Below are 57,671 nucleotides of genomic sequence, written 5' to 3' on the forward strand. Positions count from 1 at the left end.
CAATACTCATATCTCAATACTCATATCTCAATACTCATATCTCAATACTCATATCTCAATACTCATATCTCAATACCCATATCTCAATACCCATATCTCTTCTATTACCTTATTTCTTTTCCTTTGTTTTTTGTAGCAGATGTTCTCGTAGCTTATAAAGCATCTTTTGGATTTCATCCAGCTTATGTAGCAGCTGCTCATTCTCTTCTTCCGATAGGTATGCCAAGTCTTTACAAAGTAGCAGTAAAGTTTCAACCTCAAAAGAGGAACCGTTCGACATATCTATGAATCGCATAAAGTCATTAGGAGTACTTCTTCCTGCACCTTCGGCAATGTTAGCTTCAATCGAAACTGACGCTCTTCTCAGCTGATTTGTAATGCCAAAAACTTCCTCCTTAGGGAACTTTCTTGTGGTTGTGTAAATCTCCAAAACAAATGCATGGGATTTTTGCCAAACAACCAGCTCTTTAAAATTATGCATGAGATTATATTTTGGGTGTCACATAATGCGATATAGTTGTTGAGCAGAGTACAGAGTACAAGGTACAGAGTATTGAGTATAGAGTCTTGTGATGTGAGGTATGAGTACAAAGTACAGAGTGTAAGGTATTACGATGTGATATATGAATGCAAGGTACAAAGTATTGCGATTTACTCACTACCCACCACTCATTACTTTGTACTTATTTCTTTGTTCTCACTTCTCATTACCCACTTCTCTGTACTCATATCTCACTACTCTGTACTCATATCTCAAATCTCTACTTAAATCCAATTCTAAACTCGGTTATGCCATTTGCTTTTGTTTCTAGCGACATCTGATACTGATGGTTTAGCAAAATCTCTCGGATAAACATCAAACCAATACCCTGTCCGTTGGGCTTGGTGGAGAAGAAGGGCGTAAATAGCAAGCTCTGCTCCTCGGGGGCAATTCCCTTTCCATTATCCTCTACCGTTAGGGCTAACGGGTTGCTGGTAATCTTTACGACTATTTGTCCATCCCTTCCTATCGATTCCATGCTGTTTTTTACAATATTGATAAGCACCTGCTCCATTTGAATGATATCAGCATTGATGGTGGGAGCGGGAGTGGGTAGGTCTATTGTAAACTTGATGTTTCGCTTATGGCATTCGGCCTCTAGCGGCAGCCGTACCGCATCGATAAGCATCTGAAGCGACACCTCCTTACGCGCAGGGTCTGGAATCTTCACCACCTCCGAAAAGTTGGACATCAGGCGGCTTAGGTTGCTTCCCCGCTCGGTGGCTATGTCTATAACGTTGCAAAAATCTTCGCTGTAGGCTAGGTCAGACTGCCGGAGGTTATCGGCAAGCAGGTTAAGCATCGAGTTGGTTGCCCCAATAGCGTTGTTAACCTCGTGAGACATCACCCGTATCACCTTTTCGTAAGCCTTCTTTTCGGTACGTATTAGCTCGTGGGTTAGCTCCTCTACCAGAATAAACGGATGCTGAAATCCCCTGTCGATAAAGTAGGAGCGGGTGCACTTGTACACATGCAGCCCGCTTAGGCGGACAATCTTATGCTCGTTGGGCTTAAGCGTGGCCATTTCGGCCGCCAGCGGATGGTCTATTTCGGCCAGCAGCCTGCCAGTGGTCTCAGACCCCACAAAAAGGCGCTGGGCCGAGGGGTTTAGGCTGCTAATGCGCTGGTCGAAGTCGAGGGTAATAACCCCAAGCGGCGAGGCGTTGATAAGCAGATCTAAAAAGTAGTGCTGCTCGCGTACGCGTAGCCGCTCCTCCTTAAGCTGTCCCATCATCTTGTTGAATACCCCAATGAGCTTGTCGATGTCGGGCTGGCCGATGGCGGTAAGGCGCGAGCTGAAGTCCTGCTCCTTGATAAGGTCGCTACCGCTGGCTATGATGTTAATGGGCCGTATAATAAGGCGGTAGAAGTAGATTAGCCCCACAAAGAGCAGTATAAGTAGTAGCTGGGAGAGCAGCAGCATGCGCGGATTTTTCAAAAAACCGTATATCAGAACAACCGCAAGGGCAAGGTAGAAGGTGCCGGCAATTAGCCAAAAGCTATACTTTATTTTCATCGTATGCGCATAGTTTTTTACCCGGCTAATGTACAGATTTTAGCACGATAAGCTTATGCTGCTGCTCCCCAAAAGAAAGGTGTTGCTTGTAGTACCTGTTGGATATTTTTTGAGCAGCTGTTGGCAGCGTTTAGGGTGGAGGAATTGCTATTTAGCCGAAAATATGGAGCATTTAGCTTCTTAAATGGAACAAGTGACTTGTCATTTGTAGTAAATGACTATTTAAATGGAACAAGTGACTTGTCATTTGAAGTAAGTGACTATTCATCTGTAACAAGTGACTTGTCATCTGTAGCAAGTGACTATTCATTTGTAACAAGTGACATGTCATTTATAGTAAATGACTATTTAAATGAAACAAGTGACTATTCACTTATAGTAAATGACTATTCATTTATAACGAGTGACTATTCATTTACTCCATATTTAGGTTTAAGTGTTAACTGTGATGTGTTGTTAATGTGTTGATATATAGTGTTTGTGGTTTAAATAGAGTGTGGTATTTGATTTTTATTTTGAAATTGGGAAAAAAAGTAGCTAAAAAATAAACATTTATCCCTACCTCCATTGTTTACTATGTGTTGCTATTTCAATAACAGTAAATGCTGTTGTAGTAAATAGTTGGAATCTAGCATTTATTATTCATGTACGATAGTTCCAGCTGGTTTCTATTACAGCTAGTATTAATGCTCAAATATTTTTAACTATGAGCACTATTCAAATTGTTACTAACTATAAACAAGTACCAGATAGTAGCATGATACTACTGGTAGAGGGTATAGTACAACGTTTGACAGGTAACCCGTATTTTAATATTCCTCCCGAGAGGTTGGTAGTATTTAATACCTTAAAAGATGACTTTCAGGTAAACCTAGGTAAAAGTCAGGGTGGTTCTAAAGTTGATACCTTAAATAAAAACAGGTCTAAGCTTAATCTTGCCCTCTTTATGGAGGATTTAGCGTTAGATTTGAACATACAGGTAAAAGGCGATAGAGAAAAGTTGGCTACCACTGGTTTTACGTTGGTAAAGGAACCAGAGCGTCATAAGCAACCAGGAAAACCTACCGGTTTTGCTATTAGCTACGGCGTTAGCTCTGGAGAGGTGGTTCTTTCTGTTGATTCTTGTAGCGATTCTAAATTTTACCTTTTTTGTTATACGATAGATCCACCAGCAGAAGCTCACCCTTCTAACTGGAAATCTGTTGCATCAACTAGCCGTAAGGTGTTGGTAGAAGGGTTAACTAGAGGTGCTGAGTACCAGTTTTGTTGTGCGTACCAAGGTACCGATGGTAAACCTATTTATTGCGACCCGGTAAAGGTTCTAATGCTGTAAGCAAATAATTAAGTAAAATAGCAACACAACGTAAAAACCCCAACCGAAAGGTTGGGGTTTTTGGTTTTGATGATATATTAACACATTTGTATTTATTTATATATTTGGGTTGTTGTTGTATTGCACTTAAATATAGTTCCTATGCACGTACTAATTCTTACTCTAATTATTCTTTCCGTAATTCTATGGGGTTGGGCCCTTTACGATATCAATATATCAAGATTAAGAGGGGATAGGCTACAACCCTTATGGCTTATGCTTATTGTGGTATTCCCATCTATTGGTCCTTTAATTTACTTTAGGGTAAAGAGGAGCAGGAGATTCATAAGAGGCGATATACGTTGAAGTTAAGAATGGTTGCTTCTAGGCTCTAATGACATTCTATTCTTTGCATTAAAAAACCTAACAAATACTACGGATAAATGAAAAAACAAATTGCATTACTTGGGATTATTGCCACCCTGTTTGGGTGTGAGAAGGATGATACATCAGACTCCACACCTATCTTACAGAATTGTGCGGTAGAGTACTTAGATTTTAAGGATGAGATGCGCTACGGTGCGGTAAATGGCATTCTTATTCCTGCTGATTCGCGTACGCTAAACTTTGTAGTGGAGAAGGGGCGTTACGTGAAGGTACAGGGAGGTGTTGTTGCTATGGCTGCAGGCACTAGTTTTAGCTGGGCTTTCAATACAGGATGTTATGAAACGCTTACCTACGAAGGTAGTAGCGTTAAGGTGTTTTCCTCTTCGGAGCTAACCTTTTATGCAAAGGATAACCCTAAGAATCCTACCATATATAGCTTTGATTCTAAAGGTAGGCTTGATAAGGTAACGCAAAGAAATGGCAATACGGTAAGCTACCAGTATCAAGCAGACGTAGCGTTAGAAAAAGATGCCAGCGGAAATACCTTGCGTACGTTTTCCTTTAGCAATGGTAACCTTGTAAAGGTAGAAAAGCTGTGGAAGAATACAGAAGGGGTGGTAATCCAAAAAGAAGAGATGCTTTTTGAGGGATTTGACAGCCATCCTAATCCATTTAAGGGGAAGCATTATGTGCTAGGTGCTTTCTATAGGGCATTCTCGAATAGTAACTTTACAAAAAGAACGGTTAACACCTACATTTTACAAGATGGGGCATTGATAAAGAAAAGTACAGCAACAGAAACCGTTGAGATACGCTACGATGCCAAGGCAAATCCTTTACTTGGGGAATATAGGTAGTAATTATAGTCGCATATATTGTTTCTATTTCGATTATTGGCATATAAAAAGAGAGCCCACCAAGGTGAGCTCTCTTTTTTATTGCTAGTGATATTAAATGCTTAGGATGTTGAAGTTTCCATTATCCATAAAGTAAAGTAGCCCATTGCTAGAGTCTACCTCATAAATAACTTCTCTATTAGAGCTGAAATCTATTGTTTTAACCTCTTTCCCAGTTTGCTTGTCTACAACTACAAGGCTAATTGCAGTTTTGTTGTTGCTGTTGTCGCCTTTTAGGAAGTAGGCGTAGTTTTCGTTAGTACGAACTGCACGGCGCATTTTGTCGTTCGCTTTAAGTTTAGCGCGAAGGGCATCTTGCGCTAATGATGCTTCCTCAAAATTCTTAGCAGTTTGAGGGTCTACGAATAGACCTGATTCAGATTTTCTTCCATCAGCATAGGTTGTGGTTACTTGAGTACCAAGTATGCCAGAGGCAATGCTTGCAGTAAGCAACCCTGCTCTTTTTAGTCTACTGCCTTGAAGCTGCTCGTAAGTTTTGTGCTCAACAACAGTTCCATCTTTTTTGATGAAAATATATTCCTTTTGTCCGTAAATGAAATAGCCATCTGCTTTAATATCGCATCCTACAATTTCTTTAGGCTCTTTAATCTTTATATCAGCTGCTTTAGGTTTTTTGTTTTGGTTGTCAGGATCAAGTAGGTAGATATGTTTTTTTCCAATAACTACAATTTTCCCATTGGCATCATCAAAAGTTAGCCTATCGTTTTCGTTGAATAGGAAACCCCATTTGCGATCACCAGATGCTTTATCGTAAACGTTCAAGTTTTTGGGAGTAATGGCCACGTTGGTGTTTTTATACTCTTTTCTAAGGATATCAAACTCCTCTTTGTCATCTACGTCTTCCATTTCAACAGGCTTCTTCCATGCCTTCTTACCGCTCTTAAGATCAACGGCCATTATCTTATTTCCAAATTGAACTTCTAGACCATCACCGATAAGGGAGATTGTTCTAATATTATCTGCTTCGTAATCTCTTTTCCAAACCTTCTTCCCTGTTTGGATATCGTAAAGGTTTACGCTGTTTTTATTGGCAAAGGCAATTTGGTTGTCATCTAGGAATTTGTGCAGCTTGTAGTCTCCTTCTAGCTCAATTGGTTCTGCCCATATGTTTTTCCCAGTTTCTGCGTTAATAGCAATAATCTTCTTGCTGAATGGCTTTGGACCGCTAAGCGACATTAGGTTAGATGCTGCAGAACGCTTTTCAACTACAAGAATGGTTGATTGATTAGGCGTGGTGAAAAAAGTGCCAGGGTTACAATCATTTTCCCATATAATGCTGCCATTCGTGGCATTTAAAAGCGCTAGCTTACCATTGTTGTTGTAAATAACGTTTCCTGAAGCGGTAGCTGCTGGTTTGAATAGGTTAACAGAAAGGACGTCCCATCCATTAGCTTTGCTAACAAATTTCAGCGCATCTTTTGTTAGGTTGGCATCAGCAAGCTTTGTGCTCCATAGAAGGTTGTCAGTTGATAGATCTACTGCATGTAAAACCTCAGATCCATCCTCTGCTTTTACCTTAATTAGCACGATGTTTAATTCAGGGATAATGTCGTTTGACAGTACAGACTTATAAGGCTGGTTGCTTTCTCCAAGAATTACTTTACCAGTGCTGATGTCGATTAAGTTCCCGCAGATAGATGCAAACTGCGAGTAAGGTATTTCAGAATACTCAGCAAGATCTAACCCTTTGGTCATATCGTCAGAAGCAGTAAGAGAGCTGGCTGTTCTAGCAGCCTGTAATGCAGCTACCTTTTCTGATTTTTTGATAGACCAAGCAACAGAGTTGTCGCTACTGTTAATTCCATAGTAGTATGCCGACGTTTCTACCACTGGAGTTTGTGTAAAGTTGTGAAAGTAGATCGATTTTGGATTTCCTTCAATCGGAGTTTTCCATCTAACATCAACTTGTGCATAGGCTTCTCCAAGAAAAAGCATTGCAACGATTACGAGTGATTTTTTCATATAATAATTAGGTAAAAATAAGTCGGATACTATAATGTTGCTGCAAAGGTAGCAAATTGGGAGATTCCTGAAAATTTCAATATTTAATGTATGTTTAAGTCTTTTCGTGCAGCGTTAGCGTCATTATCTCGAATGCTTAATAAAAATATGGAAGAATCTTACGGCCGTAATAGATTGAAGAAACTTGAGCAGGTAATTGTTGAATTTCAGGACCAGCTTTTTAGGTTTGCCTTCTTTAGAACAGGAAACTTACCCGATGCTCAGGATATTGTTCAGGATGTATTTATTAAACTGTATAACGACACTGCTTATCTGGATAAGGTGGACAACCTGAAAGGATATCTTTATCGGAGTATCTCTAATGCTTGTATCGATTACAGCAGAAGGAAAAGTCGTAGAAGGTTTGATACGCTTGAATCAATTCCGAAAAGGCAAGAGGTGGGAGAGAATACTACTTCTGATAATCTGATGCTAATGGAGGAGTACAGCCGAATAGAAATGCTTCTAGATGGCTTACCTGAGGAGCAGTCTGAAATTGTAAGGTTGCGAGTTTTTGACGGGCTAAGCTTTGTGGAAATCGCGCAGCTGCAGGAGATTCCAGTTACCACGGTAAAGTCGAGGTTTAAGTATGGTATTGATAAGCTAAAGTCTAAAATTGAAAAAGTAAAGGAGGTAAATCATGGACTGTAGTATGTTTAAGCAAGAAATGGCTGTCCTTTTTGACGGAATCTGTAAAGAACCTTTAGCCTCAGAGCTAAGGGCTCACATGCACGCTTGTCCTGATTGTAAAGCCGACTTTTTAGAGATGCGAGAGGTTATTGATCACCTGCAAATTCGACATATGCCAAGCACTCCAGTTTCACTTAAGCAAAATGTAATTAATAACTTAAGTAAGGAGGATGAAATGATGAGACGTAAGCTGAAGCAAATGGCTTTGTTAAACTCAAAGATTAAAAAGGGAGTAGCCGTTGCTGCTATCTTGGTTGCCATAATGCTGGTATTTCCACTTTTTAGAATAGGTGCGGGTTCTGCAAAGGCCGATTCGCTACTTGAAAGTTCTATAAAGGCTACGGAATCGGTTAAGAGTATGGTTATAAGGCTAAAGGTGCGCACTATAGCTCACGACAACTTTGCGCTGGTTGATACGAAGTACGATATGGTGGATCATACCATTTCCAAATCTTTTGAGGCTCCCGAAAAATGGAGGGTAGATAAGGGTGACCGTGTGGCCTTTTGCGATGGAATGAATGATTACCTATGGATTAAGACTGTTAATGCAGGATATAAGGCAGGGTTAAACGCTGGTTTTGTAGAGTGGTTTCGCTTGCTGTTAAATCCGGAGTCTATTCTTATGAAGGAGCAGCAGGGTATAAACGATAAGGGTGCAAAGGTAACCGTTAAGGAAAAAGCAGGGATGATTTATCTAACTATTAGATCAAAGGCTCAGGGTAATTTTATTAACGATTACTGCAAGAATCGTTCTATTCAGGAGTCGGATAATAGGCGGGAGTATGTATTCGATGCAAAGACTAAGCTGCTTAAGGGGCTTAAAATTTATATCCTAGAGGGAACGCGGGAAACGCTGATTCTTGAAACCGAAAGCATTGCATATAATGTTCCTATTATTCCATCTCTTTACGATGCTAGTACCTTCGAAGGGGTAACCTTTGAGGATGTCAATAAGCTGAAAGATGTTAAGAGTGAAACGTTTAGTAGCATCTCCAGCAAACGTGCAGCCGAGATTGTCTTCGAAGGCATGGCTCGCAACGACTGGGCTTCAATTCAGGTGCCGATGTCGCAGTATGCTTCAGCGTTGGATGCTATAAAGAAGTATTTTGCAGGTCTTAAGGTTATTAAAGTAGGGGAACCATTTAAGTCGGGACTATATCCTGGTGAGTTTGTGCCCTACCATATAATTCTTAAAGATGGTAGTGTACGAAAGCATAACTTGGCATTACGAAATGATAATAAGAATAAGGTGTGGCTTGTTGATGGCGGTCTATAAAAAAGTAAAGGCGAAGCTAAAAGCTTCGCCCTTATATTTTACCCATTATCGATGGGATGGAATAGGCTAATAATATCCCAGATAAGCATGCTTGCTAAGTTAGCCGTACTATACACAAGGTTAGCGATGATTGCGTTTCGCATTGGTGGTGTAGAGTTTGGGTTAAAGCTGGATTCTAGAACTCCAGCCTTAATGTTGTGCTACATTGGTTTTACCGGAACGCAGATGTCTACAATAAACTTTCCATTCTGAGGTTCCTCTGGGTAGATCTCGAAGCAAGGCTTATCGTCGGGTTGATAGCCGCTTGTTGGAAACCAAACACCATAAACCCAATTCCATGCTTCAGTAAACTCATCCTTGCCAAGTTCAAAGCGGGCAACTGCATAGGTTCCATTTTCTATTTCCATTTTTCCAACTTCTCCTTCAACCTTGGTGTCGGTAGGTACGGTAATGCAAACGCTCATGCGCAGCTTATCCTCGATGGTAACGTTAGGATCGTCGTGGTAAACGGCGATTAGCTTAAAGTTGGGTGTACCTATTAAGCCTCTAGGACCTCCCCATGCAAAAAGCTTATTCCATAAGCGTTCGAATAGCTGTGCTTCGCCCTTGTAGGGACCAATATGCCTAATATAGGCAACCGTCATTGTTGGAAGTTCTTTTACTTCTACTCCTTTGTTTTGTACCATGTTACTTTTCCATTTTAGTGATTTGGAACTGGGACAAAAGTAGGGTGTTGGGCGCTCGAAGGCTTGTTGTTTAGTGCGCTCCTCTTGACGATTATTGCTTTTATGAGCGAGCTGCTCTCGATATTGCGATGCGGAAACCTTAAAGTAGCTTTTAAAGTTTCGGGCAAATACGGAGGCGTCTGTGAAGCCACATTTTAGGGCTATTTCCGATATGTTCTCGTTAGGACGTTGGGTTATGATGATGGCAGCCTTTTCGAGGCGTAGCCTTAGTATTAGCTGGTAGGCGGTTTCGCCGGTAATGGCTTGGAATATGCGGTTGAAATGAAACTTTGAGAAGTTGGCAACTGCAGCAACCTCTTCGAGGGTTAGCTGCTGGCTTATATTTTTCTCTATGTAATCTAACGACTTATTTATTCTAAAGATGTACTCTTTCTCTAAATGCTCGTTAACTTTTTTCATTGGGTAATGGTGATAGGATGTTGCCCCAAAATTAGCGAAAGTTTACGAGGTGTTAAGCTATGGATGTAGGATGAGAAGTTGTATGTGTTGTTTTAGGGTAAAGGAGCCGGTTGAAAGATGTAGGATGTTGATGTTTCTATTTTGATTATAGCGCATTTACGCGCTTGTTTAAATCGTACACATCTATTCGTTTGGGGCTAATGGTTATAGACTCCATGATATTAAACAAGAACTGCTTTAGCTCCTCAAGGTTGCTTTCTCCCTTAAAGAATGCGGTAGATGCGCCAACGATGGTTGAACCTACTTCTGTTGCCACATATAGCTGCTTGTCTATAGGAATGGTTCGAGTTGAGTCTGTGGCGATGGTATCTTGGGGTAACAACGAATGGTATGTCCAGAAGATGTAATCTCTACCTTTGCTAGTTTTTCGCATCTCTACCGTAAAGGTTATCTGTTTTTGAAATATGGTATCTAGGTATTCCTTTTCGAAGCGGTAGTACTGCATAAGTATGTCATCTCGCTTTTGTATGGTTGACTTGGTGGTCATGAAATCGCTCTTTTTGACGGTTAGCAGCTGCACTATTTTATTGTCAACTTGATACATGTTTTCTATCTCGGTGCTGCTTTTTTCTTTGCCATCAATTTTTAGATAGAAGTAGCTGTTTGGGTTATTGTACACCAAGTACATGCTATTGGGTGTTCCTACTATCGACTGAGAATTTGCCGCAAGGGCTGTAAGTGTGATTATAGTAAGTGTAAGAAGCTTTTTCATTGGCGGATTGGCTTTTGTTGGTTGTGGTTTTTTATAAAGATCGGGTATTTTTCAATATTTAAACAGATTACCAGCTGATATGGGCATTTTTATATTAAAAAAATAGGCAAGACACGCGCATAACCCTGCGTTGTGTCTTGCCTTAGACTATGTAAGTAAAACTAGGTATGAAAAAACTACTATCTTTTGTATTCCCAATAAAGCATTAGCAGGTGCGCTGCCGACCAGCTAAAGTGTGGAGTTTTTAAACGCTCGCCGGTATGAGTTCCGTAGTTTTCGTGTATTGGAGCATCGGTCTTTAATCCATTTAAACGGTCAAATACCTGCATGGTAAAGCTATCTGCCTCCTCTTTGTAGCCATACTTTCTTATTCCCGAAATTCCAAAGTATACCTGATCGAGCCAAATGGGGCCTCTCCAGTATCCTTTTGGATCGAACTTAGGATTGTCTGCGCTAAGGGTAGGGAAGGGGATGTAGGTGGCAAACTTGGTGCTATCCATTATCACTTTCATCACGCTTTTAGCATTTGTTGCCGATGCAATGCCTGCCCACAAAGGAATCCATCCTTCAGGTCCTTCAATTTGGATGAACTTACCGTTTAGATCGCGATCGTAGTAGTAGTCCTTTGAACTATCGAAAAATGCGGAGTTAATTTTGTCGCTCTCAACAGGTGATTTATAGCTTGTACCAATGAGTTTTGCCATCTCGGAAAGAAGCTTTGCTTCGAGGCATAGGTAGGCGTTAAGGTCTACCGATTCTTGGTTAAAGCTCCATGCATCTTTCGCGTTTTTTACCATGGTTGCATCGTCGTAACGTACGGCATTATCCATTCCGCTTTCCCATTTTGCAGCTTCAGTGGTGCCATCTATTGCACCAAACTCGCAAATTCCATTGCGGTTATGATCACGGAATTTGTACCACCACTGGTTGTACTTAACGAGCTTCGGGAACATCTCCTTTACAAAAGCAAGATCTTTTGTTTGCTTGTATACCTCCATTACGCACCATGCTGCCAAAGGTGGTTTGCTATCTCGGGCATTATTTTCCTTTTTATCGCTATAGATGCAGTCTATCACCATACCGTCTTCGAGCTGGTAATCGAACATGGCACGAATTTGGTTTTTTGCCAGCTCAGGCTCGAAGTGCGATAGTGCTACGGCATGCTTCCAAGAATCCCACGCCCATAGTCCAACAAAATAGCCTACAGCATGAGAGGGTACAACACCATCGTGAAGTAGGTCTCCCTTTGCGCTGCGCCAGTTGCTAATTAGCGTAACGATACTTTTGGCAGCAATGCGGTTTGCATCGGCGCTCATATCTTCTCGTAGGCATTTATTCAGATAACCGTTCCATCGTTGCGCAGATAGCTGGCTATATTTTGCTGCATTTTTTAGGATTGTATTGGCAAACGCTCCATTTTTTGTTAGCTGCGCTTGATTTGTAAAGAACCCAACCACAACATGCTGGGTAGGCAATGCATTTTGGCACGTTGCGGTATAGGTTCTTTTATTTAGCACAACAGTAAAACTATTAGGGAAGGTAACCGTCATTATCTCGCCATTTTTTAGGCGGGCAACAATGGTATTCCCTTGATTAGAAGCGTCAGCATTGAGCCAGAGTTCAGAGTTTATAGTCCATCCTACCCCTTTATTTGCATTTAATGTGAGCAGCGCAAAATTTTTATCAACAAACTGAAGCGTTTGTTGAACGGTGATGTCATTATATTGGCCTGTAAGGCTTATTTGTCCGGGAATATAGTTGGATGATACGGTAGAGAAGCGGTTTGCTGGTATTTTTCCTTGGTCGGTAACTACTCCTACTTGAGCAAAACTTTTGCTAAGCCATGCTCTACCATCAATATCAAATGGGCCACAAAACCCGTTGATGGAATCGTTTGCCGGAATTGTAAATCCCATCCACGAGCCAGCATCTGTGAACAAACCCTTAGTTCCGCTTTTTTGCTTAGGCGTATAGCGGATGTCTAAGATGTTCTCGAAGCTACTTCTCACATCTTTAGGCTGGTTGGCTGATAGAGGCAAACCAGCTATGGTTCCGAACAAACAAAGAAGCGCAATTCGCGCTCTTTGTGTTATATCCTGCTTCCTCATTATCCTGATATCTAAAAGTTAATCTTGCTAATTTTTGTTATGTCAGACTCCTTCGTAATAGGAATGATGTCGAAGCTGTAGGACTTTGCGGTTGGTGTTATGGTGTACTCTGGGTGGATTTTTGCACCCCAAGTAGTGTCGCCTCCAATACCCATTTGGGCAAGATCGATGTTGAACCAAACCATATCCTGCTTTACGATGCTTCCTCCATGCTTGCGTTTTACAAGGAACGGAACGTAGTCTAGCTCTTCTTGAGGGAAATTCCAGCAGCTAACGCTAAGTGGTTGTGCTCCTTTAACAAGAATCCCGTTTCCGTCGTTGTTGCGAAGCGCTACCCAGCGAACATCTGTTTTGTTTCCGGTTTCTTGTGCGCGATTGTAGGCAAAGAATTGTTCCCATACAGTTCCGTTGTACCTATCAATGGCAGCACCGCTATTTCTGTCTTGGTAGTTTTCGTGCGGACCTCGTCCAAGCCATTCCATATTATCGTATTCTCCTTTCAGTACCATGTATAGGCCAACCTTTGGCATTTCAGGAAGCGCCTTTTCTCCTGGGGTGAATTGGTAGTTAACCTTTACTACTCCGTTAGGTAGAATTTTGTAGCTAATGGCCAGCTTTGCGTCTTGCTCTATCATATCGTAGAGGGCCACTACATTTATAGCCTGCTTCTCTTCTGTTGCAGCAATCGATGTTAGCTTTGCATTCTTTCCTGCATTTTGCCATGTTGCGCAGCGCTGCACATGTCCGTTGGGGATGTCATTATCTACAAGCGGGCGCCAGAAGTTGGGCTTTAATCCGTTCTTAATTATCTCTTTCCCGTTGTAGGTTAGGCTTACTATTTGTCCATTCTCCTTAGAGAATTCAATGCTGTAGCCATTTCCTTCAATTTTGATTGACTTGTAGTTCTCGGTTTTGCTGCTCTTTCCTGTTAGATCTTCCTTTCTATCACTTTTCTTTTCTATTGGAAGAAGAAACTGCTCCCATGCTACAATGTGGCCAGCGGGAATAAGTTCTGTACTCTGCTTGGTTGTTGCCTCTATGGTTATGAAGTATTCCGTATTTTCTTGCACATCAAAAGCAGGAATATTAAGGGTAACAACCTTGCTTTGATGGGGAAGAATCTCAGGCATATCCACATTGCCTTTGGCCACTACTTGCCCGTCGGCCTTAATGGTGTAGGTAAAGTTAAAATTATTGAGTGCAATAAAATCGTAGCGGTTGGTTATGCGAATTTTGTTGCCTGCAAATGGGATTGGCTCGAAATTTATGTATTGGTAAACCTTTTTTACCTCCCAAATATGAGGATGCAGCTCGCGGTTGGCTGCTACCAGCCCATTTGCGCAGAAGTTGGAGTCGTTGGGTACTCCAACATATCCCATATCTCCTCCGTATGCCCAAATCTTTCGGCCATTCTCATCCTTTTTATCAAAGGTTTGATCTACCCAGTCCCATATAAATCCGCCTTGTAGCTGATCGTACTTATAGATTAAATCCCAGTAATCTTTTAGGTTGCCAGTGCTATTTCCCATCGAGTGGGCATATTCGCACATGATTAGAGGCCTAGCTTGTCTTTCATTGACGTGAGCTCTTAGGGCAAATACTCTGGCGTACATGGGGCAGTAGATATCGCTAACTCCTGTTTTTCCGCTTCCTTCATATTGGACAGGACGGCTTTTATCGCGCTTTTTTGTCCAGTGGTATATGGTCTCAAAATTTTTGCCATAGCCAGATTCGTTGCCCAACGACCAGGTTATGATGGAGCTGAAGTTTTTATCTCGTTCAACCATGCGGCTCATACGCTCTTGGAAGGGAACGATCCAGTCTGGATGGCGAGTTAAGGAATCCATGTCTAAAGATTCCATTCCATGAGATTCAATATTTGCCTCATCAACCAGGTAAAGCCCGTACTTATTGCATAGGTCGTACCATTCTGGATTGTTGGGGTAGTGGCTATTACGTACGGCATTAATATTAAAGCGTTTCATTAGCCTAATGTCGTCAACCATGCTTTCGATGGTGATGGTTCTCCCTTTTTCGGGATTGTGCTCGTGCCTGTTGACACCCTTTATTTTTATAGGAACGCCGTTTACAAGCAGCATTCCGTTTTTCATTTCCACCTCTCTAAAGCCGAAGCGCTGTATAAAGGCTTCGGAAACCTTTCCGTTAGGTGCAATAGTCGAAATTGCAAGGGTGTAGAGGTTTGGCGTCTCAGCAGTCCAAGGTTTTACATCTTCAACGGTTCTTGTGATTTTCAATGTGTCAGCTACGTTTTTAAATGTGGTTTTGGATTTGAAGATTGTCTTGTTTGCTGGGTCGCTAACCTCTACTGCTACAGCAGTTCCCTTTGCAAAACCTCGCTTGCTTAGCATTAAAGCGAGTGAGAAGTTTCCATCCTTGTAGCTGTTTTTTAATCCAGCATGGATCTCAAAGTCTTTGATACGAGATTTTGGGCGAGCTATGAGCCACACATTGCGCTCAATGCCGCTATATCGCCAGTAATCTTGATTTTCGAGGTATGAGCCGTCGGAGTAGCGGTATACTTCTACGGCAATTTTGTTGTTTCCTTTTCGGAGGTATTTTGTAATGTCGAATTCTGCAGGTAGGCGGCTATCTTCGCTATATCCTACAAATTCGCCGTTAATCCAGCAGTAGAAGGCTGATTCTACGCCTCCAAAGTGAAGAATAATATCATCGTTTTTCCAGTCGGCAGGAACTGTAAACTCCCTGATGTAGGAACCTACCGGGTTATAGTCGGTTGGTAGGTAAGGTGGATTGGCGGGAAAGGGGTATCTTACATCGGTGTAAATGGGGCAATCAAAGCCCTGCAGCTCCCAGCTCCCTGGAACTTCAATCTTTTTCCATCCTTTTATGTTGTAGTTGAGCTTGTAGAAGTCGGAAGGACGGCTTGAAGGGTTTTTGGAGTAGTTAAAATCCCAAGAACCATTAAGTGAAATGCGCCTAGCATCTTTTCCGATAAGCGCCGACGCTACGTTGGCGTAGGGCACTAGGTGCGCATGCATCTCCTCTCTGTTGATTTGGTTGATTTTGGGGTTTTGCCATTCGGGTAGCGATGATTGCGCAAGGCCTATCATTGGTATCCAAATAGCAAGTAGCACGAGGATTGACTTAACTTTCATACTTCAATTTTAAATCGTTGCAAAAAATGTAACAAGAAAAGGAACTGTAAAGTCTAGTACAATTCCATGAAATATAGCAATGGGGACATACTCTTTCCCAGAGTATTTGGTGATTACTCCTAATGTGGTATCCATGGAGGTGGCTCCACCTGCGCTTACGGTTGATAGTTTTCCAAAGTATGCAACCAGCAAGGGTGCTAGCACTAGGGTTATCATTTCGCGCATGATGTTGGATGTTAGCGCTATTGTGCCAAGCTCTACGCCTCGATACTGCGAGATGAATATGCTTGATAGCGAGTAGTAGCCAAAGCCAGACCCAATGGCGAGGCAGTCGGTTAGCTTGATGTTGGTCAGCAAAGGAACAATGAGCATGCAGCCCAAGTATGTTCCAACGATGGTTGCTACAGGAACCAGAAGCACCTTCCATTTTTGAGAGAAGATGGTGCGAATGGCGTTTTTGTCGCTACCGATACTTACCCCCACTAAAAACATCAGCACGTAAAGAACGTAAACCGATAGGTCGTTCTCCAGTATGGTATCTGGTAAGATCTTGTACATCCCAGTAAAAATACCGAGAGCAAAGAATGCGACAATGATAAGGCTACCTTTCATTTATTCTTTTGGTTTAGCGAAGGTGTTGATTTGCTGAAAAAGTAACGGTAAACAAGCCATGATAGGGCAATGCTACCAGTTAGTGCTCCAACCGTAATAATTAAAGCCTGCACGCCAAGCGTGTGGAGGTTTTTAATGATCATGTCGTTTACTCCGACCGATATTCCTAAAAAGAATAGCAGTAGGTAGATAACCAGGTTGAGCAGCTTGGGAAGATGCTTTGGCGGCTTATTCCTAAGCATCAAGCCAAGGGTTATCCCAAAAAACATTATGCCGATTACGATGAGCATGGTGAACTTGAATATTGATACTTTATATTATACCTGCTTTGGTTTGATAACCCTGTCAGAGTTTTAAACTCTGACAGGGGACTTAAATCATGAATTAAAAACCAAATGTGATTTACTGTTATTTAGTCAATTTTGCTATTGGCGTTAACCTCTATCAAAGGAACTGGATAAAAATTATGCTTTGAAGGATCAAAATTTGTTCTACCTACGGCATGTAATGCTTCTTTAGTTTTGCCCCATCTGCGAAGATCGTAGAATCGCCAATTCTCTTGAGGAAATTCAATCATCCTTTCATGCTCAATTTGACTTCTTACTTGTGGTTGGCTAGTTCCTGTCATAGGAGGCATGTCCGCTCTTGCTCTTACTTTGTTTATCAAAGGTATCGCTAATTCTGGATGATTTTGTTCGTTGTATGCTTCCGCTAATAGTAAGAGAACGTTAGAGTAACGCATAAGAGGTACATTATAGCCAACCCCTCCTTTATCCATGTCTTCTAAACTGTTTTCTGGTAAGAATTTTCGGAATACAGGCTTGTCTTCAGAAAACCAATTGTTATAGGTTTTACCATAAACTCTTGGATTTGAAGGATCGTTAAAGTATGGGTCGTTTAGAAAAACATTCCAATAAAGACGGGAATCATATCTGCCGGTTGTTGCTATTTGGCCTTCTTTCTTAAACTCGTCAATTAGCCTTGTGGTTGGTAGCATTTCATCCCAGCCATATAACTCTTTTGCAGCCATAAAGGAATGAATCGTTGTCTTATAGTATGCTCCATTTGATTCGTTTTCGGTCATTTGAAGTTCGAATACCGATTCTTTTGAATTCTTTTTTTTGCCATTAAACATACTTAAGTAGTCTGAACCATCAACCAAATCGTAACCTTTTACGTTGGTTAATGCGCTTTCCGCATCTTTAAGGAATTGTTCTTTTTGAGCAGGTTCTTCCCAAGCTCTTGTAAGGTATGCAAACCCTAAATAGGCATTTGCAGCACCACTCGTTGCACGTCCTAAGGTATTTGCATCTCTTGTATTAGGTAACTCCGTAGCGGCTTTAAAATCTTGAATAATGAAATCCCATGTTGTATTTCTTTCTGATAAAGGTCTTTCAAGATCAGCCTGAGCTGTTACGTATTTGTCGAATACAATAATTTTCTCCCAGTTAAGGATAAGCTTTAGATGAAAGTATGCCCTTAAAAAGCGTGCTTCTGCTATTAATAATTTCCTGTCGTTTTCGGATATACCACTTGCCGGTATTTTAGCAATTTTGTCTATTGCTTGGTTTGCTCTACTTATACCCGTATAGTTAAGTTTCCAATAGTTGTAAAAATCAGGATTCCCATTAGTATAGGTAAAATCGTATAACTCAAGCCATGTTGGATAGTTTCCAATATCAGCGCCATATTTTATGATATCCTCACGATATGCTTCGACGGGATACTTAACCTCACAATACTGCCAATCGACAGCTGCGCATTCTAGCATTGCGTAAGTTGCAGCAATGCCTGCTTCAGCATCTGTTTTATTTCTCCAAAATGTTTCGGATGTTAGTTTATCTGGTGATTTCTGATCTAGAATATCCTCGCATGAAGACATCATGATTAATGCCAGAATGGGGATGAGGTATAATGCTTTTCTCATTTTACTTTCGTTTAAATGTTAAAAAGTTAGTTGAATGCCAAATACGTACGATTTTGTGAATGGAGTAGTGAGGTTGTCGATACCTCCATTAAAAGCACTGCTTCGTGCAAACTCTGGATCAATACCTGTATAGTTTGTCCATGTCCAAATGTTTTCGCCGCTAGCATAAATTCTTAAGTTGTCAATATTTACTTTCTTAAGAATGGATGGTTGGAATGAATATCCTAGTTGGATATTTCGTAGTCTTATAAAATCACCATTTTCTAGGAATCTATCAGATTCTTTAGTGTTACCATTAGGGTCGTTTAATACCGCTCTTGGAATGTCTGTGTTCTTATTTTGAGGAGTCCAAGAGTTAAGAGTGCTGCTTAAAAAGTTTGATCCTGAACTCATCGACTCATAAAGATACCTGTTGGCATTGTACAGTTTATGCCCCCAGCCACTTCCCAAAAGGAAGCTAAAATCTAATCCATGGTAAGAGCAGTTTAGGTTTAGGCTAGCTTCTACTTTGGGCATACCTGATCCTTGGAACGTTTTATCTTTATCAGTTATTACTCCATCTCCATTGGTGTCCCTGAATCTTAGGTCTCCAGGTTGTGCTAGTGGCTGAAGTTTTTTTCCTTTAGAGTTTACATAGGCATTTACCTCCTCAATAGATTGGAAAATACCGTCTGTTTCGTATAAGAAAAATGCTCCAACAGGGTAGCCAACTTTTGTAGAGGTTGGGAAGTGTGATGTTCCGAACTTGAGACCTTCGCCAGGAATTGCTTGGTCATTTGAGGAAAGTTTGGTTACCTCGTTTTTGATATAAGAGATGTTAAATCCTATGTTGTAATTAAATTCTTTGTAAGAATTTCGGTAACTTAATTCAAACTCAACACCTTTATTCTCAAAACTTCCAACGTTCATAATAGGGTTGACTAAACCTGCCGATGCTGGCAGTACTTTTGTTATTAACAAATCGTTGGTGCCATTTATAAAGAAATTAAGCGTACCTGTAAGTTTTGAGTCAAATAAAGAATAGTCTATTCCTATATTTTTAGACTCGGCAGATTCCCATTGTAGTTTTTGATCTTCAAAAGATGTTGCAATACTTCCAGGCCAAGGATTTCCTGCGCTTCCTTGCACATACCCATATTTTAGATAATTACCAGAAACAATTAGAGGCTGTGATCCGTAATAGCCAAGAATTGATTCGTTCCCTAAAAGTCCCCAACTAGCCCTTAATTTAAGATTGTTAATAACCGTGTTTCTGGGGAAGAATTCTTCTTCTGTTATTTTCCATCCTAAAGCAACTGACGGGAATGTTCCCCATCTGCTGTCTTTCCCGAATTTTGATGAACCATCTTTACGAATTGTAGCTTGGAGTAAGTACCTATTCAAGAAAGAATAATTCATACGTCCAAAATAGGATAGGCGGTTGTACTCATATTTCGAGCCAGATGCATTGTATGTTCCTCCCTGTCCTCCATCGATGGTTTTAAAGTATTCGTCTAGGAAACCACTAGGAATGGTAGATGGTTCACCCTTGTCGTTATAAACCGTAGTTTTTCCTTCAATTGAAACGGAGTTCCAATTAGATTTTTGACTTGTTACGGAAGTTCCTGCAATTAAGTTTATAGAGTGATCTGCTATTTTTTTATTAAATGTCAGAACATTGTCAAATGTCTGAGTTTCATAGAACGTTCTATCTTCCGAATAGTAGGGGTAAAGAACTATATCCTTAATGCTTGATTTGTATTTTGGGCTATGATAGTAGCCTTGGCTATTTATGCTATTGTATGAGTAGCCACTTTTATACTGTAACCAATCTGTAAACTTAAGTGTTGCAGCTATTGTCCCATTAAAGTTTTGACTTTTGCTCCAACTTGTTTTAAAATGATCTTCAGCAAGAGGGTTTCTGTTGGTTGGTATTTCATATTTACTTCCAGTTAATCCAAATCCAGCTTCCTGACTTGGATCGTAAATCGGAGCAAGGGGAGAAATCATGTATGTTTCCTTAAAGCTGAATTTTGGTTGTTCATTGTCGGTTGCGCGGTACGACACTACTGATTCAACTTCCAAAATGGACTTCTTAAAGTTTAATTTCATTCTACCTCCTTTTTCTTTGAACTGATTGCCAATGAAAATTCCTTTGTCATTGGTCATGTTGGTTGAAAGGGCAAAGAGAAGATTGTCTTGGCCACCTGTTATGCCAAGGTTGTAGTTTTGAGCTAGTCCATTTCTTAGAACCGCATCTTGCCAATTGGAGTTAACATCAATTTTTGCATTAATATATTCAGGTAATGCCATAGGATTGTTTGGGAATTGCCTGTTATATTCTTCGTACATGCGTTTGTGTACAAGTTTATATCCCTCAGCGTCTAATAGGTCAAGTTTGTTGTCTACTTTGTTAAAACTTAAGTAAGAGTTAAAGTTGATTTTAACTTTCCCTTGGTTACCTTTTCTTGTCGTAACTATAACAACCCCATTACCTGCAAGCGACCCATAAATTGCAGAAGCTGCACCGTCTTTTAGGATCTCAAGATTTTCGATATCTGCAGGGGCTACTGTCGTAATATCACCAGGGAAACCATCTATGATGTAAAGAGGGGAGGCATCACCAAAGGTGCTGAGCCCGTGTATTGTCATTTTAGCATTTGAGCCTGCATTACCTCCAAATTTTTTTATAGAGATTCCAGCAACTTTTCCTTGCAGCGCTTCAACAGGATTAGTTGTTGCCCTTTTGAGTAAATCCTCTTTTTTTACTGATGCTACCGATCCGGTAAGGTCGCTCTTCTTTATGGTTCCATAACCAATAACTACCACCTCGTCAATTTTGGTGTTGTCCAATTCAAGGACAAACTCGATAGGAGAGGACGAACTGATTTTTTGTTCCGTTGGCTTATAGCCAATGTAGCTTACTACGAGAACATCTCCTTTAGCGACTTTAATGGAAAATGCTCCGTTGACATCAGTTGCTGCTCCTGTTGTCTTTCCTTTTACGATGACAGAAGCACCTGGGATTGTTTGTCCTTTTTCGTCCAGTACTTTTCCTGTGATTTTTAAGTCCTGGGCTAGTGCAGGACCCGCGAAAAGAATTAGAACCGCCATTGTTAACTTTAACAACAGCGATTTAAAACTAAGATTAGGTTTAAATGCGTTACTCATAACTTGGTTTTGTGAGTTAGTTAAAAACTAATTGCTCGACAAAGTTGTGTAACGTTAATACGGTTAACTAAAATTTGCGATCTACAATGGCTCTACATTGTGATATTTTACATACTAAAATAATCTACATTTTAAATGTTAATAAATGGAATATCAATGCTTAAAAAATGTCGATTAGCTTACATTTTATATTTTATTCATATAGTCGGATAGATCTTCATCTGAATCTAAATTTAACTTTTTGCGGAGCCTATATCGAGCCATGTTAACAGTTTTGGGAGTAGATCCTATGATATTGGCAATGTCTTTTGTTGATAGTTCTATGCGGAGCATCGACGCTAGGTTCTTTTCATTTTTGGTTAAATCAGGATGTTTTTGCGATAATCGGGATATGAACTCCGCGTTCACAGATTCAATTTCCTCTATGAGCAAATTTTGTTCGTTGCTGCTGTTCTGGTACTGTACGATGTTGCTGCGAATGCTTTTTAAATGGCGCTTGACGTCTTCCTCACTCATATTGTGAGCTTGTTTAATATCTTCCTTCAACTTTTCGAGAAAATCATTTTTACTTTTAATATAGCAGGCAAAGTTGGTTAGGTCATTCTTGCTATGAACCAGCTCTGTTTCCATACTTCGTCGTTCAACCTCTGCTTGTTGTAGTTTTAATGTTGTTAACTCCTGTTCTTTTTCTGCTAGCTTTTTTAGCGTTATAACTCTTTCAATTTGTCGTGTTTTTTTGTACTTGAAAGATAAAAATCCAGCAGTGAGGAGTATCGATACTGCACCTAGAAGAAATATAATTCGTTCATTTTTAAGAGATTTAATTTCGTATTCTTTTTGATTTAGATGAAGTTCTTCCTGTTTTTTAGCGAGTATTTTATTGTTTCTTTCACTTTCCAGCTTGCTAACCCTTTTGTCTGATAGCATTTCAGTCTCAATATCGTAGAGTTTTTTGAAGTGCTTGAAGGCTTCTGTGTAGTTACCCATTGCTTCATAAACCCACGATCTGTAGCGGTGGTTATCGGATATGAGCTCTTTTGCATTTAGCGTTTTGGCTATTTTATCGGAAATTGAAAGGCAAGCAAGGGCTTTCTTGAAGTCTTTTGCATACAGGTATTGAACTCCCATATTGTTATAATTTTCGGCGATTGACCAGCTTGCTCCTAGCTTAGTGTTGATCTGTATGGCTTCTTCTAAAAGCTTAACTTTTTCAAGGGGAGTGTTGTTGGGGTAAAGGCAGAGATTGTTGAGGTTGGAGGCTATTGATTTATTAAGTTTAAGCTGCTTGTTGATTTTTAGTGCTTGAAAAAAGAATTTTTCGGCTTCCTTATTTTTGTTGAGGTTGATATGTATAAGTCCCATTACATTGTAGCATAATGCAAGGGTTGATTGGTGATTTGTTCGTTCTGCAATTTTTATAGCCTCATTAACAAAATCCATCGCTTTTTCTTCGAGATGCAGGGAGCGATAGGTGTCGCCCAGAAAAACGGCATACTTCATTTTTAGCTCCTCATTGGCTGTGGGGCACTCCTCGTAGTTGGTGTATAGCGTTTCGTAGGCAAGCTCATACTGTCCCAGATTTAAAAGGCTGCGTCCTTTGGTTAGATTAGCCTGTAAACGGTAGGTTTGGTTGTTGTCGCCAGTTAGGTTTGGTAGTAGCCCATTTATAATATTGATTGATTTTGAAGGATTGCTATAAACAATTTTCCATGCTATGTCAAGCTGTGTTTTGATAGAACTCTCTGTCTGATGATGCGATGTGCTATTTAAATGGCCAAAGTTTAGGAAGGCCAGAAGAATAAATGATGTTGCTTTCATTTTTACGAGGTTGTAGGTTCGGTTTTGATCCTTTTACGAGGAATGGTTGCTCTATAAAAGAACTATTTTACCCTGTTAAAAACGTTAGCAAATGTAAAAATATGAGTTGAATGTTCTTTTCTTTTATGAATAAAAAAGGCAGCCAATAATGGCTGCCATATATAAATACAAAGAATAAGTTACTACTTAAGTGTTCCTTGCTCTGCCTGCTTAATCATGTTTTTGTTGGCTGTAATATACACCTCAACTCTACGGTTTAATGCTCTACCTTCTGGGGTTGCATTATCGGCAACAGGTTCATCGTAGGCTTTACCTTCGGTTGTCAAGCGGCTCATGGCAATGCCGTTTACATTTAAGAAATTAGCCACAGCGTCAGCACGATCCTTCGAAAGTCTAGCGTTGATGTCTCTTGACCCAGTATTGTCGGTATGCCCATAAATGGTTACATCTGTTTCGGGGGTGTTCTTCAAGGAATTGGAGAAATTAATTAGCGCGGTTTTAGATGCCGAGCTAAGGTTGCTCTTGCCTGTGGCGAATAGGATACCGCTATCAAATGTTACCTTAATTGCTTGTAGGTTATTTGCGTCTGTTACTGTTTCAACTTTTGCACCTTCAATCTTTTCTAGTTCTGCCTTTTGCTTATCCATCTTGCGTCCAACAAGAACTCCTGCTCCAGCACCAACAGCTCCGCCTATGGCAGCCCCTATTGCGGCTCCTTTACCTTTTCCTGCCAATGCGCCAATACCTGCACCTAGAAGCGCCCCTCCTGCACCACCGAGTAAACCTCCTTTAGTAGTGTTGCTACTACCTGCACAGCTGCTGAGTAAAATAGCACCGCTTAAAAAGAGCGCTGCAAAAATGTTGAAATTCTTCATTTTAATAAATTATTTAGTAATGGTTGATATCGCTCTTGCATCTATCCTTCATTTCTTTTAGCGATAGTAAAACAGTTACAAGTGCTAAAAGTTTTCTTACCTCTGTTCTTTATGTTGGCTAATAGGAAGTCGAATATCACTATCAAAAATAAAAAAAAGAGATGGGATGGTGGTGTAATTAAGGTTTTAAAATGCCAATATTGCTGAAAATAGGTAACTAAGTGGGACAAAAAAGCCCTTTATAATATACTTATAAAGGGCTTTTTGTGGATATTTTTTTCTACATCAGCTGCTCAAACAGGCTGCGCATCGAGACTTTTTCTTCCATAATGCCTCGTAGTGCCGATATGGCAACACGCTCTTGCTCCATGGTGTCGCGATGACGGATTGTAACCATGCCGTCTTCCAGTGTTTGATGGTCGATGGTGATACAGAATGGGGTTCCTATGGCATCCTGACGACGATATCTCTTTCCGATGGAGTCCTTCTCGTCGTATTGGCACATGAAGTCCATCTTTAGCCCATTCATAATTTCGCGTGCTTTTTCTGGTAGCCCATCCTTTTTAACCAGCGGTAGCACAGCTAACTTAACAGGTGCCAATGCAGGTGGTATGCGAAGCACTACACGCTCGTCGGTAGATCCATCTTCGCGCGTTAACTTTTCTTCCGTATAGGCCGACGATAGTACGGCAAGGAACATACGATCTACTCCAATTGAGGTTTCTACAACGTATGGTATGTAGCTTTCGTTTGTTTCTGGATCGAAATAGCGGATCTTTTTACCCGAGAACTTTTCGTGGTTTCCTAGGTCAAAATCGGTGCGGGAGTGAATTCCTTCAAGCTCCTTAAATCCGAATGGAAAATCGAATTCGATGTCTGCAGCGGCGTTGGCGTAGTGCGCCAACTTATCGTGATCGTGGAAGCGATACTTGTTGTTGCCCAGTCCCAATGCCTTGTGCCACTTTAGGCGGAATTGCTTCCAGTGCTCGTACCACTCCATTTCGCTGCCAGGGCGAATGAAGAACTGCATCTCCATTTGCTCAAACTCGCGCATACGGAATATAAACTGACGAGCAACGATCTCGTTACGGAAGGCTTTCCCTATTTGTGCAATCCCGAAAGGAAGCTTCATGCGGCCAGTCTTCTGCACGTTTAGGTAGTTAACGAAAATACCTTGAGCAGTTTCGGGACGAAGGTAGATAACCGAAGCTTCTTCGCTAACCGATCCCATTTGAGTCGAGAACATGAGGTTGAACTGGCGTACGTCAGTCCAGTTACGGCTACCCGAAATGGGGCATACGATATCAAGGTCGATTATTAGCTGGCGGAAGGCAACCAAGTCGTTGGCAATCATTACGTCGGCTAGCTGCTTGCGTATGTCTGCTATCTTTTGGTTGTTCTCGAGCACGCGAGGGTTGGTAGCGCGGAATTGCTCCTCGTCGAACGATTCGCCGAAGCGCTTACGAGCCTTTTCCACTTCCTTCTCAATCTTATCTTCTATCTTGGCGATATGATCTTCAACTAGCACGTCGGCACGGTAGCGTTTCTTCGAATCCTTGTTGTCGATCAACGGATCGTTAAACGCACCTACGTGGCCCGATGCCTCCCAAATGCGGGGGTGCATAAAGATGGCAGAGTCGATCCCAACGATATTCTCGTTAAGGCGAACCATGGCATCCCACCAGTAGCGTTTGATGTTGCTTTTCAGCTCAGCACCCATCTGACCGTAGTCGTAAACTGCTCCAAGACCGTCGTAAATTTCGCTCGAAGGGAAAATGAAACCGTACTCCTTAGAGTGTGCAATTAGTTTTTTGAAGATATCCTCGTTCATTTTGCTCGAATTATTGCTTGTATTTTGCAAATGTAGTAAAACTAGGTGTAGAATCATAGCTTGCACGTTTCTTCGGCGCTATAAATTATATGCATTGTGCTGCAATGGCTGCATCACGGTTTTGACTATGTATTCTTAAGTTTCGATAGTTATCCTCCTAAAAAGATGTTTTTGTTGTAAAATAGGAAGTACTACCTATTTAAATTTGCGAAATAAAGTTAATGTTTGTACTAGTGCGAGAGATATGTGTGGTGGGTTAGTGCAGAATTTATTTTAATCATTACTACTATCCTCTAATAAGCCTTATTTCAAGGCTTTGTATTGTTTAAACACTCTTTCTTTAATTTACCATGTTGGCTATGGGTAAGGGGATTTTTGTATCTACTACTAACCGAGGGTTAAGAATTTTATTGTTGCTATTTGTCTTTTCTTTGCCTTACTGGTGTTCGGGACAAAATGTTGGCGATTATCGGACGAAAGTTACAGGAGCGTGGAATTGGAGTAGTGCTGCTAACTGGGAGCGATGTGTGACTGCAGGAACTTGGGTTGGGGCAACTTCTACCGACTATCCAGGTCAAAATCCTTTGGTGGGAGTGGTAACCATTCAGAATAACACCAATGTTACGTTGGATGTTTCTCCGGCTAATGCCATTGGTTCTCTCGCTATTATTGCTACTTCGAGTAATACCAGCATGACTATTGGTGCTGCGAATGTAATTTCGGTGCTAGGAGGTGTTACCATTACGCCATCTTCTTCTGCGAATGTAAATAGTAGCCTTAATGTAGGAGCCGGCTCTCTTAGTTGTGCAACGTTGTCGAGTAGTAATTCTGGGAATGATAGTCGCGATGCCGTTGTTACTATTGGAACAGGAACGTTGAATGCCTCGGGGAGCATTGCAATGGACGCAAACGCTAATAGAAATTCTATTGCCTTTACAGGAGGCGGCACTATCAATGTTGTTGGTAATTTTGTTACTGGGACGGTTACTGCCAATACTGGAATCATCAATGTTGGTGGGAGTTTTACCCCTTCGGTATATACGGCAAACACCGGAACGGTTAACTATAACGGGAATGGAAGCCAGAATGTTGGGAGTTACACCTATTATAATCTTGCTACTTCTACAGGGGGCAGTAAAACACTCCCTTCTGCTAACATAACTATAAATGGGACATTGTCTGTTAATAGCAGTACCCTTCTTTTTGATGCGGCGAATGCAAGGACGATAACCGTCGTTGGCAACCTTATGGGAGATGGAGCTATAGATATGAGTCCGAGCAACCAGACGCACTCGTTGAATCTTGGAGGCGCGTCAAATAGCATAGGGTCGTTGGTAACAGGTACTGCAGCTTCAACTATAACTTATAACAGAGCCGGAAATCAGGACATATTTCCAAGCCCTAACTACCGTAACTTAACCATTAATGGAGGCGGAAACAAGTCGCTTACCGGAGATGTTACTATAGGTGGTACGCTAACGCTTACTAGTGGAGAAGTTGTACTAGGTGCAAGTAACCTAACATTAGCAGGGACTGCAGCTGTAGGAGGTACTCTTAACTCCTCCAACCACGTAAATGCAAGTGGTACTGGGCAGCTGAAGAAGGTATTTGCAGCAGGAGCGACTGCCTCCTATACGCTACCTGTTGGTGATGGAATCAACTATTCTCCTATAAACTTAGTATTTACAGCAAATACTCAGCAGCGAACTATTGGTGTTAAGGTTACAGACGCTAAGCATCCAAACGATGCTACCGCTACTGATTACCTTACTCGTTATTGGTCGTTTACTGACGATCAGGCTGGTAGTGGAACTTATACCTATACCGCAACATTTAACTACCTCAATGCTGCAGCAGATGTGGTTGGTGCGGTTGCCAATGTGCGTGTTAATAGATGGGATGGATCGCTCTGGACGCAGTATAATACAACTCCTGTATCTCCTACTACTGCCATAACCATAACAGGTGGCACTGAAACAACGGCACCACTTAACGGGAGCTCTTTTACAGGAAGAGTAAATGGCCCCGTAACCTATACGTGGAATAAACCTAATGCAACCGCAAGCTATACCGATCCTTCGAGTTGGACGCCTGCCCGTCTTTCGCCTCAAACTACAGATATCCTGCTTTTCGATAACGCAGGTGCTGCAGTAGCAACAGGCGTTCCTGCAGAAACAGTAGCGAGGCTACTACTCGTTAATGGGTCAAACGTTACCCTTCAGCCTCTTGCTGGTGCCGATAGAGTTTTAACTATAGGGGGAGGTAGTGGAGATGATCTTGATATTGCAGCTGGTACTACGCTCACCGTAGGCAATACAGGAGTTAACAATGTAAACCTTACCATGGGACTTCTATCTACAGGAGTCGTAAAAGGGACTCTTGTAAATGCGGGTATTGTTACTTCTTCGGCATTTCTCTTTAACTTCTATGCAAACTCTACCTATACTCATGCGCGTAATGGAGGAACAATTCCTAACGCTACGTGGAATCCTACCTCTACCTGTAGCGTTACGGGTACTACCAACACTGCTCCTGCAGGCCTTAACCAGTCGTTTGGTAACTTAACGTTAAGCTCATCCTCATTAACGGCAGCTGTGACGGCAAGCCTCTCTGGTAACACTACCGTTAGTGGTAACCTATATATAGCGGGGACATCATCTACCAATAAGTTTGGGTTGAACCTTGCTGGATTTAACTTTACCGTAAATGGAACAACGGTTGTAGATGCCAATGGTCAACTTATTGATGGTACCGCAGGAGGTACTAACCTTTTTGTCGGAAGAGTTTCCACCAACGCTTCTGGGGTATGGAATGTAAATCAGCCCACCTCCTTTAGAGGGGGACTAACTGTAGATGGAACGTTTACTGGTGGAGCGTACACGTTTGACACTAACGATCAAACCATCGATGGTAACTCTGCCATAACCATACCCAGTATTGTAGTTGCTACGGCAGGTAAGACGCTAACCAACCTTACAAGTAACGGGTTGACGGTGAGTGGTGCCATATCGGGGGCTGGTAATTTTACCAACGGAAACGCAACAACACCTGCATCGCTTAGTGTTACTGCTACAACTCCTTTTACACTAACAGGAATGCTTGATCTCGCTTCGAACCCTAATACAGTAAACTATTCGGGAACAGGTGCGCAAACTATTGGCGCTTACAGCTTCTATAACCTTACAAGTTCAAGTAGTGGAGCACGAACATTGGCTAGTACAGGAACAATTTCGATTAGCGGAGTATTTACAAAAGGAACTAATAGCTATACGACAACCGGTAGTACGGTTAGCTTTAATGGAACTGGGGCGCAGGATATCCCCGCGTTAAATGTCCCCTACAATAATGTAGAGGTAGAAGGGGGCGGAACTAAGACGCTAGCTGGTAATGTTACGGTTAATACAAACCTTATTCTGAATGGAGCAGTGCTCGAGTTGGCTGGATATAATCTAACCTTAGCCAATACTGCAGCTACTGCTATTACCGCAGGTGCTCCATTTAGTAGTACCAATATGATATCTACCAACGGTGTTGGTTTCCTTCAAAAGAATGCAGCAGCCGTGGCGGGCTTGCAGATAGCCTACCCTGTTGGTTCGGGAGGTTACTATTCTCCGGTAACCATATCAAGTATAGCCACGATCTACCCATCCAACATACAGGTAAGGGCTATTCCTTCTGCAATTAACCCCAGCTACATAAAAAAATACTGGGAGTTGAAGCCTAGTGCTGCGGTTACCAATGCTACAGCAACCTTTACCTATGCAGCCGACGAGTTAAATGGAGCCATGCCTAGCATCTCCTTCTCTCCCGATAACGGAGCTACATGGCAAAACCCTCCTTTGAGTGGAACGCAATCTTTCAGTGGCACTTCGTTTACCATTACAGGTACCACCGCTTTGTCGGGTTGGTGGACCATGGGGTACCGTACCTTCTACTCTTACCAAACGGGTGATTGGAATCAGCCCACATCATGGACTTCCGATCCTAGTGGAACGCTACAGATAGGTAGTGCAATACCGGGATATAACGATAGGGTAGTGGTGCTGACTGGTCGTACCATTACGCTTACTGCCGATGTGGCCGATAAGAATTTGGATGTAACCATCGATAATGGAGGTTTCCTTGATATGGGAGCCTACAAGTTTACAGGTACACCAACAAATCTTCTTGCGCTGCGTGGGCAAGGTACCTTGAAGCTTGCCTCCTCCAACTTCCCAACTGCGCCAACCAATACGCTGGTGCAAGCTGGTGGTGGTACGGTGGAGTACAATAATAGCGCAAGCTTCGATCTGCCACTTGCTCAAGCTACATTCAATAACCTTACCATTAATACAGATGTAGCGGCTGTTGCAACGCAGAAGAATAATCTTACAGTATTTGGGAACCTGTATGTAAAGCAGGGAAACTTTAAAATAAACGATGATGCATCAACCGCACGCCGAGAGCTTACCGTTAACGGAGATATTACGGTTGATGCCGCAGGAAAAGTTAGCGTAGGTAAAGGACAAACCAACCAAGCACCTAGCGGTACACCCCCATTTATCGACTACTACGATCGCTACTCGCATAGGGTAGTGCTAAAGGGTGACTTTGTCAACCGCGGAGATGTGCGCTTTACCAACCAGACTTTCCCTGTATATAATGCTAATCCTGCCGATGGTTTTGCGACGGTTTACTTTCAGGGCGAGGCTAACAACGCTGTTACCTGCGAAGGTGTTACCATATTCTACAACATGGTTGTGGATAAGGGAGCCGATCAGACCTACTCGCTAACGGTTACCCCTTCGGCCTACCAAAACTTTAGGCTGTATGGGCGCAACGACAGAGCCGGATATATCGCCGCACCAGCAACGGCCGACAATCCCAACATTCAAAAGGCGTTGTGGATTAGAAATGGTTCGTTGGTGCTTTCTGGATTTTCAATAATACCCTCGCTAACCGAAAGCGATGCGGGAGGAACACCCAACGGCGACTATTTTATCCCTGCCAATGGTGCGCTTGTATTAGACAACCCTAACGCGATTGTGCTGGTTACTGCCGATAGCTACAGGGAGGTAAATGCCGCCTATGGCTTAACAGGAGGTTCCGATGCTGCCTATGGTATTGATGTAGACGATGGTTCCTACGAGGCGTTATCCATTCTTGGTAAAGTTCAGGTTAATGACGGATACCTCTCTACCCGTGAGTCTACAGGTATTGTTACGTGGACAGATGCCTCCTCTCAGTTTATTGTAAACGGTGGGGTGGTAGATGCAAAGCAGTTCAGATCGGGAGGTGCAAGCACCGGTAAGTCGTCGTACATTCAAACTGGCGGGCAGTTTATCCTACGTGGTCGATTCCAGCGCACACCTGCTGCGTATGGCACTCCTCAAGACTTGGCTGCATCTTCAGCTGCTACGGTTAATACCGCTCGTACGGTTAGCTCTACCGATGGATCTAAGGCCGTATTTAGCTTAGAAGACCCTTCCAACGTCTTTTCGATGTCGGCGGGTACCATGAGCATTTACGATATAGTGGGAGGGAAGGCTATTGATATCTTCTCCTCGCCTGGAAATATAAACGTTTCGGGTGGTACGGTAGAGCTGATTCCTACGGCCGGTACCGTATTGGGCGATCAGCCTACATGGTTACTCTCGTCCAACGCCCCTTTTGCCAACTTAACGGTAAGGCGTCCTAGCAGTACGAGCGAAGTGAGGTTAAACACAGGCTACCCATCGCTGGTGGTGCAAAACGATTTTACGTTAAGTACCGCCTCATTCAATGCTAACAACCTGAATGTTTCTGTTGGTGGTAATTTCTCCATCTCGTCGGGCTCTACCTATACAACGGGTAATAACTGGACCGTGCTTAACGGTGCCGGCAACCAGCAGATGGAGGTAAACACCGCAGCGGCATTGCCGCTAAAGAAGCTGAAGGTGGATAAGCCCGCTGGAAGCATCCTTACGCTTATCGGGTCGCAGGCTACCATCAACGTTGCCGACTCGCTAATGATTTTGAAAGGAACGCTGAATGATGGAGGTAAGCTGATAGACATGGTTGCTTCTGCCACTACCACCACATCGTACCTATATAATAGTGGTGTACATGCGGGTGCCGGAAAGATTCGCCTAAGCGACACCGATCCGCAGGTGATTGACGGCGATGGTACCGGTGTTTTTCAAAATCTCGATCTAAACAATACGAACTCGGCCGCTGCTCCCATATCGTTGGCCAGCAGTATTGCCGTTAATGGGGTGCTAACGCTATCGCAGAATAAACTTTTTGATATAAAGACATTCGGCTTAAGGCTTAATGCGTCATCGTTTATTGCCAATGCGGGCCCAACGCGCTATGTTGTTACCGCAGGTAGCTTGGGTGATGGTGGTATTACCCGCGAGTACTCGGCCGCATCAAAGTCTTTCCTATTTCCTATTGGTACGGTTTCTACCCGACATGCGGCACCTGTTTACTCGCCAGCAACGCTTACTGTTAACGGTAACCCATCGGCCTACGGAACTATTACCGTAAACCCAGTTGGGTACGAGCATCCTGCAACAACCAGCAACGGACGCACGTTAACCTACTTCTGGAGAGTTAAATCGAACAACTTTACCTTGGGTGCCGCAACGGTAACCCACTCATATACCTACGACCAGGCAGATGTGGTGGCGGCTGGTGCTGATCCTACAGAAGTGGGGTACGTTCCTGCTCGTTATGTTGCAAGTACCACATCTTGGACTAAGGGAGTCGCAGCCGAAGTAGACGAGACCAATAATATAGTTGGAGGTGCATTCCTTAACAGTAAAGCCTTTATCGATGGCGACTATACCGCGGGTGATGATACGCCAACTAATCCTTTTGGTACTCCAACGAAATACTATAGTAGGCAGTCGGGGGCATGGGATAATAATGCCACCTGGTCGCTAACGGGGCATAGTGGCACTGCTGCTGCATCGTATCCTACAATTAATGACATTGTTATTATTGGAGGTAACGATGTTGTATCCTTGAATAAGGGGACTGTTGCTACACCAATCCCCAGTGCTTATGTAGGTGGATGTGCCAGCTTGCAGATCGAGAAAGGTTCTGCCCTCGATTTGTTTACATATACTGCAGGGAACTATGGTATGGTAATTAACCATCCTAACGGGAATGGGCTAGTTCGGGTTACTGCTCCAAAGGTTACGGTTACTTCTACGCCTCAATTTTTCTCGTTCCCATCTGGAGATTTCTCTGACTTTAATAATAACAAGGGAACTACCGAGTATTATGATACAGATGGTAAGTCTGGCGCTATTTATATCTTACCGTCTAACGTTACCTCCTACGGTAATTTGATACTTACGGCATACAATGGCGACAACCTTGTGCTTCCCAATAGCGCATATATAACCGTTAATGGCGACTTGACCTGTACAAGTAGCGATAATAACAACCTTTCTTGGATATGTATGAGCTGGAATACCAACTATTCGAGCTACAACTACTCCAATGCTTATAATCCTACTATCGAAAAGACGGTGCGTATAAAGGGAAATCTCAACGTCCTTTCGGGAACCTTTATGTTTATGGACGATAAGGCACCTCAGCATCTAATAGTCGATGGCGATGTTGTTGTTGCTCCTGCAAATGGGAATATCAACTGCTTGGTTGCTGGTGGAGGAACTCCTGGTGGAGCTCCTATGCCTAATACAATGGTTATTGGTGATAGCTTAATCAATAATAATAATGTAACCCTACGCAATGGTGCTTACTACTGCAACCTTACCTTTACCGGTGGTAACAATGCAGCGTTAACCAACACCTCTGGCACCCCAACCACCATTCTAAATAAGCTTACTATTGATAAGGGGACATCGCAGAGCACAACTTTTACGGTTGATGTAGCAGGCACATTAGGCACGCTTACAGATAACTGGCTAACTCTTAAGAATGGTACGTTACGCTATACTCGAAATAATCCGAATTCGGATTTTACCATTAGCACCACAACGCCATTCTCGATACCATCTACCGCTGGGCTATTTATCGACTATGCCAACTCGGGTAATAGGAGAATACTTATAGCTAATGCGGCATCGGATGTGAACGATTTATACCTCGATGGTAAGCTAACCATCAACAAAGGTTTGGTGTATGTTGGTAACCCGGGTGGTACAACCAACAATAGCGATATCGAATATTCTGGTGGTGGGCTATCGGAGATTGAGGTAAACGGCGGTTCGCTATTTGTAAACGGGCAAATACGTCGAAACGTATCGTCAACAGTTGGGGTACTTAAGTACACGCAAACGGGAGGTGCTGTTACGGTGTATGGCAATAATCCTATAGCAACACGTGCTAAGCTCGAGGTGCTAAATGCTGGAAGCTCCTTTAATATGAGCGGAGGAACGCTTTCCGTTGTACGTGGCGGAGGAACCACCTTTGGCGATCTCTACCTTCGTCCGGCCAGCGGTGCCGTTTCGGGCGGAGATATCATCTTTACGCAAACTCCTGCGAGTGGCACAACCATTGATGCCGTTCAGAATTATATGCTAGAGAGTAATATTGCGCTGAATAACCTTTTTGTAACGGGGAAAACCGCGGCAACAGCACGTAATGCTACGCTTACGCTTATGGTTAGTCCGCTTACCTTGAAGGGGAATTTAACCTTAAGTAATACCAATAGTATCTTCGTTGCCAACAACCGAAACGTAACTATAGGTGGTAACTTTACGAACAACGGTACCTATACCTACGGTACCAACACCACCACATTTAACGGAAATACGCAAACGATCACCGGTACCTCTACTACCGACTTCTACGATATGGTAGTTTCGCCAGTGAGCACGCTTGCTGTTTCGAAGAATTTTACGGTTAACGACGATCTTACCATAACCAGCGGTGCGCTAAACTTGGGAGCCAACAGGCTAACGCTAAAAGGCGACCTTGTAAATAACGGTGCCTATACCGATAATAATAGCAACGGGGTTGTCCTTCAGGGGACCGCTAAGCAGCTGGTATCTGGTAGCGGAAGCTTTGGGCGTCTGATGCTCGATAATGCCGCTGGAGCAAGAAGCTTAAGTAGCATATCGCTGCAAAACGACCTTGTGCTTAGCAAGGGTATATTTGATATTAACCAGTACCAGCTTACCTTATCGCAAACCAGCAGCATTGGTGGCGCACCATTCGACGTTACCAAGATGGTTGTTACAGATGGTGTTGCCAGCAACTTGGGGATGCGCAAGTTCTTTGCCAGCAATCCTGCGGCTGCATTTACCTTCCCCATTGGAGTAAATGGTAAGTACACGCCAGCCATCTTGAATATCACAGCCAGCTCAACGGTGGGCTATATAAACATAATGGCAGTTAATAGTAACCACCCGGCCGTTCTCGATCCGAATAACGTGCTGCATTACTACTGGAAAACCGAAAGTTCGGGGATTACGGGCTTTAAGGGGAGTGTTACCTATCAGTATCTCGCTGGTGATGTTGCTGGTGGTCCAGAAGCCGACTACGTAGCGGCCAACCTAATGCTACCCGGCTCCTTCTGGAGTAAGGCTACCACGGGTGCAGCTACCGATAATGTCGATGAAACACTGCACCAGGCAAGGTTTAACTTTAACGGGGTAAGCAACCTCTCTGGCGACTATACCGCTGGTCTGGACCCTGCTTTACCAGACGATGTGCCCAGCTACCGATCGGTTAAGAACGGCAGCTGGACCGATGTGGCCACCTGGGAGCCCGTTGGTGCTTCGCCTCCATGTCCTGCTGGTGGTCCTAACGGATTTAACGTAATTATCGACCACGAGGTGACGGCGGATGCCAGCTATTGCTTTGCCTACCAAACTACCATAAACGGAAAGCTCAAGATGGTGAAGCCCTTCTTTGGCCACAACCTCGGTAATGTAGATGGTACTGGAACCATTTATCTGGAAGCCGGGAACCTTCCTGCAGGTAACTTTGACAGCTTTTTAGACTGCTCGAACAATGGAACCATCGAGTATGGTGGTGATGGTACCTATACCGTTATTGCCAGCCAGTTTGATGCGGTACCTAATATGGTATTCTCGGGAACAGGGAACCGTATTTTACCAGCGAAGGATCTTACCATTTGCCGTCGATTTGTAATTAATGGGCCAACGGTGGATAATAGCGTTAGCAACCGTAAGCTAACCATGCTGGGAACAGTGGAACGTTACGGTACCGGTTTCTTTTTATGTGGATCGGGCCCTAATGCCATTGTTAGCCTTTCGGGGACTACGCCTCAAACTATAGGAGGTCCATTGGGAGACTTTGCTGGCACATGCGTATTTGCCACCTTGGAGATTAACAACAGTACGGGAGTTACCATTGGTGCTAATGGTAACATTGCAACGGCAAAGCTGCTGCTTACTAAGGGTAATGTAACCACTTCTACAGCCAATAAGCTTTATGTATTTGGTGGCGTTGGTGCGGCAATACCTGTTAACGGAACGCCCGAATCGTTTGTTAATGGGCCTCTGCAGGCGCGTATTCTTCCTGGTAGCTACTTCCAGTACCCAGTAGGTAAGGGAACGGACTTGAGCCATCCTGTAACGGTTTACTCCAATGCCGCATCGTCTCTCTACTGGACAGTGGAGTACTTCTCGCCAAATGCAACCTATGCTTCCGCTACGGCTCCTTTAGTGGATGTGAATCAGACCGAATATTGGACAGTTAGGCCTGAAAGTATTGCCTCGGCTCCTGGCAAAATTAAGCTGGGATGGGATACCCAGAGCGATCTAAATCCGCTGATGACCATAAATGGAATGCCAGACATGCGAGTTGCCTTATATAATACCGGAACTTCTAAGTGGGAGGAGCAGGCTTCTACCGCTTCTGGTTCTAGCTCGTTAGGAGACGTTGCTACCAGCTCGTGGCTTACCATACCATCTTCTTATGCCCGTTTTACTACCGCTACAGTTTCGTCTACACGTCCTATAGCCTCCCTTAATCCGGGGCCTTCGGTATGTGGTAGCTCGGGTATTCCGGTAAAGGTAACTGCGTACACGGCCATCTCTTTCCCATATACCATAACCTATAGTATAGACGGAACTGTTCAGGCTCCTATAACCATCAATGCTATGCCTTATTCTATTCCAACTAACACTTTTGGAGAGTATAAGCTGCTTACATTTAAGTACAATGGAGGTGCTTTGACGGGTGTGGTAAATACCTCTACTGCAACGGCCTACCAGTCGCCAACGGCATCCAATGCGGGTATCGATCAGTCGCAGTGTAGCAGCACGCACGTATATCTAAATGCAAACAATCCAGCGCCATACGCTGGTGCTTGGTCTATCGTTTCGGGTGCTGGTGGTAACGTAATAAACTCCAACAGCAGCAGTAGCGAGTTTATTGGTATTGCGGGTAATACCTATACGCTGCGTTGGACGATTACCAACGGAACCTGTAAATCTACCGACGATGTGGTGATTGCCTTCCCGTTGATGTCGCAAAAGCCAGGTGCATTTACCGCATCGCCCAAGAACGTATGCCAAGGCTCTACCGGAAAGATATACTCGGTGCCCAACCAACCCGGAACTTCCTATACCTGGTCGTACTCTGGCGGAGGGGTAACCATTACCGGCAGCAGCAGCAGCGTGAGCCTCGACTTTAGCGGTACCTCTACCAGCGGTACGCTTAGCGTTACGGCTACCAACAGTTGTGGTGCCACCAGCGATCCGCGTACGGTAAACGTAACGGTAATACCGCCACCTACGGTAACCCTCGATCCCGTTTGCATTCCTTCGGGATTTGCCAAACCGCTGGGGTGCGCCGAGGGAACTACCGTGCTGAAGGTAACTGCCGATGCGGGACAGTCGTATACCTGGAATATGAACGGACTTGGTGGATTTACCCCAGCCAACGGGGTAGATGTTAGCCAGATATCGGCCACTTGGCTCGATAACGCCACGCTATTCCCCTCGTCGGCACCCAACCCAACCACGCTGGATACGACCGTAAAGGTGACCGTTTTAAATCTTTCTAATGGATGTTCAACATCTCTAAACATACCAATTACTATCTTTAGGAGGGTGCAAACAGGCCCACCCTTCCATGTTGGAAACAACGTGGCTAAGTAGGCCTCTACTGATGTAGCACAGCGAGAACCAGCGCCCTAGGAGTAATGCCCTAGGGCTTTTTTTTATGCTCGTTTGCTTGTTTTGAGGTTATCTGAAGGGTTCTTGACGTTTGGTAGGCGAGGTTATTTGCCTTAGCATAAAGCAGGCGGCATGCTGCTTAAGCGCTAGCTGGTAAAGATGGGGGCCTCCATGTTTGCATGTCTGAGATCAACAATTACAAGCTCGATTAGGAGATGCCCACGTAGGCGGGCATCTCCTAATCGAATGCAGCGCTATTTTAGGTGAGTTTGGGTAGAGGCAGACTCTTTGTGTATCGCATAGCCTAAATTTGAACATGGGGCTACTGAATTTTACTTGTAGCGTTAACCCCGAGCTGTAGGCTCAGCTCCTGCTGCTGTTTTATTGCCCTTGCCGATTTATCCTCCTGCTGGCAGCAGCTCCTTTGTTCGGTGTACATATCGGGCTGGCTATTGGCAGCTGCAGCGTTGTTGCGCATGCGGAATTGTGTCGCTTGTGGGTACAAATGCGCTATTCCGTTAACGGAATTTTATATTTAGAGCCTCTGAAAGCTAAATTCCGCATGCGCAACGGTATGGACAGAGGGTACAAATGCGCTGTTGCGCATGCGGAATTCTGTATCAGGAGGGTACAAAAGCTAAATCCCGAAACGGGATTTAGCTTTTGGAGGCAACGTTGCCGCAATTCCGCATGCGCAACGACACCGTCGTTGGCCCATATGCCCCCGATACCATTGCGGTATGGCGAAGAGTTAGGTAGTGGTATCCCTATTCTGTTTGGGGAATACCTTGCAATTATATTTTCTATGTGCTAAAAATTTCACGCTACATAATGAACTTTTATAATGCATGTTGGTTCCAATATTGAGGATATGGTGTAGCTGCTGCTTTTTATTGCTGTATCGGGAAAACCCTTAAATGTGGTATGGCACCTAGCTCCTTCTCCTGATTCGTCGGCAGAATCGGGATGCCGAAAAAAAATATTAATGGCGTATTAAAAAAAAATGTATAAAAATTACGTCCATTTAAAAGAGTTGCCGTAAATTGTTTTCAAATTAAAAAAACATTGAGACTTATGGAACTTGAGCATCTCGAGTTAAAGAGGTTGGGAAACAACGAGGCCGTGAGCTACACCATGGAGTGGTTGGTTATTATTGCCCTTTTCCCAAATTTGCAGAAAGCGCTAGCAAAGAGCCATACCCCCTTTAAGGTAGCGGTACAGCAGGCGGTAGATGCAACCACCAAGATTGACCTTACCGGAATAACCGCCAACCGTAAGGAGAAGCACCTGGAACGCGGTTCGAACTATTTACGCTTTAGGGGTATTGTTGAGTCGGGCATGCAGAGCAACGAGGTTGCCGAGCGTAGCGCAGCCGTAAAGCTAGTACGTACCATTAGGCTCCACGGATGGCGTATGCAGTCCAAGCCAGCCGATAAGTTTTCGACCTCGCTTACGGGGCTCATTGGTGCCTTAAAGGATCCTGAGTTGGTTGAGGCAATAGCGCTTGTTGGGGCCGATAAGGCTTACGCGGCACTTATTGCATCGCAGGTTGAGTTCGAGAAGGCAGATGCGCTATGTATTAAGGCAAGAGCTGAAAATAAGAAGATATCTCCCACGAAGGCGCTAAAGCAGGTTGGTGTGGAGTTCACTAAGCTAGTAACAGCCATCGAGGGGCTACTGCTTACCTCAGACGATCCGCAGCTCGAAGATATGGTGAAGCAGCTTAACGTGCTTACCCTAGCCAAGCGGGCCACCGTTAGAGGTAAGGCTACCCGCCTTGAGAATGCAAAAAAAGATATGAGCGCTCCAAAGAAGTAGCGGCAACGGCTGCTACTGTGGTTTAAAAAGAGCCATTGTCCCAAGGGACGATGGCTTTTTTTGTGCTGTCTGCTGCTGAGAAAGCTCAGCTCGTTGGGTACTACTTCTTTGTTTAGGGGTGGTACCTCTCCTTCTGCTTGTTCTGCAGGGGGAGTTCCCGACTGTTTGGTGCAGCTTAACTATTCTTTTTAATGTTAAAAGCATGGGTAGAATTACTCGACATTCAAAAAAAATGGTTAATATTTGTGCTGATATGAGGGAATTGTGTGGTGGGATTGTGCTGTTTGACTTTTTTAATCATTACTACCATCCTCTAAAAAGGCCTGTTTCAGGTCGTTAATTTTGTTGGAAATCTTTCTTTAATTAACCATGTTGGCAATGGGTAAGGGGTATACTATATCTGCTATTGATCGGAGGCTGAGAATCCTTTTATTATTTTTTGTACTACTGGCTCCTAGCGTAGGGTGGGGACAGGTAACAGGAATGGCTTGGTTTCAGTTTGAAAATGATCTGAACTCTACATATAATATAGGCAACCCTACTATGAGTAAAAGCGGTAGCAGTTGGAGGTATGTTGCTGGTTATAGTGGGCGAGGATATGAAAGTTCCGGAGATGGAGATTATTTGGATATTACAATCTCGACAGTAGGATATAAGAACATTAGCGTTAGGTGGGCTGCAAGGAGTCAGTCTGCGAGTCCTAACAACAACAGTTTAATCTTGTCAACCAATAATGGTTCTACTTGGAATTCTAGCGCCTATACGCATGTTTTAGCGAATTACTACAACTCCCTTCCTCGGATATCCCTTGACAACTCTTATAGTGATAATCCGAATGTTATAATAAGAATATTGCATAGCCGAAAATCAGGTTGGAGCCGAATTGATGATGTAATCATTGAAGGAGAGCCCAAGTATTGTAGCGCAACTGCAACAGATACTAGATATGAGCATATAAGTAACGTTCAGCTTGGAGCTATTTCTAATACTTCAGGACGTTCTGGCTATACAGATTTTACCGCGTTGAGTACAGATGTTCTTGTCGGTGTAAATAATACATTGACGGTAACTAATGGGCAGGGGTATAATAGCGATGCTTGTAGCGTTTGGATTGATTGGAATGATGATGGTGATTTTACTGGTGCTGATGAGCTTATTGGTACAACTCCATCAGGTAAAGGTCCATATACTTTAAATTTTAGCACTCCCATTGGAACAACACCAGGAAAGAAGAGGGTTAGAATTATGATTTTTGACACCTCGGGTGGCTTTTCTGATCCATGTGCGAGTTTTACCTATGGAGAGGTTGAAGATTATACTGTAAATGTACTACCTGCTGTCACCTACTACTCTCGAGGAGGTGATCCGACTCTTCTTTCTAGCTGGAGCTTGAATAGAACAGGTGCAATAGCATCACCTCCAAATTTTACAAATCCTAATCAGGTGTTTGTCGTACAGCAGAACAGTACCATTACAGCCTCTTCTGCATGGAATATTTCAGGAGCTAATACAAAGTTACAGCTAGAGGATGGAGCAACCTTAACGGCCAATGCAGCGGTAACCCTTAGCAGCAATACCACGCTACAGCTCGATGCCAACTCGACCTACGCGCACAACAATACGGGGAATGCGGCTACCACCTTCTTTAATGCGGGTACTGAGGTTATAGATCCTACATCGACGGTGAAGTATGGATATGCAGGGGCACAGAATGTGGCTGCAGCTACCTACGGTAACCTTACCATTGCAGGTGGTGGTGCCAAAACGCTACAAGGCAGTGCAGAGGTTCGTGGTACCCTAGATCTACAGCAGGGTGCATTGGCGCTTGGTGGCAACCTGCTTACCCTATCGGGTGATGTAACCCGCACGGGAGCTGCTTCAGGAACCATAACAGGCGGAGCTACCAGCAACCTTGCCATTGGCGGCAGCGGCAGTCTTGGCACGCTATTCTTTACCGCTGGTGCCCAAACACTGAATAACCTTACCTTAAATAGAACGACATCGGGAGTTGCAATGCTTGGAACTCCGTTAACCATAAACGGAACGCTAACCCTAACCAGCGGTAAGCTGCAGCTGGGGAATAATGACTTGACTATCGCGAACTCCAGCTCGTCTGCCATTACGGGTGGCCCATTCTCGGCCAACAATATGGTGGAGACTAACGGAACAGGTTCGTTGGTAAAGGCGGGGGCCGCTGTTAACGATTTTAGAATAACCTACCCTGTAGGGAATGGGAATGTTTACTCCCCCATGGTGCTTTCTACCTTAACAGGTACAGTTGCGCCAGGTGCTACATTAAAGGTACGAAGCGAGGCCAATGCGGCTGCCGATATCCCCGGTGCTACCCCTTTAAATAGGAACTGGGTAACAGCATCTACAGGTATCTCGGGTACCATTCAGGCTGGAGTTAATTTTGACTACGATGCTGGCGACGTGCCTGCAGGTGTAACGGCCACCGACTATAAGTTCCTTTATAAGCCATCGGCATGGGGCGTTCCTGGCGGTACTGTTACCAATTCGGGAAGCGAATTGTCGGCTTCGGCTGCAACCTCGCTCACGGCGGTATGGTCGGCTTCGGTAACACCTCCCGAAATATTCTACTCCTTCCAGAGTGGTAAGTGGAACGACCCTGACTCTTGGACCTACGATCCATCGGGTACGGTTAATCCGGGAGCAGGCGTGCCGGGAGCAGGAGATATGGTACATATAATAAAAGGTGACGTTATAACTACCGAAGTTGATGGTATAGTTGTGAAGGAGCTCGATATTAGGGATGGTTCTGTAGATTTGAAGGCTACATCGGGCCATAACTTTGGAACGGTATACGGTACGGGGATTCTTAGGCTCACATCGAATACCTTCCCCGGAGGAGATTTCTCGCAATTTGATAGCGCAACCGGAGGTACCACCGAGTTTTACGGCTCGGCGGCAGACTTTATCTTCCCTAAGATGACCTTTAATAACCTGATTGTTAATCTTGACAACACAACCTCTAAGCGTATTGTTGCCGGAACTAATAATGCCCTATTTACCATAAACGGAAGCTTAACGGTTAAGAAGGGTATATTTCAGATTGGAACCGATGGAGGTACCAATACCAGCGCTAAGGTAGTTGTTGATGTTAAGAAGGATATAACCGTAGAGTCGGTCGGAACCATCAAGGTCGGAACCACAAAAATTCATGATGGATCGGTACCTGGGTCGGGCTACGCAGGTGGTTCGCTAGTTCCACGCTACTACGATGTTTACCATAAGGTATATATTGGCGGAAACCTTTATAATAAGGGTGGCGTTGTAAAGTTTATTAGCGACAACATCACCTATCCTACCTATACCTGGCTTGCGGCCGAAGGGGCTGCCTCTGTTCGCTTCTACGGTTTAAGTAACGCTTTGCTGCAGTGCGATGGGCAGACAGACTTCTACAACCTAATAATGGATAAGGGATCGGATCAAACCTACGAGCTCAATGTTAGCGCTAAGCAGTATTGGCACTTTAGGTTGTTTGGTTGTAATGCATGGGGAGGATTTGGAGCTGGTGCCAACCCCGAAATAAGAAAAGCTTTATGGATAAAGAATGGAACCGTGAGGCTTACTGGTTCTGTAACTATTCCATCGTTGGTAGAAGGTCGACCAAACCCTTCTACCCCTAATAGTGGCGACCCTAACCAGGACTATTTTATCCCAGCCAACGGCGCATTGGTGCTAGATGGTTCGGATGTGGTAGTTATTACTACAGCCGATGATTACCGCGAGGTGAATGCCGCCTACAACCTATCAATGCCGAGCAACCAATGCGGTATTCAGTATCATGGTGGCGATCCAACGTCGTTTTCTATCTATGGTACCATGCGGGTTAACGATGGATACCTATCGACTCGCGAGTCGGGAGGTTTGATTTTCTGGCCCGTAGTTTCGGGGGTAATGGAAATCAACGGTGGTTTTGTGGATGCTAAGCAGCTGCGTTCGGCCGATGGAAATGCTGGTATTGCTTCCTACATTCAAACAGGAGGGGTGTTTCAGCTTCGCGGTCAGTATGAAATAAGCACTGCTGGAATTAATACGGGTGCTCGTAATGCATTGAAGGTTGCCAACTCGTTTACGGGTAATACGAATCAGACAGGTTTGCAGGATACAAGAGGTACCTTTAATATCGAAAGCGCAAACAACGTGTTTACCATGACAGGTGGAGAAATTCGTCTCTACAAGTCGATAGGGGATAGCGATCAAGGTGGTGTTTACGATAACATGTCAACCAACTATACCGTAACAGGGGGGACTGTCCGAATAATTAGCGATAACGCCGAGCGTAAGCGAATTGGATCATACCCGCCAATCTACAACCTCGTTATCTCCAAATCGAATAGTAACGCAGGTTATGCCGAAATTGATACCAGAGCGGGGAGCTTACCTTTGACCGTTCTAAACGATTTGACCATAGAGAATAATGCTAGGCTTAACAATACCAACACATCGCTAACGGTGGGGCACGACTTTACCTTGGGTACTGGAGCCATATTTGACAATAGAACGGCTGCTTTAAACTTTAATGGAAATGGTGCGCAGGTATTTGACATTAAGGGGCGCTTTTATAATAATGGAACAGCCGATCAAGGCGTTCAGGATGTTACCTTATCTAACAAGTCGAACTTAACAATTCAAAGTAATGGCTTGCTGGTACGAAACAGCTTAACCATATCGCCCGAGTGTGTTCTTAACGATAATGGACAAACAGTTACTGTACGTGGTAACATCACCAACTCGGGTTTACACCAAAGTAACGGTGCTGGTTCTATTACGCTTGATAATAATTCGGTTCAGCAGATTGGTGGTAGTGGAGATGGTGCATTTGGAAACCTCTTTATTAATAAAAGTGGAGGTTCGGTTTCGCTTACTTCCAATATAGCCGTAAATGGCGACCTGCGCTTGGCAACCAACACCTCTAGCTTAAACATTAGCAGCTACAACCTTAAGTTGGGGAATACCAGCAATGTTTACAGCACGATGGCAGGTACAACGCAAACATTTGATGCCAATAGGATGATTGTTACAGGTGGCTTAGGGTCCGACGGTGGCGTTACCCGCACATGGGGTGCAACCGGAACTTTCCTGTACCCTGTAGGAACCACCGGTAAGTATCGTCCTGCTACATTAACATTTAATAGCGCACCTACAGCGTGGGGCGATGTTACTGTTCGTCCGGTTGCCAGTAGGCATAAGCTGCTGCCAGGGGCGAATAGTGCCTTAACCTACTATTGGAGCGTATCTAGTAATGGTGTTGCTGGGCTACCTAGCAATGCGGTATCATGGAAGTTCGACTATAGCAATGGTTTTGTGGTAGCGGATTTGGGAGGAGGTGCCGAGGCTAACTATGAGGCACGCATATATAATCCCGTTACATGGGAGCAGAAAGGGGTTTCGACAGTAAATGAGACGAACCACTATATAGAGCTACCGGGTTATTCGAAGGTGAATGGAGATTTCGTTGCCTGCTTATCGACATTGGGTAATACCGTTCCTGCTTACTATAGTAACCCAACGTTATTAAATGGAGGAGTGTATCGTTGGGAAGATAAGGAGAACTGGACTACCGACGAGGCTCGAACTACTCCTGCTGCTTCTGCTCCGGCCGCTGGTGCCCTGGTGGTAATTGGTGGTAGCAGCATGAACCATACCATAACAGCAACTGCAAGTGGCAAAACAACCGGGGGACTGATTATTTATAAAAACTCCACCCTTGATATTGGGACAACGAACGGTCATAACTTTGGCGATGCCGAAGGAGAGTCGGTAGGAGGACAGGGTACATTACGAATTGCTAGCAACTATTTCCCCGCGGGCGACTTTGGTGCTTTCCTTAATACAGGTGGAGGTATTGTTGAGTACTATACAACAACTGGCAGCTTAAACCTAAATGCTGCCTCGATAAAGAATACCTACAATAGGCTGGTGCTGAATCCAACACAAGCCGCTCATAGTATAACGGTTTCTAAATCGCCATTAACAACTAATGAGAATTTAGAAACTAAGGGGCCTGGTGCTGCGCTTATTAGCGTAAGTAGTACCGTTAAGGGCGATTTGAACGTACAGGAGGGAAGAATGTCGATAACTGCGGCAGTTCCTATCACGGTAAACAACGATGTTAATGTAAGCGCTGGTGCAACGTTTAATGTTACTGCAGGAACAAGCGGTAGCTTAACCATTTATGGGAACCTTAAGAATGATGGAACATTCGATATGAATGGTTCTGGAGTTTACGCACCTGTTTACTTTAAGGGAACAGAAAATAAAACGATCTCTGGAGGTGGAGCTACTACCGATTTCTACACGCTAACGGTTGATAAAGGATCGGATCAAACACCTATTCTGGAGGTTGCTGGTATTAATATATCGTTTGCCAACTTGGCTCAAGCGTTGTTTATTAATAACGGTACATTTAAGGTGTCGAGCTCTCAAGCCCTTTCGTTAACCACTACCTCCGACTTTGTAATCCCAACATCGGGATGCTTAACCAATAATGGGGCCACACTTACTATTGGAAATACGGGTGCTAATGGTTTAAGACTTCTTGGAAAGTTTGAGAATCTAAGCGGTACAACCAATATTGGAAAAGATATTGAGTATGCTTCGGCTGGTCTTCCAGAGTTTAGCATGGCAGGTGGAGCGGTTAATGTAAACGGACAAGTTCGTCGTAATACCAGCAATACCGTTGGTTCGCTTAAGTATACGCAGTCGGGAGGCGATCTTCTGGTAAGAGGGGTTGGCGTAACATCCTCTCGTGGCGTATTTGAGCTGCTCAATAATAGTATTTATAACACCAGCGGTGGAACTATTACGCTACAAGCCGCAGCTGGTGGAACTATGGGCGATGTTTACATAAACCCGACCTCGTCTACGGTTACGGGAGGTACATGGCTGTTGGGTAATGGTGCAACGGCCTCCAACTCTAATTTTATGCTTTACTCGTCGGTACCTCTTTGGAGCTTAGAGGTGAATGATGCAACCCGACCAAAATCGGTACAGCTGAATTCTGTTCCTTTGGAGCTAAAGGGCGATTTGGTGATCGATGCCGGTAATACATTTAGAGCCGACGATCTTGATGTAACCATTGGTGGTTCCTTGATTAATAGTAACACCAATGCTGCCGTTGGCATAAATCAAGGCGGTTATCAGGCAAGCAGCTCCGCTACTTCGGTGCAAAATACCACCTTAAAGGGAGGAGCAGGGGCAATAACAGGTGTTGCAGGTAATCTAACCAACTTTGCCAATCTTATTGTAGAAAAGACATCTTTAGCATTAAATCCCAATACCTCTATACGAGTAAATGGTAACTTCACTCATAAGTCTGGTACCATTCAGGACGGTTCCAACTATATTGACATAGCCGGTAATATTGAAACCTCAGGTGTTGTGCAGAGTGCCTCGACCAGTGGAGGGGTGAGGATGGTTGGTGCAGCGGTACAGTCTATCTCTGACTATGATGGGAAGCCCGGTGCCACTTTTGGAAACTTTACGATTGATAATAGTGCAGGGAGAGTGGACTTGATGGATAACTTGACCATCAATAAAAAGCTCTCGTTTGTAACGGGAATCTTTAATATTGCAGGGAAGGAGCTTACGCTGGGTGCAGCTAGCACCATAGAAGGTGCCAGCAAAACGGCATACATAACCACTAACGGAGTAAACTTTGACTTAGGTGTGGTTAAAAATTACGCTATAGGTAATAATACATTTACCTATCCTATCGGTGTTGCCGGCAAGTATACCCCCGTAACGATTGGAATTAATGAGCTTTCGAAGGCAGGTGCGGTGAGGATTAAGCCTCTAAACGAGAAGCACCCGAACTTGGTGGGCGCTACCGACGACCAGCTGAACTACTATTGGAAGATAGATGCAACCGGTTTTCAGAACTATACGGCAAATATGGTCTTTAACTATTTGCAGACCGATGTGTCTGGAAATGAAACGGCATATGTTGGTGGACGATACTATAACGGAAACTGGAATCCATCTTTAGGTATTGCAGGGGCTGTAAATGCGGGTGCTAATACTATTACGCTTTCCAACCAAGCAACCGTTGTAGGAGACTTTACTGCGGGTGAGAGCCCCAATTTTGACGATCAACATGTTTACTACAGCCGTGTGGTTAATGGTTTCTGGGACGATCCTAACTCATGGAGGTTGGATAGTCCTTCTGGTCCTACAGCGACAGTAGCACCTAACGGTAATCAGGTAATAATACAAAATAACCATACTATTACCATCCGAAACAATAAGGAGGGGGCAACCTACTCCTTGGAGGTTCAGGAAGGCGGAACCCTTGACTTAGGAAAGACGTGGGGACATAATTTCAGAGTTTTACGTGGTGGCGGTACAGTAAAAGTTACCGCCTCGGATGATGGACAGTTTAAGTGGGTTGCCTGCGATGCGAGTGAGTTTGTGGCAAATACTACAGCAACATTTGTATTTACTGGTGCTGGTCAATTTGAAGACGAGTATTCAACCTTGCCTAATGTTGTATTTAATGGGGCAGGTGTTAAGTTGCACGATCGCTCTCCGCTTACCGTTCGCCAGAACCTGACGATTGATGCTGGAACTTTTGTAAAAACTTATATTGCTGGGCAATCTTCCAAAAACTACTACCTGCATATTTATGGTAACTGGACCAACAATGTAGGGCTATCTGGATTTGATGAGTCTAAAGTTGGTATTATTAACTTTGTGGGTGATAAGCCTCAAGTTTTAAAATCGACTGCAGATGAGTCCTTTTATACGTTACAGGTTAGTAAAACGGGCGATAAGCTTACGCTTGATGCAAAAACAATTGTTGTTTGGAATTTGCTGATGTATAGTGGCGTTATAAAATCGTTCCCTACCAAAGAACTCTTTCACTTCTATACGAGTCCAATTATGTATCCTGCAGTGCCTGCTATTTGTTATGTTGATGGGCCGATGCAGAAGAGACTACTTAATGGTACCACTTTTGAATTTCCTATTGGAAAAGATGGGCGTGTAGGAAAAACAACTGTAAATGCGATTACACAAACGACGTCTCCTGGTATATGGGAGGCTGAGTACTATAACGCTAGTCCTTCTACGAATACACCGTCGTTAGACCCCAAAAGTTTGCAGGCACCTCTCGAAACGGTATCTAACGATGAGTATTGGAGGATTAAGGGACCTGCTGGAGGACAGTCTAATGTTAAGCTTCGTTGGGATGCTAGCAGCGCTGTTGTTCCATTAGGTGTTACCAGTAGGCAAAAACTTCGTGTAGCAGAATGGGATGGAACAAAGTGGGTTGGAGTAGGGAATAAGGTGACAGAAGCCGCTAAAACCGTAGAGACGACAGCCAGTAGATCTTTGGCTGGTACTAACAAATACTACACCTTATCGGTGGAATCTTTACCTACGGCAACCATAAATGATGCTTCTTCTACCAAATCAGGATGTTTGTACGAGACGCCAACCGTTGTGCTTGATTTGACAGGTAATCCAAGCTTTACCGTTGGATATAAGATTGATGAAGGGGCTACCCAAACAGTCTCCGGGATAACAGGAACTCCTTATTCCGTATCCAAAACGGGGTACCAATGGGGAGGAATAGGCGATCACACATTACGTGTTGTAAGCATTAGCGATAATGCGTTTACAGGGATCAAAGATTTTGTAAAGACTATTACCATTACCGTAAAGGATACGCCCGATCCGGCTATTGACGGGAAAGTGACTGCTGCTAAGGGCGAGACGGTTACCTACGAGGTGCATGATAAGAAACCCTCTAGCACCTATGTGTGGACGGTAACTAATGGTACTATTCAGGGGGCTAGTACAGGTAATACTATTACGGTAAAGTGGAGTACTACAGCTACGTCAGGAACTGTAACTGTGAGAGAAACTAACTCGACAACAACCTGTTTTGGTGAAAAAATAGTTAATGTAGCGTTGCAGGCATCTCTTAGTCCTGCAATTGCAACCACCAATACCGATAAGCTCACCAACGCGTGTGCCAACGAGACGGTAACTTACTCTACCTCTTATGTGGCAGGACATGGATATTCTTGGAATGTTACTGGAGGAACCTTCGTTAATGCGGGTGCAGGAAACGATGCTTCTATTAAGGTTACATGGGGTTCATCTGGCGTGGGCTCTGTTAGTGTTACCGAGTCTGCGGTTGGGTTTGCTCAAGGTACCGATACAAAAAATATAACAATTCGTTCCTATCCTTCCTCGTCGCCAACGCTTACCGACATTTCGGTATGTAATGGTAGTAGCGGTGAGATAGTGATAGGTAATCCAGAGGCTGATATATTCTACCAGCTTCAGCTCGAACCTGCAAATTCGGATGTCGGTTCGGAGATAAATTCGGCTCCGTATAAATTTGTAGTATCGCCAGCAGCAACCTCTACCTACCATGTTAGGGCTCGTAATGAGTATGGTTGTGCTGTTGTTCTGCCTGATAAAGCAACGGTTACAGTTAATGCAAAGCCAACGGCTACGCTTACGCTTTCCGATGCAGATGGCAAGATTTGTAAGGATGCCTCCATAACATTTACGGCACCAGCCGGTGAAGCAAATTACGAATTCTTTGTAGGAGGTGTTTCTAAGCAAAGTGGTGCTGCCAATACGTTTACAACAAACTCTTTAGCCGATGGGAGTAAAGTGAAAGTCTCCGTAGCCAATGCGGCTGGTTGCGTGGCAACATCTAGCGAATCAACCATTACGGTGATGAACCCAGCTGGAGCCCCTTCTGATATTACAGGAGTAGCAACCGTGGGTACTCTTCCTAAATCGGAGGTGTATACGTCAGGAGGACTAACAGCCCCGAATACTTACCGATGGGAAGTTTCTCCGGCAGGTTTTGGAACAGTAGGCGCAAATGGTGGCGATAGCTTCTCGGTTAATTGGACAACGTCGGGTAACTATCTTGTTAAGGTATTTGGAACTAACGAAGGTTGTGGCGATGGTGGATCAAAGCAGCTTGTGGTGAACGTGGGCTTGCCCGCCAAACCCGTAACACCTACCACTACAACCAACCCAATTTGTCAGGGTACGGCTAGTAGTACGGTGAGCATTTCGGCTGCTCCGGCAGGTGCCGATGCCAACTTGTATGTATGGACGCTGACCCCTGCTACTGCTGGTACTATTACCGGAACAACAGCTAGCGCAACTATAGCCTGGGATGCGGCCTACGCTGGCGATGCTAAGGTAGATGTTACGGCTAAGAATGGAACTGGAGCAGGGCCAACTTCTGATGTGCTTACAATAACCGTAAAGCCAGCTCCTGCGGTAGCTTGGGATGCGGCTAACGTCTACAAAGGATGCGCTGATGGTACAACTGTTCTTACCTTGACTAATTCTACCTATCCCACCTATACTTGGAGTGTGCAGGATAATATTGGCGGGTTTACGCCAACCAACAGCTACCAGCCTACCATTACGTGGCTCTCTAATGGGGCTATCTTTGGTGCGGGCGTAGTGCAGGTAAGCAAGAATGTTACCGTAGTGGTAACGGGTACCAACGGATGTACAACAACATTAACAAAGAGCGTAACGGTATACCGTCGTCCCGTAACAGGGCCGCCCTACCATATAGGGAATAATATTGCTAAGTAGCGCTAAGGGCATCTCGAAGGAGGTGCCCTTTTTGTTTCTACCTCCTTGTGCAGCTACTTTTGTGCTTACGAATGTGCAGGTGTAGCCTGCGCGATGTGTGAATAAGTACTGCACTGATAGTGTGCCGATGTTGCTTTTAGCATTGGTGAGCGGCCGTTTTTGGAGGAAAACAGGTGAAGAGGAATGTGTTGTGGAGATTCCTTTTGCACTTGATTGAGAGGACTGCTGCAAATAAGTTGAAGTTCTTTTTGGGTGAATGGCAAAAAAAGTTAATATTTGTAGTTGTGCAGGGATCGTGTTGTAGGATCGTGCTGTAGATTTGATTTAGTGTAGAAGAGATGGTGTAGAAATACCCTGCCTGCGACTAGCTCGCAGCTGCTATGTAACGTACGCTACATTCAACATACCAATGGCTATGGGTAAGGGATCTCTATCTACCATTCTGCAACGCGCAGCGCTTGCTGCTATTCTTCTATTTGTTGTGCTGCTACCCAATCGGGGCTGGGGGCAAAAGACTTACTACTCCTATAAAAATGGCGATTGGAATTCGGTTAATACTTGGACGCTAGACCCAACTGGGACAACGCCCATAGGTGCTGCCATTCCAACTTTGGCTGATAATGTGGTTATTCGTAATGGCGACGTGATCTCTTTCACTACTGGCAATTCCATTAAAGCGAAAGTCATCGAAGTGGAGAATGGTGCAGTTCTTGATCTTGGAAACACTACAGGACATACTCTTGGGGATGTAAATGGTAAAGGGTTGCTGCGCATCTCCTCTACCACGCTGCCCTCATTTGGGAATGGAAACTTTAATAGCGCAGGCGGTGGAACGGTGGAGGTATATGCTAGCGCTAGTATTACCTTAACAGCTGCAGTCACCTATAACAACCTTATTCTGAACTTTACTAACTCGACAAATAAGCTGATTATTGGAGGAACTAGCTCCTATAATTTTACGGTTAATGGAGATTTGACCATAAAACAAGGAGGATTGCAGATTAATAATGGTAGTGATTATGCTAAGACTTTAGTGGTTGATGGAAATGTAACGGTATTCTCGGCTGGATCTATATCTGTAGGAAATAATAACTCTTACATTGATCCTATAAACAAGGTTATATTAAAGAGTGACCTTATAAATAATGGGGGGAATGTGACTTTCTATTCGGAATATTATTTCTATCAAAATAGTGCCACCGTTACTTTTAACAACCCATCCAAAGATCAGCTGTTGCAATGTAATGGCACTACCAAGTTCTGGAAACTAGTAGTAGATAAAGGTGTAGACGATACCTATATGCTGGATGTGCAGGCTAACGCTGCTGGTAATTTTACTATTGATGGGAGTTTTGATGGAGATGTCCCTAATCCTGACGAACCTGGTAGTTTGAGAAACAATAAGGCTCTAGAAATCTATGCAGGAACATTGCGTTTAGGTCAAAATATTTCGTTACCTGGAATTGCTACAAATGGGAATGTTTTTGCAATTGATAGTGATGCTCAACTTTGGCTGGATGGGGCAACAGTGGCAACTATTGATGTAGGGAGGGCTAGTGATGAGTGTGTGATTATATATGGTAAACTTAAAATAACTGGAAATAGTACCTTTTCTTCCCTAGGCAGCGAAGGCATAATTATTCGAGGTGCTGGTATTTATGAGCAAAGTGGTGGTGATGCTACCGCAGGCGTATTTCGTACATCTGCAAGAGGAGAACTCGGGTTGCATAGAGGTGGTGTGATTATGAATGGTGGTAGGCTTACTATTACAGGAAATGTTAAAGCAGGGCAATATGCCGCGTTTACCCTTCCTTACCCCAACAATATCTTTCAAATGAGTGGAGATGCGGTGCTTGATATAAAGGCTTCTACTAGCAGTAGTGAAGTTGGTGGTGGTCGTAGCATATTGCTAAGCATGGATCCTAAGAATGCTAGCTTAACAGGAGGTATGGTTATTATTAGTGCAGATAACCGTAATGCAGGTATTGTTTCGAAGGTGCCTTTCTATAACTTAAGTTTATTGGGGAATTCTAATAATGGCCGTAACATTTCATTGAGTAACTATGCCGGTTATAATCCAGGAGGAACGGATGCTCCGATGGCAGCGGTAGCAGTACAACCTCTAGAGGTTTTAAATAATTTAGTAGTGCAAAAAGTTGGTGGTACAGGAAGTCTTGCGTTCAATGCAAACAACCAAGATGTAATCGTTGGTGGGGATATGCTTATAAGCGCAAATGCCACCTACACCCCAGGCACAAATACCACCCGCTTTAATGGTAGTAGGGCACAAACCTACACCAACAACGGTACCGCCAATCTAAATAACGTGGAGCTGGTGGGGGGGAGTACCTACCTTACCACCAAAACAGATATGCAGGTAAACGGAAACTTAACTATTGGTGAGGGTACTACGCTATATGACGAGGGTAAGACGGTTACAGTTGCTGGAAATATCTATAATAGCGGAAAGCATATAAGCACTGGTAGCGGAAGCATTAACATGTCGGGTAGCGGTAAAACGATTGGAGGTTCGGGTAACGGTGTATTTGGTGTGCTTAAGCTCACCAATGGGAATGCAACGCTTGCCGCCAACCAACGGTTCGATGGTAGCGTTTCGGCATTACGTCTTGTTAGTGGTCTTTTGGATATTGGTTCTTATAGGCTAACCTTAGGGACCTATGCATCGGTATTTAGCGATAACGGTACGGGAACTGCATTTTCGGCAGCTAAGATGATTCGAACGAGTGGACTACTCTCCGATGAGGGTGTTGTAAAGGATTACAGTGGGAGGACAGATACCGATCCCTATCCCTATTTGTTTACTTACCCAGTAGGTTTTGGTAGCAGCTACCATCCGGCAACGCTTAGGCTTAACATTAAACCTGGTCAACTTGGTCTGGTTACTGTAAAACCGGTTAGCGGAGCTCATCCGCTAGTCGATGCAACGAAAAGTTTGGCTTGCTACTGGAAAACAAATACTACTAACTTTTTGGGACTTAATGCTGACTGGTTGTTTAATTACATACCATCTACAGATGTTAAGCCTGCTGCTACCAATGAGAAAGACTATATAGGAGCAATATTTAGAGGCGATAGGTGGATAACCGACCCATCGGTTGTTACGGTTGATAAGACTAACCATAACGTAACCTCTACCAACCAGCCGCAAATTGAAGGAGAATATACCGCAGGCTTGTTGGAAGCATTTGCGGCACCTAAGATATACTTTAGCATTATCTCCACCGGCAATTGGAATTCTCCCAGCACTTGGTCTACCACTCCTGGAGGTGCAGCAGGAGCTACTATTCCTGATGCCAGCTCTATTGTGGTGGTTAGCGATACTCATACAGTAACGATTCCTGCTACAGTTAATGCTTCCTGTAAGCGCCTAATCATAAAACCAGGGGCAACCCTCGATGTTAAGATTCCGGAGGCAACAGTAACCCGTAGCTTTGGCTACCTAGCCGACCAATCGCAAGGTGGTGGTGGTACTCTTAAGGTGGAGCTAGCTGCTGCAACAACTTTGCCTGGTGGAGATTTCTCTGACTTTTGTGGAACCAATGGAGGTACAGTGGAGTACTATGGGGCTGAATCGAGAACATTGCCTGCAGCTCCTCAAGGTACGTACTATAATTTGGTGTTGTCGCCAGAGATTAGAACGCGATACTCCTTTCAAAGTGGGCAAAATACCATTTATAATGATTTAATCTGCACTGGAAAAGACCTAACCAGTGAGATGGCTACAGCTACAGCCTCCACTAATATTTCGGTAGGAGGTAATTTGTTGTTAAGGAAGGGGGCCTTTTATTTTTGGAATACAGGAGCACATAAGTTGGAGGTAGGGAAAGATGTGTTGGTAGATGCAAGTGCTAACTTTAGGGTTACAGGTGGATCGGGGCATGCTATTTCTATAGGAGAAAACCTTAGGGCTGATGGATCTTTCGATGCTAGCTATGCAACAACAACGTTTAAGGGAATCGTATCCGGAGTGGTTTCTGGAAGTAGCAATGTTACCATAAAAGATTTGGTGGTTGATAAGGGCGTGTCAGCATCAACAAAGTTAACCATAAGCAATGGCAATACTACCATAAATGGCTCTACTAGCCTGTTGAACGGAGAACTTCTAGTGAGCGGAGGGGCGACCTTAAATGTTAACCATCCAACAGGTGGTGGATTTATTATACCATCAACGGCGGCTCTTACGGTTGATAGCCCTTTGGCAAAGGTTACTGTTAATAGTAATGCTTACGGTAACGATGGAGATATCCTGCTGTTTGGGGCGTTGGGAGTTAAGCTGGGTAACCTGTATGTTGGACCAGAAGGTGGTGGACATAACTATGATATTGAAGTAGGAGCAAGTGGTGTACCTACTATTAGAGTTGATGGCGGTAACCTCTACGTAGGGGGGCAGATACGCCGAAGCGTTGCCCAGTTTGTAGGATCGTTGCGCTACTACCAGGGCGGTGGTACGGTTCATATTTTGGGAAAGAATCAAAATGATAGTCCCAACTATTCTCTATCTACATTTAGGAATAATCAAAGAGCAAAGTTTGAGGTACTCAATGTAGGTTCTGTATTTAGCATGACCGGGGGAACACTCCGAATTGCAGAAGGAGGCGGGAATAATTTTGGAGATCTGTATGTTGAACCAGAATCAGCGACGGTTACAGGTGGTGTCGTGGAGTTAGGGGCATCGAGTTCTAGTAGTAAAGATATTCGTCTTTCGGCATCCTGTCTTCTTCCATCTGTGGTGGTTGGGGGGAGCATTACTGCTACAAATACCATTTATCCGTTACAGATACTAAATGACTTGACTATTGTATCTAGCGGTAGGTTTAAAGCGAATGGTCTTGATCTAACAATAGGCCGATCGTTATTTAACTATCAGCCGAACGATGGGTTTCAGCATGGAGCAGCTGCTGGTGCTACCCAAACCACCACATTTAGAGGTGGTGGTGATGGACAAATAGTAGGCACATCAGGAAGCAATGTGACTTTTTCGACTCTTGTAGTGAATAAGCCAGGTGCAAAATTAGCATTGGGTACTACTTCGAATGTACTTGTCGAAAAAATGCTAGATCTATCGGCAGGTACGCTTCAGGATAAGGGCAATACAATTACCGTTAAGGGTGATATGAAGAATACCGCAGTGCATGAGAGCGATGCCAATAGTGCTACCGGTATTGTATTTGATGGTGCTATTGCTTATGGGACAACTCAGGTAGCGCAGCGTATTTGGAGCGACGTTAAGGGGGGATTTGGTAATGTCACCATAAATAATGCAACGGGAGTAACCTTTGATGATGAGTTTGCGATTAATAACCGTCTTACTTTTGTAAAAGGTATTTTGAATATTGATGAAAACCTTTTGCGTCTTGGTGTTAATTCGGAAATTCAAGGTGCTGGCGGTGGCAAGTATATCATGACAAACGGTATTTATCGAGACAAAGGAGTCGAGAAGGTATTTCCCAAATCTATGGGCATAGTCACTTTTCTATACCCCCTTGGAGTTGCAGGAGGGAAGTATACGCCATCAACCATAACGTTGAGCAATAACAATACCGATGGAGGTAGCATTCGGGTCTTGCCTATAAACTCGGAGCATCCGATGCTTGTTGATCCAGCCAACAAGAAAAACAACTTGGACTATTACTGGATTGTGGAACCTTCGTTGAACTTGACTGGCTACACATCGACTATGAAATTTACTTACGTAAGTAATTTGGCGTGGAGTTCAGATTCTAAGGTAGGACGATTTATTACGGATAACTGGTACCCATTAGGAGGTATTACAGATGCAGCAATCGATGCAAGCAGTAAAACTTTCACTATATCGAATAAGGATTACCTAAGAGGGGAGTACACAATTGCCCATCAAGAAAACTTATTTGGTAAGCCTGTCTACTATTCTAATGTAAATAGTGGAAACTGGGAGGATAAAAATTCATGGCTGATAAAGAAGCCAGAAGATCTAGATGTGCCTGCGAACTATACTTTACCTACTAGTGGTCCAAATGGTCATAGGGTGATAATTAAATCAGGTCATACTATTACAATTACACAGAATAATAGGCAGGCCTATAGTTTGGAACTTAATGGTACGCTAAACCTGCAGGATAAGATTTACCATGACTTTAGAAGG

Annotated in this window: 23 protein-coding genes (1 of these 23 running past the window's edge); 8 read left to right on the forward strand and 15 right to left on the reverse strand. The window is 43.7% G+C overall.

Annotation, left to right across the window (positions count from 1 at the left end; all coding sequences use genetic code 11):
• Positions 1-109 precede the first annotated feature (109 nt).
• Positions 110-481 carry a four helix bundle protein gene (locus L990_RS00550; protein WP_047444462.1) on the reverse strand — a complete coding sequence of 124 codons (372 nt, stop codon included), beginning with the start codon at positions 479-481 and terminating at the stop codon, positions 110-112.
• Between the two features lie 280 nt (positions 482-761).
• The gene (locus L990_RS00555; protein ID WP_047444464.1) at positions 762-2,057 is read right to left on the reverse strand and encodes a sensor histidine kinase; all 1,296 of its coding nucleotides are present in this window, start codon (positions 2,055-2,057) and stop codon (positions 762-764) included.
• Between the two features lie 706 nt (positions 2,058-2,763).
• Between L990_RS00555 and L990_RS00560 the strand changes: the two genes are divergently transcribed.
• Together L990_RS00560 and L990_RS00565 are read left to right on the forward strand one after the other, a co-directional pair.
• Positions 2,764-3,390, forward strand: coding sequence for a hypothetical protein (locus L990_RS00560; protein WP_047444465.1), 627 nt, complete (start codon positions 2,764-2,766; stop codon positions 3,388-3,390).
• 422 nt (positions 3,391-3,812) lie between these two features.
• Entirely contained in the window at positions 3,813-4,613 is an 801-nt protein-coding gene (locus L990_RS00565; RefSeq protein WP_047444467.1) for a hypothetical protein, read from the forward strand.
• A gap of 93 nt (positions 4,614-4,706) precedes the next feature.
• Here the strand turns inward: L990_RS00565 and L990_RS00570 are convergent, their stop codons facing one another.
• Entirely contained in the window at positions 4,707-6,635 is a 1,929-nt protein-coding gene (locus tag L990_RS00570; RefSeq protein WP_047444469.1) for a PQQ-binding-like beta-propeller repeat protein, read from the reverse strand.
• A gap of 90 nt (positions 6,636-6,725) precedes the next feature.
• Here L990_RS00570 and L990_RS18935 point away from each other — a divergent pair, with 90 nt between their 5' ends.
• Together L990_RS18935 and L990_RS00580 are read left to right on the forward strand one after the other, a co-directional pair.
• Positions 6,726-7,325, forward strand: coding sequence for an RNA polymerase sigma factor (locus tag L990_RS18935; protein ID WP_081981556.1), 600 nt, complete (start codon positions 6,726-6,728; stop codon positions 7,323-7,325).
• A 1-nt stretch (position 7,326) separates the two neighbouring features.
• On the forward strand, positions 7,327-8,640 hold the full coding sequence (locus L990_RS00580) for a hypothetical protein (protein ID WP_047444474.1): 1,314 nt from the start codon (positions 7,327-7,329) through the stop codon (positions 8,638-8,640).
• Positions 8,641-8,840: 200 nt separating this feature from the next.
• On the opposite strand, the gene L990_RS00585 is transcribed toward L990_RS00580, so the two are convergent.
• The 11 genes from L990_RS00585 to L990_RS00635 all read right to left on the reverse strand — a co-directional run bounded on the left by L990_RS00585 (position 8,841) and on the right by L990_RS00635 (position 26,015).
• Positions 8,841-9,785, reverse strand: a complete 945-nt coding sequence (locus L990_RS00585) for a GyrI-like domain-containing protein (RefSeq protein ID WP_047444476.1) — start codon at positions 9,783-9,785, stop codon at positions 8,841-8,843.
• 145 nt (positions 9,786-9,930) lie between these two features.
• Positions 9,931-10,557 carry a hypothetical protein gene (locus L990_RS00590; RefSeq protein ID WP_047444479.1) on the reverse strand — a complete coding sequence of 209 codons (627 nt, stop codon included), beginning with the start codon at positions 10,555-10,557 and terminating at the stop codon, positions 9,931-9,933.
• A gap of 179 nt (positions 10,558-10,736) precedes the next feature.
• Positions 10,737-12,665, reverse strand: a complete 1,929-nt coding sequence (locus tag L990_RS00595; protein WP_047444480.1) for an MGH1-like glycoside hydrolase domain-containing protein — start codon at positions 12,663-12,665, stop codon at positions 10,737-10,739.
• 11 nt (positions 12,666-12,676) lie between these two features.
• Entirely contained in the window at positions 12,677-15,757 is a 3,081-nt protein-coding gene (locus L990_RS00600; RefSeq protein WP_231562234.1) for a glycoside hydrolase family 2 TIM barrel-domain containing protein, read from the reverse strand.
• A 54-nt stretch (positions 15,758-15,811) separates the two neighbouring features.
• The gene (locus tag L990_RS00605; protein WP_047444482.1) at positions 15,812-16,414 is read right to left on the reverse strand and encodes a lysine exporter LysO family protein; all 603 of its coding nucleotides are present in this window, start codon (positions 16,412-16,414) and stop codon (positions 15,812-15,814) included.
• Positions 16,411-16,704 (reverse strand): LysO family transporter, encoded by a 294-nt coding sequence (locus tag L990_RS00610; protein WP_047444484.1) that lies wholly within the window; start codon positions 16,702-16,704, stop codon positions 16,411-16,413. Before L990_RS00610 ends, L990_RS00605 begins: the two co-directional genes overlap by 4 nt.
• Before the next feature lie 122 nt (positions 16,705-16,826).
• On the reverse strand, positions 16,827-18,341 hold the full coding sequence (locus L990_RS00615; RefSeq protein ID WP_047444485.1) for a RagB/SusD family nutrient uptake outer membrane protein: 1,515 nt from the start codon (positions 18,339-18,341) through the stop codon (positions 16,827-16,829).
• 18 nt (positions 18,342-18,359) lie between these two features.
• Positions 18,360-21,491 carry a SusC/RagA family TonB-linked outer membrane protein gene (locus tag L990_RS00620; protein WP_047444487.1) on the reverse strand — a complete coding sequence of 1,044 codons (3,132 nt, stop codon included), beginning with the start codon at positions 21,489-21,491 and terminating at the stop codon, positions 18,360-18,362.
• A gap of 186 nt (positions 21,492-21,677) precedes the next feature.
• Complete coding sequence (locus tag L990_RS00625; protein ID WP_047444489.1) at positions 21,678-23,309, reverse strand: tetratricopeptide repeat protein; 1,632 nt, start codon at positions 23,307-23,309, stop codon at positions 21,678-21,680.
• A gap of 182 nt (positions 23,310-23,491) precedes the next feature.
• Positions 23,492-24,184 (reverse strand): OmpA family protein, encoded by a 693-nt coding sequence (locus L990_RS00630; protein ID WP_047444491.1) that lies wholly within the window; start codon positions 24,182-24,184, stop codon positions 23,492-23,494.
• 280 nt (positions 24,185-24,464) lie between these two features.
• Positions 24,465-26,015 (reverse strand): glycine--tRNA ligase, encoded by a 1,551-nt coding sequence (locus L990_RS00635; RefSeq protein WP_047444493.1) that lies wholly within the window; start codon positions 26,013-26,015, stop codon positions 24,465-24,467.
• A 359-nt stretch (positions 26,016-26,374) separates the two neighbouring features.
• On the opposite strand from L990_RS00635, the gene L990_RS00640 reads away from it, so the two are divergent.
• Positions 26,375-38,083, forward strand: a complete 11,709-nt coding sequence (locus L990_RS00640) for an S-layer family protein (protein WP_156121259.1) — start codon at positions 26,375-26,377, stop codon at positions 38,081-38,083.
• 340 nt (positions 38,084-38,423) lie between these two features.
• Here the strand turns inward: L990_RS00640 and L990_RS19795 are convergent, their stop codons facing one another.
• Positions 38,424-38,579, reverse strand: coding sequence for a hypothetical protein (locus L990_RS19795; protein ID WP_156121260.1), 156 nt, complete (start codon positions 38,577-38,579; stop codon positions 38,424-38,426).
• 596 nt (positions 38,580-39,175) lie between these two features.
• On the opposite strand from L990_RS19795, the gene L990_RS00645 reads away from it, so the two are divergent.
• The 3 genes from L990_RS00645 to L990_RS00655 form a co-directional block, all read left to right on the forward strand.
• Positions 39,176-39,919 carry a DUF6261 family protein gene (locus L990_RS00645; RefSeq protein ID WP_047444495.1) on the forward strand — a complete coding sequence of 248 codons (744 nt, stop codon included), beginning with the start codon at positions 39,176-39,178 and terminating at the stop codon, positions 39,917-39,919.
• A 378-nt stretch (positions 39,920-40,297) separates the two neighbouring features.
• Positions 40,298-51,529, forward strand: coding sequence for a beta strand repeat-containing protein (locus L990_RS00650; RefSeq protein WP_156121261.1), 11,232 nt, complete (start codon positions 40,298-40,300; stop codon positions 51,527-51,529).
• Between the two features lie 415 nt (positions 51,530-51,944).
• Positions 51,945-57,671: the 5' portion of a hypothetical protein gene (locus L990_RS00655; protein ID WP_156121262.1), read on the forward strand. Its footprint extends 3,063 nt past the window's final position; 5,727 of the gene's 8,790 nt are visible here — the first part of the coding sequence; it begins with the start codon at positions 51,945-51,947; its stop codon lies beyond the right edge, outside the window.

This window comes from Alistipes sp. ZOR0009, assembly GCF_000798815.1.
GTDB lineage: Bacteria > Bacteroidota > Bacteroidia > Bacteroidales > ZOR0009 > Acetobacteroides.

Excerpts from the sequence above, each read along its gene's own strand:
- L990_RS19795 (WP_156121260.1), bottom strand. The coding sequence starts at position 38,579 with ATGCGCAACAACGCTGCAGCTGCCAATAGCCAGCCCGATATGTACACC.
- L990_RS00600 (WP_231562234.1), bottom strand. The coding sequence starts at position 15,757 with ATGATAGGCCTTGCGCAATCATCGCTACCCGAATGGCAAAACCCCAAA.
- L990_RS00570 (WP_047444469.1), bottom strand. The coding sequence starts at position 6,635 with ATGAAAAAATCACTCGTAATCGTTGCAATGCTTTTTCTTGGAGAAGCC.
- L990_RS00645 (WP_047444495.1), top strand. The coding sequence starts at position 39,176 with ATGGAACTTGAGCATCTCGAGTTAAAGAGGTTGGGAAACAACGAGGCC.
- L990_RS00610 (WP_047444484.1), bottom strand. The coding sequence starts at position 16,704 with ATGCTCATCGTAATCGGCATAATGTTTTTTGGGATAACCCTTGGCTTG.
- L990_RS00585 (WP_047444476.1), bottom strand. The coding sequence starts at position 9,785 with ATGAAAAAAGTTAACGAGCATTTAGAGAAAGAGTACATCTTTAGAATA.
- L990_RS00605 (WP_047444482.1), bottom strand. The coding sequence starts at position 16,414 with ATGAAAGGTAGCCTTATCATTGTCGCATTCTTTGCTCTCGGTATTTTT.
- L990_RS00625 (WP_047444489.1), bottom strand. The coding sequence starts at position 23,309 with ATGAAAGCAACATCATTTATTCTTCTGGCCTTCCTAAACTTTGGCCAT.
- L990_RS00640 (WP_156121259.1), top strand. The coding sequence starts at position 26,375 with ATGGGTAAGGGGATTTTTGTATCTACTACTAACCGAGGGTTAAGAATT.
- L990_RS00650 (WP_156121261.1), top strand. The coding sequence starts at position 40,298 with ATGGGTAAGGGGTATACTATATCTGCTATTGATCGGAGGCTGAGAATC.
- L990_RS00590 (WP_047444479.1), bottom strand. The coding sequence starts at position 10,557 with ATGAAAAAGCTTCTTACACTTACTATAATCACACTTACAGCCCTTGCG.
- L990_RS00620 (WP_047444487.1), bottom strand. The coding sequence starts at position 21,491 with ATGAGTAACGCATTTAAACCTAATCTTAGTTTTAAATCGCTGTTGTTA.
- L990_RS00550 (WP_047444462.1), bottom strand. The coding sequence starts at position 481 with ATGCATAATTTTAAAGAGCTGGTTGTTTGGCAAAAATCCCATGCATTT.
- L990_RS00580 (WP_047444474.1), top strand. The coding sequence starts at position 7,327 with ATGTTTAAGCAAGAAATGGCTGTCCTTTTTGACGGAATCTGTAAAGAA.
- L990_RS00565 (WP_047444467.1), top strand. The coding sequence starts at position 3,813 with ATGAAAAAACAAATTGCATTACTTGGGATTATTGCCACCCTGTTTGGG.
- L990_RS18935 (WP_081981556.1), top strand. The coding sequence starts at position 6,726 with ATGTTTAAGTCTTTTCGTGCAGCGTTAGCGTCATTATCTCGAATGCTT.
- L990_RS00595 (WP_047444480.1), bottom strand. The coding sequence starts at position 12,665 with ATGAGGAAGCAGGATATAACACAAAGAGCGCGAATTGCGCTTCTTTGT.
- L990_RS00630 (WP_047444491.1), bottom strand. The coding sequence starts at position 24,184 with ATGAAGAATTTCAACATTTTTGCAGCGCTCTTTTTAAGCGGTGCTATT.
- L990_RS00635 (WP_047444493.1), bottom strand. The coding sequence starts at position 26,015 with ATGAACGAGGATATCTTCAAAAAACTAATTGCACACTCTAAGGAGTAC.
- L990_RS00615 (WP_047444485.1), bottom strand. The coding sequence starts at position 18,341 with ATGAGAAAAGCATTATACCTCATCCCCATTCTGGCATTAATCATGATG.
- L990_RS00560 (WP_047444465.1), top strand. The coding sequence starts at position 2,764 with ATGAGCACTATTCAAATTGTTACTAACTATAAACAAGTACCAGATAGT.
- L990_RS00555 (WP_047444464.1), bottom strand. The coding sequence starts at position 2,057 with ATGAAAATAAAGTATAGCTTTTGGCTAATTGCCGGCACCTTCTACCTT.